The 46935-nt window shown below is 72.3% G+C and carries 45 protein-coding genes; 27 read left to right on the top strand and 18 right to left on the bottom strand.

Annotated elements, in window-relative coordinates; all coding sequences use genetic code 11:
- The first annotated feature begins 82 nt into the window (after positions 1 to 82).
- From ACWGQ1_RS06855 to ACWGQ1_RS06840, 4 genes are read left to right on the top strand one after another with little or no spacing between them, the layout of a single operon-like run.
- Complete coding sequence (locus ACWGQ1_RS06855; RefSeq protein ID WP_452312598.1) at positions 83 to 1363, top strand: hypothetical protein; 1281 nt, start codon at positions 83 to 85, stop codon at positions 1361 to 1363.
- 4 nt (positions 1364 to 1367) lie between these two features.
- Positions 1368 to 1703 carry a thiamine-binding protein gene (locus ACWGQ1_RS06850; protein WP_136044556.1) on the top strand — a complete coding sequence of 112 codons (336 nt, stop codon included), beginning with the start codon at positions 1368 to 1370 and terminating at the stop codon, positions 1701 to 1703.
- 9 nt (positions 1704 to 1712) lie between these two features.
- Positions 1713 to 2942 carry an MFS transporter gene (locus tag ACWGQ1_RS06845; protein ID WP_136032628.1) on the top strand — a complete coding sequence of 410 codons (1230 nt, stop codon included), beginning with the start codon at positions 1713 to 1715 and terminating at the stop codon, positions 2940 to 2942.
- A gap of 9 nt (positions 2943 to 2951) precedes the next feature.
- Entirely contained in the window at positions 2952 to 3557 is a 606-nt protein-coding gene (locus ACWGQ1_RS06840; RefSeq protein ID WP_452312594.1) for an NUDIX domain-containing protein, read from the top strand.
- Between the two features lie 2 nt (positions 3558 to 3559).
- Here the strand turns inward: ACWGQ1_RS06840 and metX are convergent, their stop codons facing one another.
- Positions 3560 to 4765, bottom strand: coding sequence for a homoserine O-acetyltransferase MetX (metX, locus tag ACWGQ1_RS06835; RefSeq protein WP_452312593.1), 1206 nt, complete (start codon positions 4763 to 4765; stop codon positions 3560 to 3562).
- Between the two features lie 106 nt (positions 4766 to 4871).
- On the bottom strand, positions 4872 to 6194 hold the full coding sequence (locus ACWGQ1_RS06830; protein WP_136036875.1) for a bifunctional o-acetylhomoserine/o-acetylserine sulfhydrylase: 1323 nt from the start codon (positions 6192 to 6194) through the stop codon (positions 4872 to 4874).
- Positions 6195 to 6402: 208 nt separating this feature from the next.
- Between ACWGQ1_RS06830 and ACWGQ1_RS06825 the strand changes: the two genes are divergently transcribed.
- From ACWGQ1_RS06825 to ACWGQ1_RS06810, 4 genes are all read left to right on the top strand, one after another.
- Positions 6403 to 7005 (top strand): hypothetical protein, encoded by a 603-nt coding sequence (locus tag ACWGQ1_RS06825; RefSeq protein ID WP_136036874.1) that lies wholly within the window; start codon positions 6403 to 6405, stop codon positions 7003 to 7005.
- A 63-nt stretch (positions 7006 to 7068) separates the two neighbouring features.
- On the top strand, positions 7069 to 7851 hold the full coding sequence (locus ACWGQ1_RS06820) for an SDR family oxidoreductase (protein ID WP_168442850.1): 783 nt from the start codon (positions 7069 to 7071) through the stop codon (positions 7849 to 7851).
- Complete coding sequence (locus tag ACWGQ1_RS06815; protein WP_136032616.1) at positions 7851 to 8567, top strand: uracil-DNA glycosylase; 717 nt, start codon at positions 7851 to 7853, stop codon at positions 8565 to 8567. Before ACWGQ1_RS06820 ends, ACWGQ1_RS06815 begins: the two co-directional genes overlap by 1 nt.
- A 4-nt stretch (positions 8568 to 8571) precedes the next feature.
- Positions 8572 to 9189 carry a GNAT family N-acetyltransferase gene (locus ACWGQ1_RS06810; RefSeq protein ID WP_136036873.1) on the top strand — a complete coding sequence of 206 codons (618 nt, stop codon included), beginning with the start codon at positions 8572 to 8574 and terminating at the stop codon, positions 9187 to 9189.
- Positions 9190 to 9192: 3 nt separating this feature from the next.
- Here the strand turns inward: ACWGQ1_RS06810 and ACWGQ1_RS06805 are convergent, their stop codons facing one another.
- The 6 genes from ACWGQ1_RS06805 to ACWGQ1_RS06780 form a co-directional block, all read right to left on the bottom strand.
- Complete coding sequence (locus tag ACWGQ1_RS06805; protein WP_452312592.1) at positions 9193 to 9990, bottom strand: ATP-binding cassette domain-containing protein; 798 nt, start codon at positions 9988 to 9990, stop codon at positions 9193 to 9195.
- A complete protein-coding gene (locus ACWGQ1_RS06800) occupies positions 9987 to 10778 on the bottom strand; it encodes an ATP-binding cassette domain-containing protein (protein WP_452312591.1) in 792 nt (263 codons plus the stop codon). The genes ACWGQ1_RS06805 and ACWGQ1_RS06800 overlap by 4 nt, the downstream gene beginning before the upstream one ends.
- On the bottom strand, positions 10775 to 11644 hold the full coding sequence (locus ACWGQ1_RS06795) for an ABC transporter permease (RefSeq protein ID WP_136032608.1): 870 nt from the start codon (positions 11642 to 11644) through the stop codon (positions 10775 to 10777). The genes ACWGQ1_RS06800 and ACWGQ1_RS06795 overlap by 4 nt, the downstream gene beginning before the upstream one ends.
- A complete protein-coding gene (locus tag ACWGQ1_RS06790) occupies positions 11641 to 12591 on the bottom strand; it encodes an ABC transporter permease (RefSeq protein WP_136032606.1) in 951 nt (316 codons plus the stop codon). The genes ACWGQ1_RS06795 and ACWGQ1_RS06790 overlap by 4 nt, the downstream gene beginning before the upstream one ends.
- Before the next feature lie 18 nt (positions 12592 to 12609).
- A complete protein-coding gene (locus tag ACWGQ1_RS06785) occupies positions 12610 to 14130 on the bottom strand; it encodes an ABC transporter substrate-binding protein (RefSeq protein ID WP_136032604.1) in 1521 nt (506 codons plus the stop codon).
- 92 nt (positions 14131 to 14222) lie between these two features.
- A complete protein-coding gene (locus ACWGQ1_RS06780) occupies positions 14223 to 15149 on the bottom strand; it encodes an alpha/beta fold hydrolase (protein WP_240744604.1) in 927 nt (308 codons plus the stop codon).
- 177 nt (positions 15150 to 15326) lie between these two features.
- Between ACWGQ1_RS06780 and ACWGQ1_RS06775 the strand changes: the two genes are divergently transcribed.
- Genes ACWGQ1_RS06775 through ACWGQ1_RS06765 form a run of 3 tightly spaced genes read left to right on the top strand, consistent with a single transcriptional unit; the run spans position 15327 to position 17036 of the window.
- Positions 15327 to 15803: a carboxymuconolactone decarboxylase family protein gene (locus ACWGQ1_RS06775; RefSeq protein WP_136036868.1), complete on the top strand. Its 477-nt coding sequence runs from the start codon at positions 15327 to 15329 to the stop codon at positions 15801 to 15803.
- Positions 15800 to 16513 (top strand): tyrosine-protein phosphatase, encoded by a 714-nt coding sequence (locus ACWGQ1_RS06770; protein WP_247638625.1) that lies wholly within the window; start codon positions 15800 to 15802, stop codon positions 16511 to 16513. The genes ACWGQ1_RS06775 and ACWGQ1_RS06770 overlap by 4 nt, the downstream gene beginning before the upstream one ends.
- Before the next feature lie 52 nt (positions 16514 to 16565).
- Positions 16566 to 17036: an SIP domain-containing protein gene (locus ACWGQ1_RS06765; protein ID WP_136044548.1), complete on the top strand. Its 471-nt coding sequence runs from the start codon at positions 16566 to 16568 to the stop codon at positions 17034 to 17036.
- Position 17037: 1 nt separating this feature from the next.
- On the opposite strand, the gene ACWGQ1_RS06760 is transcribed toward ACWGQ1_RS06765, so the two are convergent.
- From ACWGQ1_RS06760 to ACWGQ1_RS06745, 4 genes are all read right to left on the bottom strand, one after another.
- Positions 17038 to 17481 (bottom strand): Fe-S oxidoreductase, encoded by a 444-nt coding sequence (locus ACWGQ1_RS06760; RefSeq protein ID WP_240744603.1) that lies wholly within the window; start codon positions 17479 to 17481, stop codon positions 17038 to 17040.
- Positions 17478 to 18281 (bottom strand): arginase family protein, encoded by an 804-nt coding sequence (locus tag ACWGQ1_RS06755; RefSeq protein WP_247638626.1) that lies wholly within the window; start codon positions 18279 to 18281, stop codon positions 17478 to 17480. The genes ACWGQ1_RS06760 and ACWGQ1_RS06755 overlap by 4 nt, the downstream gene beginning before the upstream one ends.
- Positions 18282 to 18347: 66 nt before the next feature.
- The gene (locus ACWGQ1_RS06750; RefSeq protein ID WP_136032592.1) at positions 18348 to 19094 is read right to left on the bottom strand and encodes a PspA/IM30 family protein; all 747 of its coding nucleotides are present in this window, start codon (positions 19092 to 19094) and stop codon (positions 18348 to 18350) included.
- A gap of 59 nt (positions 19095 to 19153) precedes the next feature.
- Positions 19154 to 21175 (bottom strand): TPM domain-containing protein, encoded by a 2022-nt coding sequence (locus ACWGQ1_RS06745; RefSeq protein ID WP_452312590.1) that lies wholly within the window; start codon positions 21173 to 21175, stop codon positions 19154 to 19156.
- A 122-nt stretch (positions 21176 to 21297) separates the two neighbouring features.
- Here ACWGQ1_RS06745 and ACWGQ1_RS06740 point away from each other — a divergent pair, with 122 nt between their 5' ends.
- The 5 genes from ACWGQ1_RS06740 to ACWGQ1_RS06720 are packed head-to-tail and all read left to right on the top strand — an operon-like array spanning position 21298 to position 25350.
- Positions 21298 to 22137, top strand: coding sequence for a DUF3097 domain-containing protein (locus ACWGQ1_RS06740; protein WP_136032588.1), 840 nt, complete (start codon positions 21298 to 21300; stop codon positions 22135 to 22137).
- Between the two features lie 44 nt (positions 22138 to 22181).
- Positions 22182 to 22907, top strand: a complete 726-nt coding sequence (trmB, locus tag ACWGQ1_RS06735; RefSeq protein WP_136032587.1) for a tRNA (guanosine(46)-N7)-methyltransferase TrmB — start codon at positions 22182 to 22184, stop codon at positions 22905 to 22907.
- Entirely contained in the window at positions 22904 to 23791 is an 888-nt protein-coding gene (locus ACWGQ1_RS06730; RefSeq protein ID WP_136035638.1) for a CPBP family intramembrane glutamic endopeptidase, read from the top strand. Before trmB ends, ACWGQ1_RS06730 begins: the two co-directional genes overlap by 4 nt.
- Positions 23792 to 23831: 40 nt before the next feature.
- The gene (locus ACWGQ1_RS06725) at positions 23832 to 24224 is read left to right on the top strand and encodes a DUF1304 family protein (protein WP_452312589.1); all 393 of its coding nucleotides are present in this window, start codon (positions 23832 to 23834) and stop codon (positions 24222 to 24224) included.
- Positions 24225 to 24273: 49 nt separating this feature from the next.
- Positions 24274 to 25350 (top strand): DNA polymerase IV, encoded by a 1077-nt coding sequence (locus ACWGQ1_RS06720; RefSeq protein WP_247638630.1) that lies wholly within the window; start codon positions 24274 to 24276, stop codon positions 25348 to 25350.
- 2 nt (positions 25351 to 25352) lie between these two features.
- On the opposite strand, the gene ACWGQ1_RS06715 is transcribed toward ACWGQ1_RS06720, so the two are convergent.
- Positions 25353 to 25754 (bottom strand): RidA family protein, encoded by a 402-nt coding sequence (locus tag ACWGQ1_RS06715; protein WP_136032581.1) that lies wholly within the window; start codon positions 25752 to 25754, stop codon positions 25353 to 25355.
- Positions 25755 to 26097: 343 nt separating this feature from the next.
- On the opposite strand from ACWGQ1_RS06715, the gene ACWGQ1_RS06710 reads away from it, so the two are divergent.
- A complete protein-coding gene (locus ACWGQ1_RS06710) occupies positions 26098 to 27762 on the top strand; it encodes a SulP family inorganic anion transporter (protein ID WP_452312588.1) in 1665 nt (554 codons plus the stop codon).
- A 249-nt stretch (positions 27763 to 28011) separates the two neighbouring features.
- Positions 28012 to 30546, top strand: coding sequence for a LuxR C-terminal-related transcriptional regulator (locus ACWGQ1_RS06705; protein ID WP_452312587.1), 2535 nt, complete (start codon positions 28012 to 28014; stop codon positions 30544 to 30546).
- Between the two features lie 71 nt (positions 30547 to 30617).
- Here the strand turns inward: ACWGQ1_RS06705 and ACWGQ1_RS06700 are convergent, their stop codons facing one another.
- The 3 genes from ACWGQ1_RS06700 to ACWGQ1_RS06690 form a co-directional block, all read right to left on the bottom strand.
- The gene (locus ACWGQ1_RS06700) at positions 30618 to 31289 is read right to left on the bottom strand and encodes a GAP family protein (protein WP_136032577.1); all 672 of its coding nucleotides are present in this window, start codon (positions 31287 to 31289) and stop codon (positions 30618 to 30620) included.
- A gap of 4 nt (positions 31290 to 31293) precedes the next feature.
- Positions 31294 to 32964: a solute carrier family 23 protein gene (locus ACWGQ1_RS06695; RefSeq protein WP_452312586.1), complete on the bottom strand. Its 1671-nt coding sequence runs from the start codon at positions 32962 to 32964 to the stop codon at positions 31294 to 31296.
- An 80-nt stretch (positions 32965 to 33044) separates the two neighbouring features.
- Positions 33045 to 34211, bottom strand: a complete 1167-nt coding sequence (locus ACWGQ1_RS06690; protein ID WP_452312585.1) for an AI-2E family transporter — start codon at positions 34209 to 34211, stop codon at positions 33045 to 33047.
- 111 nt (positions 34212 to 34322) lie between these two features.
- Here ACWGQ1_RS06690 and ACWGQ1_RS06685 point away from each other — a divergent pair, with 111 nt between their 5' ends.
- Complete coding sequence (locus ACWGQ1_RS06685; RefSeq protein ID WP_452312584.1) at positions 34323 to 36848, top strand: LuxR C-terminal-related transcriptional regulator; 2526 nt, start codon at positions 34323 to 34325, stop codon at positions 36846 to 36848.
- A gap of 39 nt (positions 36849 to 36887) precedes the next feature.
- Here the strand turns inward: ACWGQ1_RS06685 and ACWGQ1_RS06680 are convergent, their stop codons facing one another.
- Complete coding sequence (locus tag ACWGQ1_RS06680) at positions 36888 to 37274, bottom strand: SHOCT domain-containing protein (protein WP_136032573.1); 387 nt, start codon at positions 37272 to 37274, stop codon at positions 36888 to 36890.
- Between the two features lie 192 nt (positions 37275 to 37466).
- Here ACWGQ1_RS06680 and ACWGQ1_RS06675 point away from each other — a divergent pair, with 192 nt between their 5' ends.
- The 5 genes from ACWGQ1_RS06675 to ACWGQ1_RS06655 all read left to right on the top strand — a co-directional run bounded on the left by ACWGQ1_RS06675 (position 37467) and on the right by ACWGQ1_RS06655 (position 42885).
- The gene (locus ACWGQ1_RS06675) at positions 37467 to 37901 is read left to right on the top strand and encodes a DUF6325 family protein (RefSeq protein ID WP_136032571.1); all 435 of its coding nucleotides are present in this window, start codon (positions 37467 to 37469) and stop codon (positions 37899 to 37901) included.
- A gap of 1 nt (position 37902) precedes the next feature.
- On the top strand, positions 37903 to 38247 hold the full coding sequence (locus tag ACWGQ1_RS06670; RefSeq protein WP_136032569.1) for an SHOCT domain-containing protein: 345 nt from the start codon (positions 37903 to 37905) through the stop codon (positions 38245 to 38247).
- A 36-nt stretch (positions 38248 to 38283) separates the two neighbouring features.
- Entirely contained in the window at positions 38284 to 39585 is a 1302-nt protein-coding gene (locus ACWGQ1_RS06665) for a hypothetical protein (RefSeq protein WP_452312583.1), read from the top strand.
- A 14-nt stretch (positions 39586 to 39599) separates the two neighbouring features.
- Positions 39600 to 41933: a sulfatase-like hydrolase/transferase gene (locus ACWGQ1_RS06660; protein WP_452312582.1), complete on the top strand. Its 2334-nt coding sequence runs from the start codon at positions 39600 to 39602 to the stop codon at positions 41931 to 41933.
- 67 nt (positions 41934 to 42000) lie between these two features.
- Positions 42001 to 42885, top strand: a complete 885-nt coding sequence (locus ACWGQ1_RS06655; protein WP_452312597.1) for an SUMF1/EgtB/PvdO family nonheme iron enzyme — start codon at positions 42001 to 42003, stop codon at positions 42883 to 42885.
- 46 nt (positions 42886 to 42931) lie between these two features.
- Here the strand turns inward: ACWGQ1_RS06655 and ACWGQ1_RS06650 are convergent, their stop codons facing one another.
- On the bottom strand, positions 42932 to 43864 hold the full coding sequence (locus tag ACWGQ1_RS06650) for an HAD family hydrolase (protein ID WP_247981535.1): 933 nt from the start codon (positions 43862 to 43864) through the stop codon (positions 42932 to 42934).
- 167 nt (positions 43865 to 44031) lie between these two features.
- On the opposite strand from ACWGQ1_RS06650, the gene ACWGQ1_RS06645 reads away from it, so the two are divergent.
- Genes ACWGQ1_RS06645 through ACWGQ1_RS06635 form a run of 3 tightly spaced genes read left to right on the top strand, consistent with a single transcriptional unit; the run spans position 44032 to position 46789 of the window.
- The gene (locus ACWGQ1_RS06645; protein WP_452312581.1) at positions 44032 to 44241 is read left to right on the top strand and encodes a cation transporter; all 210 of its coding nucleotides are present in this window, start codon (positions 44032 to 44034) and stop codon (positions 44239 to 44241) included.
- Positions 44238 to 46505 (top strand): heavy metal translocating P-type ATPase, encoded by a 2268-nt coding sequence (locus ACWGQ1_RS06640; RefSeq protein ID WP_452312580.1) that lies wholly within the window; start codon positions 44238 to 44240, stop codon positions 46503 to 46505. Before ACWGQ1_RS06645 ends, ACWGQ1_RS06640 begins: the two co-directional genes overlap by 4 nt.
- 23 nt (positions 46506 to 46528) lie before the next feature.
- Positions 46529 to 46789 (top strand): YHS domain-containing protein, encoded by a 261-nt coding sequence (locus ACWGQ1_RS06635; protein WP_136032554.1) that lies wholly within the window; start codon positions 46529 to 46531, stop codon positions 46787 to 46789.
- Positions 46790 to 46935 lie beyond the last annotated feature (146 nt).

The raw sequence follows: 46935 nt of genomic DNA, 5'->3' as shown, positions 1-46935 counted from the left end.
GCTGACCCCGGGGCTGCCGGGCACCTACGGCGGCGACACCGCCGTGGTGATCCTCGGCTACGGCCTCACCCCCGAGGGCACAATGCGCCCGGAACTGATCCCTCGCGATCGCGGACGTCCTGTCGTGACGCGGCGCGTTCCCGCCCGGACGATCGCGCTGTGGGCCGCGTTCCTCCTGGTGCATCTGCTCACCGCGCTCGCGGGGTGGATCTACCCGAGCCAGCCGATGGGCGACGTCGTGCTGGTGTACGAGCCCTGGTCGTCGGCGGCGCTCGGCGGCGGCCCGGTCGTGGGCGTCACCGAACCGTGGGTGTACCCCCAGCTCGCGCTGCTGCCGATGCTGCTCGCCGGGCTCCTGGCCACCCCGCTCGTGCCCCTGCTCGGCGTCTCGTCCGCGTACCTCGTCGCCTGGGCGGTGCTGGTGGGCGTGCTCGACGCTGTCGCGTTCGCCGTGCTGGTCGGGCGTCGTCCGGGCCGGGCGCGCACGGCCGCGGCGTGGTTCTGGTGCGCCGCGCTCCTGCTGCTCGGACCCATCGCGCTGTACCGGATCGACGCGGTCACCGTGCCGATCGCGGTCGTCGCCGGCCTGTGGCTGCTGTCGCGGCCCGCGCTCGCCGCTGCCCTCCTGACGGTCGGCGCGTGGATCAAGATCTGGCCGGGCGCGCTGCTGCTCGCGGCGGTGGTGGCCGGGCGCCGGCGGTGGCGGCAGCTGCTGGCGGCGCTGGTGGTCACGGCCGTCGTGCTCGGGGGGCTCGTGCTGCTCGGTGCCCGGTCGGAGATCCTCGGGTTCCTCACCGCGCAGACCGGTCGCGGCCTGCAGATCGAGGCGGTCGCGGCGACGCCGTTCCTGTGGCTCGCGGTGGCCGGTGCCGCCCGCATCGAGTACAGCTTCGACATCCTCACGTTCCAGATCACCGCGCCGGGCGTCGATGCGGTCGCCGCGGTCCTCACGCCGCTGATGGCCGTGGCGGTCGTCGCGGTCACCGCCCTCGGGGCGGTCAAGGCCGCGCGCGGTGCGGCGTTCGGCCGGTTGTTCCCGCCGCTCGCGCTCGCGCTCGTGACGGTGCTGATCGTCGGCAACAAGGTGGGGTCGCCGCAGTTCCAGACCTGGCTTCTCGCGCCCGTGATCCTCTGGATCGTGTGGGACAGGGCGCGCGCGACGGTGTCCGCCGTGCTGGTACTGGCGCTGTGCCTGGTCACGTGCCTGATCTACCCGCTCACCTACGACGCGCTGCTGCGGGCCGAGCCCGTGCCCGTGCTGCTGCTCACGCTGCGCAACGTGCTGCTCATCGTCCTGACCATCGTGAGCTTGCGCGCCGTCCTGCGCGTTCCCGCCGTCCGTCCCCCTCGAATCAAGGAGTGAACCCATGCTGATCGCCTTCTCCGTCGCCCCCAGCGGCACACCGGCCGACGGTGCCGTCGACCGCTCCGACGCCTCCGTCCACGACGCGGTGGCCGCCGCCGTGCGCGTGGTGCGCGCCTCCGGGCTCCCGCACCGCACCACGAGCATGTTCACCGAGATCGAGGGCCCCGACTGGGACACCGTGATGGACGTGGTCAAGCGTGCGACCGAGGCGGTCATGCCGTTCGGCTCCCGCGTGTCCCTCGTGCTCAAGGCCGACATCCGTCCGGGGTACTCGGGCGAGCTCGACGCGAAGGTCGAGCGCCTGGAGGCGGCGATCGACGAGGCCGACGCCCGCTAAGCTGAACCGGTGAATCCCTCGACCGCATCGAGGGGTGCGGCGAAGAGGGCGCTCCTCTCTCTCGCCATCGGCAGCTTCGGCATCGGCATGACCGAATTCGTCGTGATGGGGCTGCTCCCGAACATCGCCGCCGACCTGCTGCCGTCCGTCTGGGCGACCAGCCAGGAGGAGGCGCTGAGCCAGGCCGGCTGGCTGATCTCGCTCTACGCGCTCGGCGTGGTGATCGGCGCGCCGACGATCGCGGGTTTCGTCGCCCGGTTCCCGCGCCACCGCGTGATGATCGTGCTGGCCCTCGCGCTCACCGTGTTCAACGCGCTGACCGTCGTGCTGCCCACGTTCGAGCTGGTCGGCGCATCGCGGTTCCTGGCGGGCCTGCCGCACGGCGCCTACTTCGGGATCGGCGCGCTCGTGGCCGCCGAGGTGATGGGTCCGGGCAACCGCGCGAAGGGCGTCGCCTTTATCCTCACCGGGCTCACGGTCGCGAACGTCGTGGGGGTGCCGCTGGGCACGTTCCTCGGGCAGCAGTGGGGCTGGCGTGCCGCGTTCGCCGTCGTCGCGCTGGTGTTCGCCCTCGCCACGCTCTGCATCGCCCTGTTCGTGCCGGCGCACCCGGGCGACCCCGGTCGCACGATGCGCGCGGAGCTCGGGGTGTTCCGCATCGGGCAGGTGTGGTTCACGCTCGGCGTCGGCGCGATCGGCTTCGGCGGCTTCTTCGCCGTCTACAGCTACATCGCGCCGCTGGTCACCGAGGTCGCGGGGTCGCCCGAGTGGGCGGTGCCGATCGTGCTGGTGCTGATGGGGCTGGGCATGACCGCGGGCAACCTGGTCGGCGGGCACCTCGCCGACATCGACCTCCGGCGCACACTGCTGGGCGGCCTGGCCGCGATGGGCGTCGTGTTCGCGCTGCTGGCGGTGCTGTCGTTCTGGATCGTGAGCCTCGGCCTGCTGGTGGTGCTGGTCGGCTTCGTCTCGTCCGTGCTCAGCCCCACCATCCAGACACGGCTCATGGACGTCGCGGGCGACAACCAGTCGATCGCCGCGGCCATGAACCACTCCGCGCTGAACGTCGGCAACAGCCTCGGCGCGTTCCTGGGCGGCGTCGTGATCGCGCTCGGCTGGGGCTTCACCGCTCCCGCGTGGACCGGCGCCGCGCTCGCGGTCGCCGGACTGCTCATCGCGCTGCTGTCGTACCGGGTGGAGGCGCGTCGCGCCCCAGCGGTCGTCGTACTCGCGTCGTAGAGTGACGGGGTGACGATCCCCGACGACGAGCTGCCGCTGGCGGGGACGGCCGTGCTGCTGCGACCCGCCGACGAGGGCTTCCGCGTGCTGCTGCTGCGGCGACCGGAGCGCGGCTCGTTCGCCGGAGCCTGGGTGTTCCCCGGCGGCAAGGTCGAGCAGGCCGATCGCCGCGACGGCGCCGAGCGCGTGGACGATGCGCGGCGGGCGGCGGTGCGCGAGACCGCGGAGGAGGTGGGCCTCGTGATCGACGGGCTCGTGCCCCTGTCGGAGTGGCGGCCGCCCGCGGAGGCTCCCGTCCGCATCCGCACCTGGTTCTTCCTCGCCGAGGCCCCGCGGGCCGAGGCCGTGCCGTCCGAGGCGGAGGTCGCGGAACTCGCCTGGGCCACCCCGGCGGAGGCCCTCGCCCGACACGCGTCGGGGGAGTGGACGCTGTTCCCGCCCACCTGGGTCACGCTGCACCGGCTGTCGATGCACGACCGGGCCTCCGCGGCGCTCGCGTCGGCCGGGGCGGCGGAGCTGTTCCAGACGCGTGTGCTCGACGGCGGGCGGGCCTTCGCGTGGGAGCAGGGCACGCTGCACGCCGCGGCACGTCCGTGGAGCTTCGCCCCGGCGTGAGCTCAGGCGTCGAGGAGGCGTCGCAGCTGCGTGCCGACCGCGTCGGTCTCGATCAGGAAGCCGTCGTGGCCGAAGTCGCTCGCCAGCACCACCGCGTCGTCGTCGAGCACGGTGGGGATGCTGCGGGCGATACGCTGCTGGCCGTCGACGGGGAACAGCCGGTCGCTGTCGATGCCGAGCACGAGGGTCGTGGCCGTCACCGCGCGCAGCGCCTCCTCCACACCACCGCGACCGCGCCCCACGTCGTGAGAGTTCATGGCCTCGACCAGGGTGATGTAGCTGTTGGCGTCGAACCGGCGCGTGAACTTGTTGCCGTGGAAGTCGAGGTACGACTCCACCGCGAAGCGCCCGCCGTGCCCGAGCGGTGACACGTCGGACTGCCACGACCGCTGGAACCGCTGGTTGAGCTCGATCGGGCTGCGGTAGTTCAGCAGGGCCATGCGCCGGGCGAGGGCGAGGCCGCGGTGGGGGCCGTCGCCGTCGGAGAGGTCGTAGTACTCGCCGCCCTGGAAGCGCGGATCCATGCGGATGGTCTCGAGCTGCACCGTGTTCAGGGCGATCTGGTCGGCCGTGGTCACCGGTGGCGAGGACAGCACGGCGAGCCGCTCGACGCGGGCGGGATGGGTGACCGCCCACTCCAGCGCGTGCATGCCGCCCATCGAGCCGCCGATCACCGCCGCCCAGGTGTCGATGCCGAGCGCGTCGGCCAGGCGCACCTGCGCGGCCATCTGATCGCGGATCGTGAGGTAGGGGAAGCGCGACGCCCACTCGTAGCCGTCGGGGGCGATGCTCGCCGGTCCGGTCGAGCCCTGGCAGCCGCCGAGCATGTTCGGTGCGATCACGAACCACCGGTCGGTGTCGAGCGCCGCGCCCGGCCCGACGATGTCCTCCCACCAGCCGGCCGTGGGGTGTCCGGCCCCTGCCTCGCCGCGCACGTGGCTGTCGCCGGTGAGCGCGTGGAGCACGAGCACGGCGTTGTCCCGTGCGGCGTTCAGCTCGCCCCAGGTCTCGTACGCCAGCCGGATGCCGGGGAGCTCGGCCCCGCTCTCGGTGCGGAACGACCCGAAGGCGGCGAAGCGGCGCCCGCCCACGGGGTCTCCGTCGCGCCATGCGCCGGTCGCGGGCGGTCGGGCACGGAGCAGACGGACGTCGGCCTCCGTCACGGGTGCCGACGGCACCGTGTCCTCGGAGGTCGTCTGCCAGTCCATTCCCCCATTCTCGCCTGGCGGGCGGCGCTCCGGCGGCAGGTTACGCGGCGGGGACGACGGATGCCCCGGACCGCGTGGTCCGGGGCATCCGTGCGAGACGGTCCGCTCAGGCGCGGGCGGCCTCCGAGACGGCGCGCGCGGCGGCGAGCGCCTGGTCGAGGTCGGCCTTCAGGTCGTCGATGTTCTCGAGCCCCACCGACAGACGCACGAGGCCCGGCGTGACACCCGCCGTGAGCTGCTGCTCGGGCGTGAGCTGCGCGTGCGTCGTGGAGGCGGGGTGGATGACGAGCGAGCGCACGTCGCCGATGTTGGCGAGGTGGCTGAACAGCGACAGGCTGTTGACGAACTCGCGACCGGCCTCCACGCCGCCCTTGAGCTCGAACGACAGCACCGCGCCGACGCCCTTCGGCGCGTACTCGTTCGCCTTGGCGTACCACGGCGAGGAGGGCAGACCCGAGTAGTTGACCGACGCGACGTCGTCGCGGCCGTCCAGCCACTCGGCGATCTCCTGGGCGTTCTGCACGTGGCGCTCGATGCGCAGTGACAGGGTCTCCACGCCCTGGATGAGGTTCCAGGCGCTCTGCGGCGAGATGGAGGAGCCGAGGTCGCGCAGCAGCTGCACGCGGGCCTTGATGATGTAGGCGAGCGCGTCGCCGACCGCGGCCGTGTAGCTGGCGCCGTGGTACGAGGGGTCGGGCTCGGTGAGGCCGGGGAACTTCTCGACGTTCTCCGACCACGCGAAACGGCCGCCGTCGATCACGACGCCGCCGATGGTCGTGCCGTGGCCGCCGAGGAACTTGGTGATCGAGTGGACGACGATGTCGGCGCCGTGCTCGAACGGGCGGATGAGGTAGGGCGTCGCGATCGTGTTGTCGACGATCAGCGGGACGCCGTTCTCGTGCGCGATGTCGGCGACCGTGCGGATGTCGAGCACGTTGATCTGCGGGTTGCCGATGGTCTCGGCGAAGAACAGCTTGGTGTTCGGGCGGACGGCGCGGCGCCACTCCTCGGGGTCGTCCTGGTTCTCGACGAACGTGACCTCGATGCCGAGCTTGGCGAGCGTGTACTTGAAGAGGTTGTAGGTGCCGCCGTAGATCGAGCTGGAGGCGACGAAGTGGTCGCCGGCCTGGGCGATGTTGAGGATCGCGAAGGTCGAGGCGGCCTGGCCGCTGGACAGGACGAGGGCGCCGGTGCCCCCTTCGAGGGCCGCGAGGCGCTGCTCGAGCACATCCTGGGTCGGGTTCTGGATGCGGGTGTAGATGTTGCCGAACTCGGCCAGCGCGAACAGGTTCGCGGCGTGGTCGGCGTTGTCGAACACGTACGACGTGGTCTGGTAGATCGGCGTCGCACGCGCCTTCGTGACCGGGTCGGGTGCGGCGCCCGAGTGGATCTGCTTGGTCTCGAAACGCCAGGTCTCGGGTGCGGACATGTGTTCCCCCTGGAACGGTCGGAAGTCGGATGGCGTGTGCCCTTGCAGCGAGAGTACGGAACTTCCCCCGCTGTCAACAGCGGCCGGGAAATGTGACGTAACACAGCGCTCCTCACCTCGAGCGGAGGACGCAGGTCTTCCGCTCGCCCGCCGTGCCGGTTACCGTACGTGCCAGGCGCGGCCGACGGGCCCGCGGACAGGAGACCCCATGACTGTCGACGATCTCGGTGCGGGCGCTCACGATGACGAACCTCGGGGCCTGCCCCGCCGGACCGTGCTGGCGGGCGCGGTCTGGTCCGTGCCGGTGATCGCGCTCGTGACCGCCGCGCCGGCCGCGGCGGCGTCGGCCGAAGGGCTGGGCCGATTCGTGATCGAGACCATGCAGGGCGGCACCTGGGTGGACCCGCAGTACTACGGCGCCTCGATCCAGCTGCGCAACGACGACACGCAGGCGGCCACGATCCCGGTGGCGGACATCACCAGCGGCACGGTCACCGTCACCATGAATCGAGCCGACGTCGGCGCGCTGCAACCGGTCGTCATCGCGAACGCCGGCGGGTCGAGCCCGTCCGTTCCCGCGCTCCCGGCAACCGACCCGACCTGGACCGCGGGGGGCGTGACCGACAACGGCGACGGCACCGTGACGTACACACTGGCGTACGTGGGCAGCGTCGCGGGGCAGGGGGTCACCCACGTCACGTTCGGCATCCTCGGTCCGACGCCGCTGAACTCGGGTATCCCCGTGACGGTCACCTCGACCGGGAGCCCCAGCGACGGCACCGTGCACACGCGCACCGCCACGCTGTTCTGACGTTCGCGGCACCACGGCGATCGTCGCTCGGGAATCGGGTGAGGACATCGTACGGTGGAGGGCATGGCGAACAGACGTGCAGTGGTGACAGGGGCGAGTTCCGGGATCGGCGCGGCGACGGTGCGCGCGCTGCGGGGGCGGGGATGGGACGTGGTCGGCGTCGCCCGCCGGGAGGACCGCTTGCGGGCCCTGGCCGCGGAGACCGGGGCCTCGGTGATCGCGTGCGACCTGACCGACGGTGCCGCCGTGTCGGCCCTGGTCGGAGAGCTCGAGCGTTCGGGTCCGCTGCACGCGCTGGTGCAGGTCGCCGGGGGCGCGCGCGGGACGGACCGCGTGGAGGATGCCGCGATCGACGACTGGCAGTGGATGTTCGACGCGAACGTGCTGGCCACGCAGCGCCTGGTCGCGGGGCTCCTGCCCCTCCTGCGGGCGACGGCCGAGGTGGACGGGCACGCGGACACGGTGTTCGTGACCTCGACCGCCGCGCAGACGGCGTATCCGGGCGGGGCGGGGTACAACGCGGCGAAGGCGGCCGAGGGCATGCTGGTGCGGGCCCTGCGCCAGGAGCTCAACGGCGAGCCCATCCGGGTCGTGGAGGTCGCGCCGGGGATGGTGCACACGGAGGAGTTCACGCTCAACCGTCTCGGCGGCGACGCGGTCGCGGCGGAGGCGGTGTACGCCGGGGTCGAGGCGCCCCTCCTGGCCGACGACGTCGCCGATGTGATCGCCTACGCGCTGGGGGCTCCCGCACACGTCAATCTCGACCTGATCACGATGCGCCCGGTGGCGCAGTCCGCCCAGCACCTGCTCGCGCGGGGTCCGCTGCGCGTGCGGACCGCGGAGTGATGGCGGGCCGCGGCCTCGCCGAGCTCGCGCGCGACGGACTGATCGATCCGGGCTGGGCGGAGGCTCTGGCTCCCGCGCAGGAGCGGATCACCGCGCTCGGCGAGCGGCTCCGTGCGGAACAGGCGGCCGGTCGCGGCTACCTTCCCGCGGGCGAGAACGTGCTGCGGGCGTTCCAGCGGCCGCTGTCGGAGGTGCGGGTGCTCATCACGGGGCAGGACCCGTACCCCACGCCGGGGCATCCGATCGGGCTGTCGTTCGCGGTGGACCGCCACGTGCGACCGCTGCCGCGGAGTCTGACGAACATCTACAAGGAGCGCGAGAGCGACCTCGGTCTCCCGCCCGCGCCGCACGGCGACCTCACGGCGTGGAGCGACCAGGGCGTGCTGCTGCTCAACCGGGTGCTCACCGTGCAGCCGGGCGCGGCGGGCTCGCACCGCCGCTGGGGCTGGGAGGAGGTGACAGAGCTCGCGATCCGTGCGCTCGTCGCCCGGGACCAGCCGCTCGTCGCCGTGCTGTGGGGCAGGGACGCCGCGAACCTCCGTCCGCTGCTCGGCGACACGCCGGTGATCGAATCCGCGCACCCGTCGCCGCTCTCGGCGAGCCGCGGCTTCTTCGGTTCGCGGCCCTTCTCCCGCGCCAACGCGCTGCTGGCGGAGGCGGGCGGCGACCCGGTGGACTGGCGGGTGGAGGGCGAGGCGGAGGCGTCCCTAAGCTGAGCGCATGCAGTTCGAGCCGGGGGACCGTCGCCGGGTGCTGCCGCGCCATCTGCGACCGGCACCGGCTCCCGAGGTCTTCGCGTACGCCATCCGGCCCGCGCGTCCCGCCGACCTCCCTCACGTGCGCGAGATCTACAACCACTTCGTGAGCAACTCGGCGGTCACGCTCGACGAGCGCCGCAGCACGATCCCGTCCTGGCGGGAGAAGTATGCGCTGCTCGACCGTCTCGGGCTCCCGTTCCTGGTGGCGGTGTCGCCATCGGGGGCCGTGCTGGGCTACGCGGTGGCGCAGCCGTGGGCGGGCAAGAACGCGTACCGCTACACGGTCGAGGACTCGATCTACCTCGGCCCGGGGGCGGGCGGGAAGGGGCTGGGGTCGGCGCTCCTGCAGGCGCTCATCGAGGCGTGCGAGCAGCGCGGCATCCGCGAGATGGTCGCGGTGATCAGCGACCGCGGGGCCGAGGCGTCGATCCGGTTGCACGAGAAGCTCGGCTTCGTCGAGGCGGGGCGGATGGGACGTGTCGGACACAAGTTCGGCCGCGACCTCGGCACCGTGTATCTGCGCCGGGCGCTGCGCCCGTCCCGTCCGCGTCGCGGCGCGCTGTTCGGCCGCTCCCGCTGAGCCTCAGCCCTCCGCAGGGCCGGGGATGACCGGGATCGCCGCCAGCAGCGCCCGCGTGTAGTCGTGCGCGGGGTGCAGCAGCACGTCCGCCGTCGCACCGCGCTCGACGATGCGGCCGTCCTTCATCACCACGACCGTGTCGCACAGGTTCTGCACCACGCCGATGTCGTGCGAGACGAGCAGCAGCGTCAGCTCGGAGGTCGCCTTGAGCTCGCGCAGCAGGTCGAGGATCTGCGCGCGCACCGTGACGTCGAGGGCGGACAGCGGCTCGTCGCCCACGAGTATGCGCGGACGATGCACGATCGCGCGGGCGAGGGCGATGCGCTGCCGCTGCCCGCCGGAGAACTCGTGCGGGTAGCGGTCGCCCATGTCCGGCTCGAGCCCGACCTGGGCGAGCACTTCCCGTACGCGTGCCCGGTGGTCGCCCTCGATGCCCAGGGCCCACAGGGGCTCCCGCACGATCTGGCCCGCGGTCATGCGGGGGTCGAGCGAGGCGTACGGGTCCTGGAACACGAGCCCGGTCTGCCGTCGCAGCCAGTGCAGCTCCCGGGCGGAAGCCGCGGCGTCGACCGCACGACCGTCCACCGCGACCGTTCCGGCGGTCGGGCGGTCGAGCCCGAGGAGCAGCCGCACCAGGGTGGACTTGCCCGACCCCGACTCGCCGATGATGCCGACCGACGACCCCTCGACCACGTCGAGGTCGGTGGGCTCCAGCGCGGTCTGCCGCCGCGTGCGCTCGAAGGTCGTGCGCTTCGGTACCACGAAGTCCCGCCGCAGGCCGCGTGCCTCGATCAGGCTCATGCCGCACCGCCTTCCGGCCGCCACAGGGTGGCGGTCGCATCGCGCAGCAGCCCCTGCGTCACGGGGGAGGCGGGGGTGCTCAGCAGGGTCGACACGGGTGCGGCCTCGACGACCCTGCCGTGTTCGAGCACCACGCCCGCGGTCGCCACCTGGGCCAGCACCGCGAGGTCGTGCGTGATGAACACGAGCGACATGCCCTCGGCTTCCACGAGCCCCAGCAGCAGGGACAGGATCTCCGCCTGGATCGTCACGTCGAGCGCCGTGGTGGGTTCGTCGGCGATGAGCAGCCGAGGGCGGCAGGCGAGGGCCATCGCGATCGCCACCCGCTGCCGCTGCCCGCCCGAGAGCTGGTGCGGGTAGCGGTCGACGATGGTCTCGGGGTCGGGGAGCCGCACGCGTGCGGCCTGGGCGATCGCGCGCTCCCTGGCCTCGCGCTTCCCGAGACCCTGGTGGATGCGGATCGACTCGGCGATCTGCCGCCCCACGGTACGGATCGGGTTCAGGGCGGTGCGGGGCTCCTGGAAGACGATGCCGATGTCGTCGCCGCGCAGCCGCGCGAGCTCCCGGTCGGGAAGGCCGATCAGCTCGGTGCCGTCCCAGCGGATGCTGCCGTGCGCGGTCGCCCCGTCCGGGAGCAGCCCGAGCACTGCAAGCGCCGTGAGCGACTTTCCGGAGCCGGATTCGCCGATCAGCCCGACCCTGGCGCCATCGGGCACCTCGAACGACACGCCGTCGACCAGGCGTCGCCCGTCGAGCTCGACGACCAGGTCCTCCACCACCAGGCTCACGCGACCACCGCCGGGGTGTGCGTCTCGGCGGCGCGGTGTCGCAGGGTCGGGTCGGTCGCCTCGCGCAGTCCGTCGCCCAGCAGGTTGAGCGCCAGCACCGTGAGGGTGATGGTCAGTCCCGGCCAGATGACCGTGAGCGGGTGCACGCCGATGTAGCGCTGCAGATCGGCGAGCAGCAGGCCCCAGCTCGGCTCGACCACCGAGGCGCCGAAGCCGAGGTAGGACAGGCCGGCCTCGGCGAGCACGGCCACCGCCATCGACCACGACAGCTGCACGATGAACACCGGGGCCACGTTCGGCAGCAGGTGGCGCACGAGCGTCTGCGCCGGTGTCAGCCCCGAGGCGCGGGCGGCGAGGATGAAGTCGCTCTGCTGCACGCGGCGCAGCTCGGGGCGCGTGACCCGGGCGATGTTCACGCCGAACCCGATGCCGACCGCCCAGATGACGACCCACAGCGACCCGCCCCAGACCGACGAGATCATCATGGCGATGAGCAGCACCGGGAACGCGATCAGGATGTCGACGAGCACGGCCACGGTCTCGCGCACGAGCCGCGTGGTGAGCGCTCCGAGGGCCGCGAGGGCGATGCCGACGAGCGTGGCGATGAGGCCGGCGCCGACACTGACGAACACGGTCGTGCGGGCGCCGGCCATCAGCAGACTGAGGATGTCGCGCCCGGTGTCGTCGGTGCCCAGCAGGTGGGGGAGGCCCGGCGGCAGCCAACGGTCGCCGATGTCGGAGGCGCGGGGGTCGAACGGCGTCCAGAACAGCGATACGAGGGCCGCGAGCGCGATGACGGCGACCACGATCAGGCCGAAGCGTCCGGTCGCGGTCTGCCACAACCGGTGCAGCCAGCGGGGGGTCATGCGGCCTCCCGCTGTCTGGGGTCGATCGCGCGATGCAGCAGGTCGACCACGAAGCCCACGACCAGGACGAACCCGGTGAGCACGAGCAGCTCGCTCTGCACCTTGATCAGGTCGCGCGTGCCCACGTCGGCCACCAGCATCCGGCCGATGCCGGGCAGGGTGAACAGCTGCTCGATCACGACGGAGCCGACGATGATCCCGGCGACCTGGAGCCCGAGCACCGTCACGATCGACAGCCCGACCGCCGGGATGCCGTGCTGGATCAGGGCGCGCGTGCGGGTGAGCCCTTTGGCCGCGGCCGTGCGCACGAAATCCTGACCGGCGGCCTGGAGCGTGGCGCTGCGCACGAACCGCATGAGCATCGCGCCCTCCACGATCCCGATGGTCAGCGCGGGAAGCAGCAGCGCCTCGATGGCCCGGCCCGGTGTCGACCAGCCGGTGCGCGGAAAGCCCTGCGGCGGGAGCCAGCCGAGCCACACGGAGAACACCACGATCAGCATCATGCCCGCCCAGACCACCGGAACGGCCGCGAGCGCCTGCGCACCGACGCTGAGCGCCGTCCCGCCGCGCCGGCCGCGCAAGAGGGCCGCGAGGATCCCGAACGGCACGGCGATGAGCACCGCGATCAGCAGCGACAGCAGGCCGAGCGGCACCGTGACCTGCGCCTTGAGCAGCAGCTCCTCGCCGACGGACGCGCCGGAGAGGAGGGAGGTGCCGAGGTCGCCGCGGAAGATGCCGCCGATCCAGTCGGTGTACTGCGCGAGCAGGGGACGGTTCAGGCCGAGCGACTCCCGGAGGGCTTCGACCTCGGAGGGCGAGGCCTGGGTCCCGGCGATGAGCTGGGCGACGTCACCGGGGAACACCCGGAGGGTCAGGAAGATGAGCGCGCTCGACACGAGGAGCCCTGCGATGAGCAGGGCCCCTCGGACGAGCGCGTAGCGCAGCACGGGGTCGGAACCGGGCGCTCAGTCGGCGCTGCTGACGGTGACGTCCGCCAGGTTGATGCGCGAGTTGATCGAGTCCTCCGGGAAGCCCGAGACGATCGGGCTGACCGCGGTGATGGTCTCGCCGTTGTACAGCCAGTCGGCCGCGTGGTCCTCCGACACGATGCGGGCGGCCTGGGCGAGCAGCTTCGCCGAGGCGTCGGGGTCGACCTCGGCCAGCGCCTGGGCGTACAGGTCCTGCACCTCGGCGTTGTCGTAGCCGAAGTAGTAGTCCGGGTTGGCGAAGTTGCCGAAGTCGCGCGGCTCGACGTGCAGCACGAAGCTGAGGTCGTAGTCCTTGTTGGTGTAGACGTCTTCGAGCCAGGTCGGGAACTCCACCGAGTCGACCTCGAGGTTCACGCCGACCTTGTCGAAGTCGGAGATGAGTACCTTCGGGACGGTCGTGCCGTAGAACGAGGGGATCGTGAGCGTGAGGTCGAGGTCCTCCTGCCCCGCCTCGGCCAGCAGCTCCTTCGCGCGCTCCGGGTCGTAGGAGATCACGTCGGAGAGGTCCTCGTAGCCCGGGTCGAGCTCGGGGATCGGCCCGTACAGCGGGGTGCCGGCTCCGACGGCCTCGATCAGCGCCTCGTGGTCGATCGCCAGGCGCAGCGCCTCACGCACGCGCACGTCGTCGAGCGGCGCCTTCTTGTTGTTGAACGCGAGCGTGGCCTTGTCGGTCGTGCGGCCCTTCGTGAGGGTGAAGTCGCCGGAGTCCTCCAGCTGCGATGCGAGGTTCGGGTCGACGGCGGTGAGCACGTCGACGTCGCCGGCGAGCGCCGCGTTCACGCCGGCGGTGAAGTCGGGGATGTACTGGAACTCGACCTCGGCGACGCTCACCGGGTCGCCCCAGTACTCGTCGTTGCGCGCGAACGTGATGGTGCTGCCCTTGTTCCAGCGCGAGAGCGTGAACGGGCCGGTGCCGTTCTCCGCGGTCTTCAGATCGGTCGTGTCGCCGGTCTTGAACACGAGTCCGGCCGGGCCCGTGAGTGCGAACAGGAAGTTCTGGTTCGGCGCGGACAGCACGATCTGCACGGTGGTCGGGTCGGGGGCGGTGATCGAGGCGACCGACGCGAACTCGGCGTTGCCCTGCACGGTGGCGTCGGTGCGCACGGTCTCGTACGACGAGACGACGTCGGCGGAGGTCAGGGGAGTGCCGTCGTGGAAGACGACCCCGTCGTTCAGCGTGAACGTGTAGGTCAGCCCGTCGTCCGACACCTCGTAGTCCGAGGCCAGACGCCCCTCGATCTCGTTCTCCTGCGTGCGGCTGACGAGGCCCTCGTAGATGTTGTCGATGAGGATCTGCTCGAGGGCGGCGCCGCTCGTGTGGCGGATGTCGAGGTTGGTGGGCTCGAGCACGAGCCCCACGTGCAGCGTCGCGTTCGAATCGGGCTCGCCGGTCCCGGTGGAGGGTCCGGGCTCTGCGGAGCCGGAGCAGGCGCTGAGCACGACGGCGGTGGCCGCGAGTGCGGAGATCAGCGCGAGGCGTCGGTGACGAAAGAACATGGGTGTTTCCTCTCGGTGCGGCAGGTGCTGTGTGCCGGTGGGACGAGCCTAGGGTTGCGGGGAGGTGCGGGGGTCGGCGACGGAACGGAACGTCATATTCCGCCGGTCGCCGACGTGGTGCGCGAGGTCAGGAGCGCAGCCAGCTCGGCGGGCGCGGTCTCCTGCACGTTGTGGGTGGCGTCGAGCACCACCACGCGGGCGGCCGGGAGGCGGCGCTGCAGCTCGGCGGCGTCCTCGGCGCTCACGAAGCCCCGCTCCGCCCGGACCAGCGTCAGCGGGGAGCGCACGCCGGCGAGGTCGTCCCAGCCGGTCTCGTGCAGGACGGACGGGGCGGCGGGGGTGCCGGGGTCGTGCGCCGACAGCGCCTGCGCCGCGAGGTGGGCGAAGTGGTGCTTCCACTCGATCCGGCCGTCGTCGCGCACACGCGTGTTGAGGAAGACGCCGCGCTCGGTCTCGGGGCGGGTGCCGCCGAAGCCGAGCGCCATGGCCTTGTCGACCAGCTCGTCGCGGGTGGCGAAGTCGGTCGGGCCCTCGTAGAACGCCCGCAGCGCCGCGGGGCCGGCGGTCACGTCCACTCCCGGCGTGATGTCGACGACCACGAGTTCGGCCACGAGGTCGGGGCGGGCGGCGGTGAGGGCGGCGCCGGTGAGCCCGCCGAGGGACTGGCCGACGACCACCTGCGGCTGGGTCGTCCAGGCGTCGAGCGCGGCGGCCACGTCGGCGGCGAGCACGCGCGGGGTGTAGTCGGCGTCGTCGCGCCACGAGGAGTCGCCGTGACCGGCGAGGTCGATCGCGAGCACCGGCTGCTGCAGGGCCAGCGCGGTCGTGTCCCACGTGTGCGCGTTGAGCCCGGCCCCGTGCAGGAGCGTGATCCGGGGCTCGCCCGTGCCGAACCGGAGGGCGCTGAGGGTGCGGCCGTCCGCGAGCGGGAGTGTCAGGCGCTGCACCTCCGGGAGGGGGACGCCGAGCGCTTCGGCCTGTGCGGGAAGATAGGTGAACTCGCTGGTGTCGATCGCCACGGGGCTATTCTGCGCCCCTGCCACGCCGACGCGGAAATGCGAGAGCATTGTGACAAGAAGCTACGGTCGATTACTTCTTGTTTCGATGAGCATCATGGCGAGTAGCTTGGCTTTCTGCATTTCCGGGTGCGCGCGTTCGCCGGTCGCTGCGCCTCGACCGCGCCATATCATGGAGGCATGACCGAACAGCGCGTGCATCTCTCCAAGACCGAGCCGGCTGCGTATCAGGCCCTCGACGCGTTCTCCAAGACGGTCGGCTCCATCTGTGCGGCGAACGGGATCGATGACCGGCTCAAGGAGCTCGTCATGATCCACTGCTCGCAGTTGAACGGGTGCAGCTATTGCACGCGCATCCATGTCGATCGCGCGGCCGCCGCCGGGATCGACGCCGACACGCTCACGCAGATCCCCGTGTGGCGCGAGAGCGGGGTCTTCAGCGACCGGGAGCGGGCGGCGCTCGAGCTCGCCGAGGCGTTCACGTTCATCGCGGAGGACGGCATCTCCGACGAGGTGTACGACCTGGTCGGCAGCGTCTTCACCGAGAAGGAGTACGCCGCGCTGAGCTGGGCCTGCGTATCGATCAACGCATTCAACCGCATCGTCATCGCCGGTCGCTACCCGGTGCCGCCGCGCACCGCACCGGCCGCGTCATGACCGTTCTCGACGTCGAGGGCGTCTCGAACGTCCGAGACGTGGGCGGGATGCAGGCGGAAGGTGGGCGCATCCGCTCGGGTGTGCTGCTGCGGTCCGGTCAGCTCTCCACCGCGACGCCCGCCGGGGCCGCTGTCCTGCGGGACGCCGTGGCGCGCATCGTGGATCTGCGCGACGGGGAGGAGGTCGCCGCGGAGCCGAGCGAGATCGACGGGCCGGAGACGACGCACCTGCCGCTCTTCCTCGGGTCCGTCCGCTCCTTCTTCGAGTCGGACGTGAGCCTCGACGACCTGTACCTGCACCTGCTGGAGGAGAGCGGCGACCGGCTGGTGGAGGCCGTCCGCATCATCGCCGCCGGCGACCCGACCCTGGTGCACTGCACGGTGGGCAAGGACCGCACCGGGGTGACCGTCGCGCTCGCCCTATCGGCCGTCGGCGCCGATCGGGAGGCGGTGATCGCGGATTACGCGCTCACCGAGTCTCAGCTGCCGCCGGAGCGCTCGCGGCGCATCGCGGAGTATCTGCGCTCACAGCACCCGGAGGCGGTGCACGCGGTGGCCCTCGCCACGCAGTCGCCCGCCGACGTCATGCGACGGCTGCTCGCGCAGGTCGATGAGCGCTGGGGCTCGGCGGCGGGATACCTGCGCGCCAACGGCATGACCGAGGGCGAGCTCGACGCCCTGCGTGCCGCCCTGGTCGAGCCCATCGACTGAGGTCGCGGAGGAAGGTTAGGCAAGCCTTCACTTGGTGTAGCATGGAGCCATCATGACCACCTCGCTCGAGATCCGCGGAGCCCGCGCTGCACGTCGTGCCGCGCGTCGCCGCGCCCACCACCTGGTGACGGCCGATGAGCACTCCCTCGCGGAGCTCGAGGCCTTCCTGGCCACGCTGCCCCTGTGCGCCTCCGGTCGCATCTTCATCGAGGTGCCCGAGGTGTCCGACATCGGCGTGATCGAGGCACCCGGTCGCATGACGGTCACCTGGCTCGCGCGCGGACAGCGCTCGGGAACCCCGGGCAGCGGTCGCGCCTGCGCCGCGGGACAGGCGCTCGCCCGTGCCACCTGCGCCTGGGCCGACGAGATGATGTGCGACGACGAGGTGGAGACCCACGTCACGCTGCTGGGCGGCTACCTCGGCACGGCCGACATCGTCGAGCACCTCACCGGCGCCCTCGGCATCGCCCCCGGTCTGATCCACGCACCGGAGCGCTTCGGCCTCCTGCCGATCGCGCGCTGACTCAGCGCGGACGACGGACGTAGTTGCCGTCTTCCAGCCCGGCCTCGATCTCGAAGCGGTTGCGCAGCGGGTCGCGCCCCGCGAACAGGTACAGCACCGGCATCAGGAACCCGTAGCGCAGCCACTGCTCCTTGTGCACCGCCTCGTGTCGCAGGACCGCGTCGCTCGGCGGTTCGTCACCGGTGAGGAAGCAGCCACCGACGCACACACCGCCACGGTTGAACGTCCACGAGGGCATGCCGCGGAAGATCCACAGGCCGTTGCGTCGCTCGACCCGCCCCGTGCTCCACAGGGAGCCCCAGAGCCAGCCGACGGCTGTGCCCCAGGCGTAGCCCAGGCGGCTGATGGGGGAGCGCAGCAAGAACGCGGGGATGCGACGATCCGCACGCCGCCCGCGGCGCAGCCGTTCGGCGGCTTCGTCCTGCCAGCCCTCCGGCGGCGTCACGCGACCGCTCCGACCAGGCGCAGCAGCGCGCCCAGATCGTCGACCGCGTCGGCCGGGGACCGCGGCGCGAAGCCGGCGATCGTCGCCCCGGCCAGCGGGATGCTCTCCCGCAGGCGGCGGATGGCGGCGCTCAGGGCGGCGGGAGACACCCCGAACGGCACGGCGGAGGACACCCCGGCGAAGGCGGCCGGGTCGAGCACGTCGACGTCGATGTGCACCCACACGCGGCGGGCGCCCGTGGCCCGCACCGCGGCGGCCAGTGCGTCCGGATCGTCGAGATCGGCGACCGACAGACCAGTGAGCGCGGCGAGCGGATCGACCTCGGCGTCGTCGACGTTGCGGACACCGACGGTCACCACGCGCTCCCGCGGCACACCGGGGGACAGCGCGAGCTGCTCCTCGCCCTCGCCGAGCACCGCGCGCAGCGCCATGCCCGAGAAGGCACCGGACGGGGAGGTCTCCGGCGTGTGCAGGTCGGCATGCGCGTCGCACCACACGACCGCCACATCGTCCGTCCCCCCGGGGAGCGCGTCGAGTGCCGCGACCGTGATGCTGCAGTCGCCGCCGATCAGCACCGTGTCGGCCGTGAGGTGCTCGCGCACCAGCTCGCGCGTCCGCTGCAGGGCGCTGAGGCGTCGCACCCCCGTCCCGAGGGACTCGCCCGCCTCGACGGGCACCTCCAGCACAGTGGTCGCCGCGCGCGGGAGATCGCCGGCGATCGCCGACGCCCCGTCGACCAGGAGCATCGCCCGCGCGGCGGGCGAACCCTGCCACTGCGGCACGACGAGGAAGCGGACCATGGGAAGACCTCTCGACAGCGGAAGTGCTGATGCCCCGGGCACGCGGCCCGGGGCATCAGCGAGGGATCAGGAACCTTCGAGTGCCTGACGGGGAGCAGCGCCCCCGGCCTTGAGCTCGGCCAGGCGCGCCTCGACCTCGGTCAGTTCGCCGAGGTCCTCCAGGCTCTCGAACTGCGCATCGAGGCTCGACGCGGCCAACTCGGCCTTGCCCTGCGCGATGGCCTCCTGGCGGCGGACCTTGTCCTCGAAGCGGCCCAGCTCGCTGGTCGGGTCGAGCACGTTGATCGAGCTCACCGCATCCTGCACCTTGGTCTGCGCCTCGGCGACCTTGGCGCGGGCGAGCAGCTCGCTGCGCTTGTTCTTGAGCTCGTTGAGCTTGTCCTTCATGCCGTTGAGGCCGGTCTTGAGCTTGTCGACGATCTCCGTCTGCGCGGCGATCTGCGGCTCCGCGCCGGTCGCCTCACGCTCGGCGCTGATCTGGCGCTGCAGGGCGATCTTGGCGAGGTTGTCGAACTTGTCGGCGTCGGCGGTGTTGCCGGCACCGCGCATCTCATCGGCCTTGCGGCTCGCGGCGAGGGCCTTGTTGCCCCACTCGGTGGCGGCCTGCACGTCTTCCTCGTGATCGCGCTCGAGCAGACGCAGGTTGCCGATGGTCTCCGCGATGGCGGACTCGGCGTCGGCGATGCTGTTGGTGTAGTCGCGGACGAGCTGGTCGAGCATCTTCTGCGGGTCTTCCGCAGAATCCAGGAGGGCGTTGATGTTCGCGCGGACGAGGGTGGAGATCCGTCCGAAGATGGACTGCTTGGCGGTCATGCGTGGTTCCTTTCAGAGGGTCGTCGTAAAGAGCGTGTCGTACGTGTCTGTGCGGGGGATCAGAAGCGTCGCCCCCCGGAGCGTCCGCGGCTGCCTCCGCCTCCGAAGCCGGAGCTGCGGAAACCGCCGCCGCCGGAGGAGCGCCAGCCGCTGCTGCTGCGACGCGAGGACCCGCCCCCGCCGCCCGCCAGCAGTCCGCCGATGATCCCGCCGAGGATGTCGCCGCCGATGCCGGAGCCGCCCGAGCCGGTCGAGCCGCCGAAGAGCCCGCCCCAGCTGTCGTCGGCGGCCACGGTCGGGCCGTACGAGCGCACGTCGGACTCGGCCGCCGCGGTCGCCTGTCTGGCGAGGTCGTGCGCCCTGGTCGCCTCGGCGAGTGCCCGCTCGACGTCGGTCGTGCGCAGGCTCAGCGCCTGCGTGAGTGCGGCCTCGGCGCTCGCGAGGCGCGTCCGCGCGGCGGAGCCGACCGTGCCGCGGCGGGTCTCGATGAACTCCCTCGTCGCGCGGATCTCGGAGTTCGCCTGGGCCAGCGTGGGCTCGAGCAGCTGTTGCGCACCGCGCGCGCGGTCGACGGCCTCTCGCCCCTGCGCGAGCGCGGCGTCGATCTGCGTGTTCGCGGCCGTGAGCGCGTCGAGTGCGCGCTGCGGATTCTTCGCCGTGCCGGTCAGATCGGCCTGTGCGACCTGCAGCTGCTGGGCGGTGGCGGAGGCCGCGGCGGCGATCGCGCCGGACGGGTCGGGCAGCTGCGCGGCGGCGGCGAGGTCGGACTGCAGCTCCGCGACCAGGGCGGTGGCGGCCCGCTGCGTGGCGGACAGCTCCGTGCCGAGCGCCACGATCGCCCGCACCAGTTGGCCGGCCTGCGCCACGGACTGCTCCGCGGTGCGGATCGCGAACGCCGCCTCGCCCGATCGCCCGGCGGCGATCGCCTGCTCGGCAGCCTGGATCGAGCGGTCGGCGAGGGCTGCACGCTCCTGCGCCTGCGTCGGGTTGTCGGCCACCGTGGCGAACGCGGCCGGATCGTACGCGGCCGAGAGCGCGGCGAGCGACGAGGCGGCGGTCGGCAGCAGCGGGGTCAGTGCGGCGCGCTCTCCGCGCACGCGCTCGAGCTCCTGCGGCGCGTTCTGCTCCAGCTGGCGCAGTGCGTCGAACGCCTCGGTGTTCTCGTCGAGCACGCGGTCGATCTCGTCGGCGAGCTGGATGATGCGGATGTGCCACGCCCGGCGGTCATGGACGGAGTCCTCGATCTCGTCGTCGAGCTTCTGCCGCAGGTCGAACGCCTCCGCGATCTTCGCCTTGGCCTCGTCGACCGCGCGCGTGAACTCGGCCGTCGCCCCGTCGCCGAACTGCGCCACCGCGAAGCCGAGCTCCTCGCGGCTGGACGTGATGGCGTCGTCGGCCTGCACGAGCGCGGCACCGGCCTGCTGCTCGACCTGCGCGTCGGTGAGCGTGGAGAACGGGTCGGCGGGGTCGGGGGTCTCGGGCATCGCGCCGCGCTCGCGGATGGCGGCGTTGCGCCGCGCACGGCGGACGAGCGAGACCACGAGCCAGATCAGCAGCAGCACGACGACGACCGCGACCACGATGAGCGTCACCCGCAGGGCACCCGCGCCGCCGTCGCCCTGGATCCGGTCGGCCGCGAGGGTGATCGCGCCCGCCCAGTCCCCGGCTCCCGCGAGCGGTGCGATGTCGTTCTCGATGCCGTCGAGCTGGCTGTTGCTCAGCGGACCGGAGGAGTCGGCGGAGATGTAGAGGCTGCGGCCGTCGACCGCGATCGCGAGCAGGTACTGCGACGGGCCGAGGTTGTTCGCCGACGCCACCGCGTCGGCCCAGTCCGCGCTGTCGGAGGGGTTGGTGAAGTCGTCGACGAGGACGACGAAGAGGTCGGCCGAGGAGTTGGCCGAGAGCTCCTGCAAGCGGGTCTCGACGGTGCTCTTCTCGGACGGGCTCAGGACCCCGGCCTGATCGGTGACGTACCCGGCGTCGAGCGTGAGCGGATCGGTGGCGGAGGCGGCGGACGTGCTGAACGTCCCGATCATCGCGGCCAGCAGAAGTGCGGCCAGCGCAAGCCACCGTTTCGTCATCGTGTTCCCTCCGACCGGCAGCCGAGCCCCATGTCACGAGTCTATGCACTGGGTACGACACGCGACAGCGCCGCGGGGCGTATCGCCGTTCGCCGTCAGCGGAGACACATACGCTGGAGGGCATGGACGACAGGTACGGATCGGATGTGCTGGCGTCGGGCTGGCGCGAACGCGGAGCGAAGCAGGTGCCGATCGTCCCGGCCGAGATCGACCTCGTGGTCGAGGTCGCCGCGGACGGCTACTGCGGCGCGGTGACGCGCGTGCAGGGCGGCACCGTCGAGCTCGAGGACTGGAAGGGGCGCAAGCGCCTCTTCCCGCTCGGCGGCGGCTTCCTGATCGACGGCGCGCCCGTGCGGCTGACCGTCCCCGCCGCGAAGGAGCAGGGACCGCGACGCACGGCCTCCGGCTCGTTCGCGGTCGCCGACCAGCGCGCCAGGACCGCGCTTCCCAGCCGCATCCTCGTCGAGGGACGCCACGATGCCGAGCTGGTCGAGAAGGTGTGGGGCGCCGACCTGCGGGTGGAGGGCGTCGTGGTGGAGTATCTGCAGGGCGTCGACCTGCTCGACGAGCTCCTCGGCGCCGAGCCGCCCAGCCGCGAGCGGCGCTACGGCGTGCTGGTGGACCACCTCGTGCCGGGATCGAAGGAGTCGCGCATCGCCGAGGCCGTGGCCCGCGGACCCCACGGTCGGCACGTGCGCATCGTCGGCCACCCGTTCGTCGACGTGTGGCAGTGCGTCACCCCGCGGGCGCTGGGCATCGCGGCGTGGCCCGAGATCCCGCGCGGCGTGGACTGGAAGACGGGCATCTGCCGGGCGTTCGGATGGCCGCACGAGACCCAGGCCGACACCGCGCGAGCCTGGCAGCACATCCTGTCCAAGGTCACCACGTATCGCGACCTCGAACCCGCGCTGCTCGGCCGTGTGGAGGAGTTGATCGACTTCGTCACGGAGCCGGCGGGCTAGCGCTCCGGTCCGGGCGGCGGAGCGCCGACGGCTACCCTGGAACCATGCCCGAACCCCGCACTTTCCGCGACGAACCGGTGTCTTTCGTGCGCCGCAGCGGCCGGATGTCCGACGCGCAGGAGCGCGCCTTCGCCGAGCTCGGCCCGCAGTACCTGCTGGACGTGCCGCGCGACGTGGCCTGGACCTCGGTGCACCCGGAAGCACGGCTCGACCCCGCGGCCGAGTACGGCAGGCACGCCGACCTGTACGTCGAGATCGGCTCGGGCCAGGGCCACGCGATCGTCGCCGCCGCGACCTCCCGCCCGGACGACGACTTCCTGGCGGTCGAGGTGTTCCGGGCCGGACTCGCGCGCACCATGCTCGATGCCGACCGGGAGGGCGCGCGCAATCTCCGCGTGGTCGAGGCCAACGCACCGGAGGTGCTGTCGTCGTACCTGCCCGAGGGTGCCGCGCGCGAGGTGTGGATCTTCTTCCCCGACCCCTGGCACAAGAAGCGGCACACCAAGCGCCGCCTCGTCCGTGCGGGCTTCGGCGCGACCGCGGCCAGGGCGCTGCGCGACGGCGGTCTGCTGCGGCTCGCGACCGACTGGGAGGACTATGCGCTCCAGATGCGCGAGGTGCTCGACGAGGATCCGCTCTTCGAGCGCGCGTTCGACGGTGAGTGGGCGGAGCGCTTCGACGGGCGCGTGATGACGGCCTTCGAGCGGAAGGGCATCGCGAAGGGACGCGACATCCGCGACCTCGTGTACCGTCGGCGGGCGCGCGCGTGACCCTGCCCGCGACGGCCACCTCCCTCCGTGCGGGCGGCGTGGTGGCGGCCGCGCTCGTGTGCGCCGCGGCTCCGGCGTTCTTCGTGCTGGAACTGCCCTGGCTCGGGTGGCTGCTGCTCGCGGTCGGCCTCGCGGCGGCGTGGCTCGGTGAGCGGTCGGCGAACACCCGCCGGGCGTCCGTCGCCGCGACGGCCGCGTCGCCCGAGCCGGAGGACGGACGGCGGCGAGCGTCGCTCACGCGCGACCTGTCGCTCATCGCGGTCGGCATGCTGATCGTGAGCGTCATCCCGCTCGCCGCGGAGCTGGACAACCTCGCGATGCTGCGGTTCACCCTCGCGCTGGGCGGCGCGGTCGCCGTGCCGTACCTGATCTCCCGCTTCGTGTACCGCGACCGGGCGATCTCGTTCCCGTGGCGCACGGGGCGGCGCTGGGGGCGGCTCCAGTGGGGCTGGCTGGTGGCGGTGCTCGTGCTCGGCTGGCTGATCCTGCCGTACTACTTCATCAGCAGCGGCGTGTATCAGAACTGGCCGGTGGTCGACACGCCCGACCTCATCGCCCGCCTGTTCGTCGGCGTCGGCGCGGTCGGCATCTGGGACGAGCTGTTCTTCATCTGCACCGTCTTCGCCCTGCTGCGGCGGCACTTCCCGGACGCCCTGGCGAACGTGCTCCAGTCGATCGTGTTCGTGTCGTTCCTGTGGGAGCTCGGCTATCGCGAGTGGGGGCCGCTGCTGACCATCCCGTTCGCGCTGCTGCAGGGCTTCATCTTCCTCCGCACGCACTCTCTCGCCTACGTGGTGACCGTCCACCTGCTGTTCGACGCCGTCGTGTTCGCGGTCCTCGTGCACGCTCACAACCCCGGGCTGCTTCCGGTCTTCCTCGTGTGAGCGGCTTGCCCCGCAGCGCCTCGCGACGGGACAATCGGGTGTGCTCATCGTCGGACTCGTCCTCGCCGCGGCCGCTGCGGCCTTCCACGTCTTCATCTTCGCGCTCGAATCCCTGCGCTGGACCGAGCCGGAGACCCGCAAGATCTTCGGCGTCGCGAGCGAGGCCGACGCCGTGACCATGAAGCAGCTCGCGTTCAACCAGGGCTTCTACAACCTGTTCCTGGCGCTCACGACGCTGCTGGGCATCGGGCTCGTGATCGTCGGCGCCGTCACGGTGGGCGTGACGCTCGTGCTGGCCGGCACGGGAATGATGCTCGCCGCGGCCCTCGTCCTGGTGCTCTCCGATCGCTCGAAGGCACGCGCCGCGGCGATGCAGGGAACCCCGCCGCTGCTCGCCGTGCTCGCGACCGCGGTCGGGCTCGCCCTGGGCTGAGCCCGGCGCGAGGGGTGACTTTCCCGCGCGCAGCCGCCACACTCGGTGCATGGCCGAGTGGGTGCTGCACGTGGACATGGACCAGTTCATCGCCGCCGTCGAGGTGCTGCGCCGCCCCGAGCTCGCCGGTCGACCCGTGATCGTCGGAGGGCGCGGCGACCCCACCGAGCGCGCCGTCGTCTCCACCGCCTCGTACGAGGCGAGGGCCTACGGGATCGGCTCGGGCATGCCGTTGAAGATCGCCGCGCGCAAGGCGCCGGAGGACGCGGTGTTCCTGCCCGTCGACCACGAGGAGTACGAGCGGGCGTCGGACGCGGTGATGTCGGCGCTGCGGGAGCTGCCGGGCGTGGTGGTGGAGGTGCTCGGCTGGGACGAGTGCTTCCTCGGTGTCTCTACCGACGACCCGGAAGGGGTCGCGCGGGCGGCGCAGGCGGCGGTGCGGGAGGCGACCGCACTGCACTGCTCGGTCGGCATCGGGGACAACAAGGTGCGCGCCAAGATCGCGACCGAGTTCGGAAAGCCGCGGGGGCTGTTCCGCCTCACGTCCGACAACTGGTTCGAGGTGATGGGCGAGCGCGGGACGAGAGAGCTGTGGGGGATCGGCCCCAAGGTGCAGAAGCGTCTGGCTGGGCACGGCATCACGACCGTGCGCGAGCTGGCCGACGCGGACGAGCAGGAGCTGATCGCCGAATTCGGGCCGCGGATGGGCGTGTGGTACCACGGCCTCGGCTCCGGGCTCGGGCCCACCGCGGTCGACGACACCCCCTGGGTCGCCCGCAGCCACAGCCGGGAGACCACCTACCAGCAGAACCTCACGACGCCCGAGCAGGTGGAGGCGGCGCTCCGGGAGCTCGCCGGACAGGCCTTCGACGACTGCGCGAAGGAGGGGCGGGCCGTCGTGCGTGTGCACCTCAAGGTGCGCTACGCCCCGTTCGACACCAAGACCTTCGGCCACAAGCTGCCCGCCCCCGCCACCCGCCGCGACGAGGTGGTGGCGGAGGCCCTGCGGCTCGGCGCCACCCTCGACCCCGCACGCGAGGTGCGGCTGCTCGGCGTGCGGGCGGAGATGACGCCGCCGGACACCCCGGACACGGTGGAGCGTACCCCCGTGCGCGGCCGCCTCTGACCTCAGTCGCGGATGACCGCGGCGACCGCGCTCACCTCGATCAGGGCGCCGGGGACGCCGAGCCCTGCCACGAGGGCGGCGGTCACGAGCGGCGGCGCCCCCTCGCGCGCCAGCGTGGGCGCCACGGCACCGTACGCGGCACGGAGATCGGCATCCTGATGGATCAGGATCGTCCAGCTGAGGACGTCGTCGAGCGACGCGCCCGCCGACTCGAGCGCCACCCGCGCGTTCTGCACCGCGCGCACGGACTGGTCCCCGACGTCGGTCGAGACGACGGCACCGGACTCGTCGACGCCGTTCTGGCCCCCGACGTAGATGGTCGTCGCCCCGGGAGGCACGACCGCGACATGGCTGAAGGCCGGGCTGGCCACGAGGCCGGCCGGCTGCGTGAGTGTGATCTGCATGCGCGCATCCTCCTCCCTGCCACCGACATCGGCATTCAGACCCGGGTCCGCTGCCACGTCGGTCGACCGTGGAGCGTGCGGATGGTCCACGGACCGTGAGGGCGCGCGGCGGGGTTCGCGCCCCCACGACCGTGCCCTTCGAGAGGGCCCCAGACGATCGCGAGATCGAGCACGTCGGTGCCGTCGGACTTCGGCGGCACGGTGGGACGATACTCGCGGTGGGAGCGCTGCCGCACCGGGTGGCGCGCGAGTTCACCCGGGTGATCGGCGGGGCGGCCCGGCCGGAAGCGCGCGGCGCGTCGGTCCACCGCAGTACGCTTCCCTCACGGTGGAGGGAGAACGGATGGGCGCGAGGCGCAGGCCGCCCTGGCTGCTCAGCACTCTCGACGGGTATCGACGCGGATGGGTGACGGGCGACGTCGTCGCCGGTCTCGCCGCGGGAGCCGTGGTCGTGCCGCAGGCGATGGCCTATGCGACGATCGCCAACCTCCCCGTGCAGGTGGGCCTCTACACGTGCATCGTGCCGATGCTGGTGTACGCGGTGCTGGGCGGCAGTCGCGCCATGAGCGTGTCGACCACGTCGACCATCGCCACGCTGACCGCCACGACCCTGGTCTCGGCCGGGGTCGCCGCGGGGTCGGACGACGCCCTCGGCTCGCTCATGATGCTCACGCTCCTCGTGGGCGCGATCCTGCTGCTGGCGCGGCTGTGCCGCCTCGGGAGCCTGGTGGAGAACATCAGCGGGGCGACCGTGCTGGGGCTCAAGATCGGGGTCGGTGCGACCGTGGCCGTCGGGCAGCTGCCGAAACTCCTGGGAGAGACGTTCGACTTCTCCGGACACGGCTTCCTGCGGTCGCTCGTCGCCGTGGGCGAGGCGGCGGCGAGTGTGAACCCGGCGACCGTGCTGCTGTCGGCCGGATCGATCGCGGTGCTGCTACTGTGCCGCCGCTTCCTCCCCCGGGTCCCCGGCGCCCTGGTAGTCGTGCTCGGCGGCATCCTCCTGGTGGGCCTGGGCCACATCGACCGGCTCGGCGTCGATCTGATCGAACCGGTCCCCAGCGGCCTTCCCGTGCCCGGGGTGCCCGACTTCGCACAGGCTCCCGTCCTCGTTCCCGGTGCCCTCGCGATCGCCGTGATGGCGTTCCTCGAGTCGGCGGCGGTCGCCCGCAGCCTGCGACGGCCCGCCGAGCCTCCGATCGACAGCGACCAGGAGCTGCTCGCCACGGGCGCGGCCAACACGGTCGGCTCGTTCTTCGCCGCGATGCCGGCCGCCGGGGGCTTCTCCCAGAGCGCGGTGAACCAGGGCGCCGGGGCGCGCACCCAACTCGCGACGCTCGTCACCGTGGTCCTCGCGGTGCTCGTGGCGCTGTTCCTCGGCCCGGTCCTGAGCCTGCTGCCGGAGGCCACCCTCGCCGCGCTGGTGTTCATCGCGGTCGTCGGACTGGTCGACGTGCCGCAGCTCGTGCGCTGGTTCCGGATCAGCCGCACGGACTTCTGGATCGCGACCGCGGTCGCGGTGATCGGACTGACGGCCGGGCTGCTCCCGGCCGTCGCGATCGGGGTGGTCGTGACGCTGATCCTGGTGCTGCGCGAGCTGAACGTGCCGCGGGTGCGCGTGACGACGCGCGTGGGCCCCGTGGTCGCGATCGAGCTGGAGCGGGGACTGTACACCGCGAACGCCCTCGCGAACGAACGGCTCGTGCTCGACACCGTCGCGGGTCTGCAGCCCCCGGTCACCGCGGTGGTGCTCGGGCTGCAGCAGCAGACGGCGGTGTCCATCACCGTGCTCGACGCGCTGGAGGAACTGGATCGCGAGCTTGCGCAGCGGGGGGTGACGATGCACGTCGCGGCCCTGCCTGACGGGGCGGCGGAGGTCGCCGGGCGGGTGCCCTGGTTCGCGGGACTGGAACGGCAGGGACGGGTGCACGCGACCGTCGACATCGGGGTGGGCACCGCCGGCGGCGTGCAGGGCGACGTGCACCCGGACGACGCCCGCGACGACCGCTGACCCGCGCAAGGGAGAGGCCGCGGCGGGCCGACACGGCGCGGCGCTGATCTGGCGGGGCCGCGGTCCCTCATCGCGGGCGTCGGCGGGTCGGGGCGTCGGCCCCGCCGTGAGCAGGGGCATGCCCTTGCGGAACCGCTCTCATCGGGGAATATACTGCCGCCGAGGGGGAGAGCCGCTTCAGGATCGGGGGGACCGATGACGGAAGATGCTCGACACGGAGGTCGGACGACCAGTCCCATCCCCACATCGATGAAGGGCGAGGTACGGAGGGACCGACTGCTGACCCGGCTCAGCGCCGCGATGGAGGAGCCGTGGTCGCTCACGCTCGTGGGCGCGCCGGCCGGCGCCGGCAAGACGCGGCTGCTCGCGCAGTGGTCGCGTGAGCTGCGCGAGCACGCCGACGTCGAGGTCGTGTGGGTCGCGATGGAGCGCGGCGACGGCGTCGACACGCTGATCGCGGGTCTCGAACGGATCCCCGATCCCGCACTGCAGCGCGGCTTCGCCCGCGTGCCCCGCGGTCACGGGGCGGCCACCATGCGCGGACTCGCCAGGGCGCTGGACGCGGCCCGCAGACGGATCGTGATCATCGTCGACGACGTGCACCACCTTCAGGACGACGAGTCCGCCCACCTGATGTCGGTGTTCGTGCAGACGGTCCCTGGTGACGTGCACGTCGTGCTGTCCGGTCGCGGCACGCGCATGATCCCGCTGGCCCGTCGTCGGCTCAGCGGCATCGCCCTCGAACTCGACGGTGCTGCCCTGGCGTTCCGTCCCGACGAGATCCAGGCGTTCTTCGCGCTCCGCGACCTGCACCTGAACCCGAGCGAGATCGCCGCGCTGCTGACCCGCACCGCGGGGTGGGCCGCGGCGCTGCAGCTCATGATGCTCAACGCCCCCGGCGGGGGCCCGGTCGGGGCCTACCCGCTCCGGGGAGACGACCCCGACGTGGTCGACTACTTCGTGGAGGAGGTCTTCGGAGACCTCAGTGACGAGCTGCGCGGCTTCCTGGAGACGACGGCCGTCCCCGAGTCGTTCACGACCGCACTCGCGACCGTCCTCTGCGGCAGCGCACGCGCGGGCGCTCTGATCGAGCGGTTGCTGCGGCTCAACGTGCTCGCCGGCCCCGACGGCGCGGACCCCCCGCGGTACCACTACCACCCGCTGCTGCGCGCTTTCCTGCTCGGGCGCCTGCGCGCCAGGGGCAGCAGCGAGCCCGCCCGGCTCGAGGGCATCGCGTCGGCGTGGTTCGACGGGCAGGGGGAGGCCCTTCCCGCACTGGTCCACGCCGTGCGCAGCGGAGAGGAGTTCTGCGTCTCGGCGATCCTCCGTCGCAGCGGCATGCAGCTCGTGCTCGACGGCCACCCCGACGAGGTCGTCGCGGCGACCGGGGAGCTGACCGCGCAGCGTCGCGCGGAGCCGGGGGTGCGGATGCTGATCGCGGCGGCTGAGCTCACCCGCGGGAACGCGTCCGCGGCGGTCGCGGCGCTGTCGTCGACGCCGGAGACGGACGAGTCGGACGTGCACCGGGCGTGGAGGCGGGGGCTCGCGCTGCACACGGCACTGCGCCGAGGGGGGATCGAGGACGCGCTCGCCGCGGTGGGCTCGGAGCTCCGCACGCCGACGGGCGAGGAGCGGATCGACGCCTACGCGACGCTGCAGCTCGCGATGGCCCAGCTCTTCACCGGTCGGCTGGAGCAGTCCGAGGTGTCGGCCAGACGGGCGGCCGACCTGGCGCGGGCGATCGGTGCCGTATCGGCGGAGCTGCAGGCGGAGACCGCGCTCCTCACGGCAGCCCTGTTCCGCGGGCGGCTGCGCGAGGTGATGGATGCGAGTGCGGCCCTGGACGAGCGGTGGCATGAGCTCGGCGCACCGGACAACGCGTTCGTCGAGGTCGCCCGGGTGTGGCGATCGTGGGTGCCTTACGAGGCCATGAACCTGCTCGACGCGAGTCCGGCGCTGCTGCCGTCGGCGCGGGTCCTCGACGCGGGAGGGGAGACCGCGATCGCGCGGGGGCTGCACGGGTTGCAGGCACTGCTCGCCGCGGACGCGGTCGACGACGCCCACGCCGCGGCCATGGCGCTGTTCGACTTCCTCGCGCCGCGGGAGGACCTCCCGTTGCCGGTGCACTGGTACGCCATGATGGCGCCGTTCGTGGTGCACGCGTTCCACCGTCTGAACGAGCCCACGATCCGCGACCGCTTCATCGACGAGGTGGAGGCGGCGCTCGGCGAGACCGGGGACGTGCTGGTCCTCCGTGCGCTCGCCGCGATGCACGACCGACGGCCCGGTGTCGCGCGCGGAGCCCTCGTCCCGGTGCTGGAGGGGGCCGCACGCTGCCTGCTGCCGGCGTCGATGATCGACGCCTGGCTGGTGGAGTCGCACCTCGACGTGGAGGACGCCGAGCCGGATCGGGCGCAGTTCGCCCTCGCCACCGCGCTGGCGCTCGCCGAGCCGGAGGACCACGTCCGCCGGGTCGCGGAGGCCGGGACGGTCGTGACGCAGCTGCTGGCGGCACGAGCGACCCCCGGTTCGCGCACCCGGTTCGCCGACCGCGTGCGCGAGCGGTTCACCGCCGCCGGCGTCCTGGCGGAGGAGGAGCTGACGCACCGCGAGCGCATCGTGCTGGCCGCCCTGTGCCGCAACGCCACGCTGCGGGAGATCGCCGCGCAGGAGTACATCTCCCCGAACACGGTCAAGACGCACGTGCGCAACATCTACCGCAAGCTCGGCGTGTCCGACCGCGAGGGGGTGACGGCGGCCGCCCACGCGCTCGGCATCGGGTGATCCCCGACTCGTCGCGAGGTGGTCACAGCGGTCCCGCGTCGTTCCCGTTCCCGCGCGCCGGCTGCGGCGACTCAGAACGCGGCGATGCCCTTGCCGATCATCGACACGCCGATGACGAGGAGGAGCACGGCCATGATGACCGCGTTCTCCTGGGCGAGCCAGGCGCGCAGAGCGTCGAGCGGGCCCCGCAGCCGCTCGGCCGCGACCAGGTACCCCACCACCGGTACGAGGACCGTCGACGCGGCGATCAGCGTGAACACGCCGATCACCACGACCAGGGCCCCGCCGTCCAGGCCGGCCGCGCCGATGTCCACCCCCGCTCCCGCCGCCATCAGCAGGTTCTTCGGGTTCACGGCGGAGAGCAGGAATCCGAGCCCGAGTGCCATCGGGAACCGCATCGTGTCGATCGCCTTCATCCACGCCGGCATGCTGGCCGTGCGACCGGCGCCGGGGCGACGGCGCCACTGTCCCACCGCGAGCAGCAGCAGGCCGACGCCGAGCAGCAGCTGCACGGTGCCGCGGATGGGTCGCGAGGCGTCGGGGTCCTGCTCGGGGAGCACGGCGGACAGCAGCGTGAACACGCTCACGGCGACCACGATGCCCGCGATCCAGCCCAGGAGGAAGCCCACGCTCGTGACGCGCGCCTTGGGCGACAGCAGCATCAGGATCGCCGCGATGATGGGGATCGGGCTGATCGCGATGCCGAGCGCGAGGGGGAGGACACTTCCGATGGCGGCTCCCATGGGTCTACCTCTCGTCGGGCGCCGGCTCGGGGACCGACGCGGTGAGGGCGGCGATCGCCGCGCGGTTGGTGGCGTGCAGCGGCTCGCCGTCGAGCAGGTCCAGCTCGGACAGCCGCCGCCAGGTGTTCGCGCGGACGCGGCTGAACGACAGCGAGATCGAGCGGTCGGCGAGCCAGCGTTTGAGAGCGGCGAACGACTCGGCGCCCGTGACGTCGACGTCGGTCACGGCCTCCATGTCGACGACGAGGTGCTGCACCGCGCCGTCGCCCGCGGCCCGGATCGCCTCCTTCACCGCGGACGTGAACACCGTGCCGTTGGCGAAGAAGAGCGGCGCGGCCAGGCGCACCACGATGATGCCCGGTGCCGTCGTCGTTCCGGACGGCGCGTCCTCCAGCAGCGACTCCGCCGGATCGCCCGAGGCCTCCAGCACGTCGATCGCGGGGGAGGCCGCGCGCTTGGCGAGGTTGATGAGGGCCAGCACGAACGCGACGAGGATCCCGGGGATCGAGCCGATCAGGAGCGTGACGAGGAAGCAGACCGCGCCGATCAGGAACTCGAACCGGTCCTTGCGCCACAGGTCGATGAACTCCCGCACGCCCAGCAGCGGGATGATCGCGACGCCCACGATCGCCCCGATCGCCGGTGAGGGGATGTCCTCCAGCAGCGCCGTCCCGAACAGCAGCAGCAGCAGGGTGCCGACGGCGAGCACGACCGAGGGCAGCTGCGTGCGCGAGCCCGCCTGGTCCATCGCGGCCGTGCGCGACGTGGACGAGCCGACCGCGAAGCTGCCCTGCGCGCCGGCTGCGACGTTCGCGACCCCGAACGCGAGCAGGTCGCGGTTGGCTCGGAACGGGTACCCGTGCTTCTCCGCGTACGACCGCGACACCAGCAGGCCCTCGGCCGTGGTGACCAGGGTGAGCGCGATCGCGGACGGCACGAGCGCCAGCCACGTGCCCCAGTCCAGCACGGGCCACGTCAGCGCGGGGGGACCGGCGGGGACGGCGCCCAGCACGTCGACCCCGCGGTCGTCGAGTCCAGCCAGCAGCACGAGCACGGTCGTCAGGATCAGGACGACGAGTGCCCACGGGACCGCGCGCAGGAAGGCCTTCCCGATCAGGAGGACCGCGACCGAGCCGGCGGCGATCAGCAGGGACCAGCCGTTGAGCGTGGGCAGTCCGCCGATCAGCGCAACTGTCTTCTCGGGGAACTCGGCACCGGAGTCGATCTTCACTCCCAGCATCTTGGCGATCTGGCTCACCATGATGTCCAGCGCGAGGCCGCCCACGAAGCCGACCAGGATCGGCTTCGACAGGAAGTCGGCGAGGAAGCCGAGCCGGAACACCGCCAGGAGCACGAACATCAGCCCGGACAGCACGGCCTGCGCGAGTGCGAGCGTGGCGTAGTCGGCGCTCCCGGCCACGGCCAGCCCGCCGACGGACGAGGCGACGAGCGCGGCCGCCGCCGCGTCGGGAGAGGCGACGAGCTGCCGCGACGACACGACCAGCGCGTACAGCACGGTGGGGACGATCAGCGCGTAAAGCCCGGCGGTCGCGGGCAGCCCGGCGATCTGGGCGTATCCGATGTTCAACGGGATGGCGATCGCGAGCAGGGTGACGCCCGCCGTCACCTCCGTGAGGGCGTTGCGCGCCGTCAGACCGGCGAGCGGTCGTTGCATCCCCGCCTCCTCTCGCCGCGGCACCGAGCGCCGCGCGTCCACCCTTCCACCGCGGCGCGTGCCCTCGCCAGCGGGATCGGTCAAGCTCCCCCTGGTGATTTCCGGTCGGGCTCTGCGGCGGGGTCGGGCTCTGCGGCGGGGTCGGGCTCCGGTCGTGCGGGAACGGTCGGGGGCGGAGCGGCCGTGCGGTCGCCGGACAGCCAGCGCAGCCAGGTGCTGCCGGGGTCGACCTCCAGCACCAGGGTGCGTACGACCAGCGTGAGCGGCACGGCGAGGATCGCCCCGAGCGGACCGATCACGAACGTCCAGAACACCACCGAGAAGAAGCTCAGCGTCAGGCTCAGGTCGACCGCGTCGCTCACGAACTTCGGCTGCACGAGAACCTGCAGCACGACGTTGACGACGCAGTACACCGCGACGACGGCGAGAAGGAGGGGCCAGCCGCCCACCACGAGCGCCAGCACCGCGGGCGGGATGAGGCCGAGCACGAACCCGATGTTCGGCACGAAGTTCGTCACGAACGCGAGGATCGCCCAGACGAGCGGCGCTGGCACGCCCATCCACCACAGGGCGAGCCCGTCGATCACGGCGACGATCGCGCCGAAGATCGCGTTGACGACGAAGTAGCGGCGCACGCCGCGGTTCAGTCGGGTGATGCGCTCGATCGACGCCCGACGCGTCGTCCCGAACACCTCGCCCGCCCGCTGGTATCGGGCCGCGTCGACCGCGAGGAACACGATGTACGCGCACACGAAGAACAGTGCGGTCGCGACGCCGACCACGGTGCCGCCCACCCGGCTCGCGGCGGCCAGGAGCGTCTCGGGGTCGAGGACGGAGGCCGCGGTGTCGGTCGCGGCGTCCTCGAGCCCGAGCGACTGCAGCAGTGCGACCAGGTCGTCGGCCGTGCGACGGAGGCTGCCGTCCGTCGCGAGGTCGCCGATCAGCCCGGCGAACTGGATCCCGGCGAGCCACAGCAGGGTGCCCATCGCCACGAGGATCGCGATCGACACGACGATCACGGCGGTGGATCCCGTCCACGCCGGCCAGCCGCGCCGCCCGAAGGGACGGCGCACGGGATCGCACACCACGACGATGACGACGGCGAGGGCGAGGGGGCTGAACACGTCCCGCGCGACGGAGAGGCCCGCGAGCGCGACGGCACCGGCGGCGAGGGCCAGCAGGACGCGCAGTGAGGGGGACAGGGAGCCGTCGATGACGCGTTCGGGGGAGGTGGGGGAGGTGGTCACGCGGTCAGCGTAGCCCCGCGCGGGGGCGTGCGCCGTGGCCCGTCCTTCTCATCCGGGTGAGAATCCTCGCGGTCCGCATGCGGTCGCGCGGCCGTCACTAGGGTGACTGCCATGTCGTCCCCCCTGCGTCAGACGAGTCCAGGGCCGACCATGCGGTTCCGGCCGCCGGGCCCGCAGCCCGGCGTGCTGCGACGCGACCGGGTGACCGAGGCACTGCACGCGGCGGTCGCCGGCGCGCCGGTCACCGTCGTGAGTGCTCCCTCCGGTTTCGGCAAGACCACGGCCGTGGCACAGTGGGCGACGAGCGTGGACCGGGTGGCGTGGCTCGCGCTGAGCCCGTTCGACGTCGACCCCGCGCGGCTGACCCGCGGCGTCGTCGAGGCGCTGCGGGCGACCAGCGGCGACGCCTCCGAGCGCGACCTGCCCGCCCTCACGAACCCGGAGCGTGCGTACGAGGAGATCTGCCGGGTCTTCGGCGACCGCGACGCGCGGGTGCACCTGGTGGTGGACGACGCGCACCGGGCGGGGGAGCGGTGGCGCCACGGCCTTCTCGGCATGCTCGCGGAGCAGCCGCCGGACGGTCTGCGGCTGGTGCTGGTGGGGACGACGCTGCTCGAGCTGACCCTGAGCCGCCAGCGCGTGACCGCCCCGGAGGGGTTCCTCGGGGCCGACCTTCTGAGCTTCACGCGCGAGGAGGTGGCGCGGCTCGCTCCCGCCGCGCGAGAGGGCCTCGGCGCGGACGCGATCGTGGAGGAGACGGGCGGGTGGCCGATCGCCGTCCGGCTCATGATGATCGGTGGTGCCCGCCCGGAGCGGAGCGCCCCGAGCGCGTCGAGCTTCCTCGGCGAGTACGTGCGCGAGCACGTGCTGGGTGCCCTGCCGCCGGAGGTCGCCCGTTTCGTGCTCGACGCCACCGTCTGCGCCGAGCTCACGCCCGAGCTCGCCGCGCAGGTGACGCAGCGCGAGGACGCCGCGGAGCTGCTGGAGGCATGCGTGCGACTGGGGCTGTTCCTCGACCGGTTCGACGGACCGCACGGCCCGGTCTATCGCTGGCACCGCACGTTCGCCCGCCGCTGTGGTGAGATCGCGGCGGCCGATCGCGACCGGCTCGCCGACGTGCACCGTCGAGCGGCCGCGACACTGGCCGAGTCCGATCCGGTCGCCGCGATCGGGCACGCCCTGCGGGGCGGTGAGCCCGACGTCGCGCGCACCATCCTGGATCGACACTGGCTCGGGCTCGTCGTGGGCGGGAGCGCCGCCGAGGTCGAGCACGCGGTGACGGAGCTACGGCGGCACGACCCCGACGACCCCGATCTCCTCCTCGTGCAGGCGTGCGCGTGCGATGCGCTCGGCGAGCGCCACGTGGCACGCGAGCTGTTCCAGCGGGCGCACGCGCTGCGGGACCGCGACGGGGTGCCGACGTCGACGGTCCTGCCGGTCGCGCGGCTGCTGCTCGCGGACGACAGCGCCGACGTGGTGGAGGCCAGCGCGCAGGTGCACGCGCTGCTGCACGACGCCACGGCGGTGGAGGTCGCAGACCGCACCGCGCTCGACTACCTGCTGGGCTGGAGCGAGATCCGTCATCGCGGCGACCCCGCACTGCCGGTCGAGTACTTCGCCGCCGCGGCGCGGGAGGCCGAGCGCTCGGCCGACCCCGAGCGCGTGCGTTGGTCGCTCGCCCAACTCGCGTTCGGACAGGTCTGGGCCGGTCGCGTGGTCGACGCTCGCGACACGCTCGCCCGCATCGCGCCGCACGTCTCCGACGAACGGCATCGGGGAGGGACCGAGGCTGCCGCGGCCGGGTTCGTCGCCTACTGGTCGGGCGACAGCGCGGACGCGACGGAGTCGTTCTCCGCGGTCCTCGACGGCGGAGAAGCCGATCGGGTGGTCGCCGGGCTGTCGAGGATGATGATCGCCTACGCGGCGGCCGAGACCGGCGACGTGGCCGCGTGCCGTCGCGCGGCGATCGCGGTGCAGGAGATCCCGCTGGAGGTGATCCGCGGGTTCAGCTGGGCGGCGCTGCGGGAATCGGCCGTGGCGCTGCTCGACGAGGCCGTAGGCAGTGGCGAGCGCGCCCGCCGGATCGCGGCACGCTCGGTGCAGCGTCCCGACCTTCCGCTGGTGAACGTCGCGCTCGCCGGCGTGCTTCGTCGCGCGGAGGAGTACCCCGCGGCGCTGGAGTCGCTGCGCTCGCTGCGGGGGTACGCCGAGGTGTCGTACGTCAAGGCGTCGACGCTGATCACGGCCGCCGTGATGCGGCGGCTCGCGGGGCGGCACGAGGAGGCGCACGAGCTGTGCGAGGCGGCCGTCGCTGTCGCGTCCGGCGAGGGGATCCGCGTGCTGTTCGGGCCGCGCGAGGTGGCCGTGCGGCGGCTGCTGCACGAGCACGTGCACTTCGGCACGCAGTTCGAGGACTTCATCGGCCGCTGCCTCGCGATGGACGCGGCGGGCTCGCTCGCGGATCGGCTGTCCGAGCGGGAGCGCGAGGTGTTCCAGCAGTTGCAGACCGCACGGACGCTGCCCGAGATCGCACGGGAGCTGTCGGTGTCCGTCAACACGGTCAAGACGCATCAGCGGGCGATCTACCGCAAGCTCGGGGTGTCGTCGCGCCGGGAGGCCGTGCGCTCGACGGTGTGAACGGGGGCGCCGCGTTCGACGGCCCCCGTCCACCCGGGGTCAGGCGAGGGCGCGCGCCTTGATCGCGGCGAACTCGGCGTCGGTGATGGTGCCGGCCGCGAGCAGTTTCGAGGCCTTCTCGATCTCGTCGGTCGCGCTGGTCCCTGCGACGCTGCGGATGTACGTATCGGCGGCGTCCTGCTGCTGTCGGTAGGAGGCGGCCGCACGTTCGGCCATTCCCCGCCCGCGCGCGATCAGGTAGATGAGCGCGGTGAGGAAGGGCACGAAGATCAGGAAGATGATCCACACGGCCTTCCACCAGCCGTTCAGCGCGTGGTCGCGGAACAGGTCGGCGACGATGTTGAACAGCACCATGAGGTAGGAGACGAATACGAACACCCAGAAGAACCACCAGATGATGTCCCAGAAGCTTTCCCAGAACGACACGTCGGACCCCTTTCGTCGATGAGCAGGTGAGGTGATCGTGGCAGCGACCACGGTGCCGGGCGTGGCGGTGGTCACCCGATCCGGGCGAGTCGCCGTCGTCGCAGCTCACCCAGCCCGGGTGATCCCCTCGTGAGGGCCACGCGACGATGGTGCGAGCATGACGCCGTTGATCCGCGCGAGGAAGGCGGTGCCATGAACGATTTCCGGTTCGGCCCGGTCGAGCTCTATCTGGTGGGGTTCGAGGGCGATCGACCCGACCCCGGCACCTTCCGTGCTCTCGCCGACGTCGCCGAGAGCGGCGTCGTCCGGATCCTGGACATCGTGCTCGTCGGCAAGACGACCGACGGGGACATCGAGATCCTGGAGCTGGAGGACGACGCCGAGCAGCTCGGGCTCGCCGGGTTCGCCCCCATTGTCTCCGGTCTCGCGGGGGAGGAAGACGTGGAGCTGTTGGCCGGCGAGCTCGATCCGGGTCGTTCGGCGGCGGTCGTGGTCCTGGAACTCGCGTTCGCCCGCGTGCTCGCGCACGACCTCGCGGCCGCGGGTGGACGGGTGCTGCGCACGGAGCGCGTCCCCGCACCCGTGGTGAATGCGCTCATCGACATCCTCGACCAGGAGGGGGACTGACATGCCTCTGCGGAGATTCGGACGGCCGGGACTGCTGGGCCTCGCCGCGCGCACGGCCGTGGTCGCTGGTACGGCGACGGCCGTCACCGGGGCGGCGCAGCGGCACCAGGCCCGCCGGGCGCAGGAGGAGTACGAGCAGCAGCAGTACGAGGCCGCGCAGCAGCAGGCGCAGGTCGAGGCGACCGTGCGCGACGCCACGGCCCCCGCCACGCCACCCGCGCCACCGACGGCTCCCGCCGGCGACGACCTGATCGCGAAGTTGCAGCAGCTCGCGGCGATGCAGCAGGCCGGCGTGCTGTCGGCGGAGGAGTTCGCGGCGGCGAAGCAGCGGCTGCTCGGCACCTAGCCGCCGGTGCACCACGACGACGATCGAGGAGGACCGATGGGCGAGCTCGACGAGCTGCGGGCGCGGGTCGAGCTGCTCGAGCGCGAGAACGAGGCCCTGCGCACGCCGCGCCGTCGGCCCGCCGCGCGCAGCATCCTCGCCGGGGTCGTGCTCGCGGTGGCGGTGCTGCTCGCGCCCGTCGCCGTGCTCGGAACCTGGGCCCGCCTCCAGCTCGTGGACGCGGACCGCTTCGTCGCCACGTTCGGGCCGCTCGCAGACGACCCCGACGTGCAGGACTTCGTCGCCGACCAGGTGAGCGCCGCGATCGACGAGCAGGTCGACCTCGACGCCGTCGTCGGCGAGCTGTTCGACGGGCTGCGCTCGCTCGACCTGCCGCCCCGCGCCGAGTCCGCGCTCACGCTCCTCCAGGCTCCGGCGGCGTCGGGGCTGTCGTCCCTGATCGACGGCGTGGTGCACGACGTCGTGTCGTCCGCGCAGTTCGCCGACATCTGGGCGCAGTCGCTGCGGGTCGCGCACGAGCGTGCGGTCGCCGTGCTGCAGGACGAGCCGGGGACCGCGCTGCAGCTGGCCGACGACGGGGTGCTGTCGCTCGACCTCGGTGTGGTGATCGAGCGCGTGAAAGATGCACTGGCGGAGCGCGGTGTCGGCGTGGCAGACCTGATCCCGGTGATCGACCGCTCCATCCCGATCGCCCAGGCCGATGCCCTCGTGCTCGTCCGGGCGCTGTACCAGGTCGCGGTCGCGGCGGGTTTCTGGTTGCCGTGGGTGTTGGCGGGGCTCGTGGTGCTGGGGGTGCTGCTGGCCCGCGACCGACCACGGGCGCTGCTGTGGACGAGTGTCGCGCTCGCCGCGGCCTTCCTGTTGCTGGCTGCCGGCCTGGGCATCGGCCGCTCGTTCTTCCTGGGCGCGGTGAGCCCGTCGATCATGACCGCTGCGGCGGCGGCGTCGCTGTTCGATGAGGTGACGGCGCTGCTGTCCTCGACGGTCGCGGCGCTCGCCCTGTCGGCGGTGCTGGTCGCGCTGTGGGCCTGGGTCGCCGGGTCGTCCCGCGCCGCGGTGCGCACGCGGACGGCCGTGGAGAGCGGTGTCGCCGCGCTCCGGGGCGCCGCGGAGCGTCACGGTGTCTCCACGGGGCGGCTCGGTGTGGCGGTCGACCGGTACCGCGGGCCGATCCTGGTCGCGGGGCTCGTCGTCGCGCTCCTTCTGCTGATCGTCCTGCGGCCGGTGTCGTTCGGTGCCGTGGTGGGCGTCGCGGCGGGCGTACTGGTGCTCGTCGTCCTCGTGGCGCTGCTGCGACGCCCGCCCCTCGCGCCGGCGGTACCGGAGGAACACCCATGAGAGAAGGAGTGGACATGTCGGACTTCAACGCGGACTTCACCGGAGAGATCCGGCTCGACGTGCGGGACTCGACGCCGGACTGGTCGCCGTACGAGCTGCGGACCGCTCCGGACGGCGCGCCGAACGTGCTGGTGGTGCTGTACGACGACACGGGCCTCGCGTCCTGGTCGCCGTACGGCGGACGCATCAGCATGCCGACCATGGACCGGCTCGCGCAGAACGGACTCACCTACACGCAGTGGCACACCACGGCGCTGTGCTCGCCGACGCGGTCGACCATGCTCACCGGCCGCAACCATCACGTCAACCGCGCCGGGGTGATCATGGAGGGCACCACGGGGTTCCCGGGCTTCGCGGGACGGCTGCCCGCCGAGTGCGCGACGATCGGGCAGGTGCTGCAGGACAACGGCTACTCCACGTTCTGGGTCGGCAAGAACCACAACGTGCCGGAGGAGGACATCGCCCCGGGTGGCAACCGCTCGATGTGGCCGCTGCAGCTCGGCTTCGACCGGTTCTACGGCTTCCTCGGCGGCGAGACGAACAACTGGTACCCGGATCTCGTCGAGGACAACCATTTCATCGACGCCCCCGCGACGCCGGAGGAGGGGTACCACCTGTCGAAGGACCTCGCCGACCAGGCGCTCACGATGATCCGCAACCAGCAGGCGTCGAACCCGTCGAAGCCCTGGTACCTCTGGTTCTGTCCCGGTGCGAACCACGCCCCGCATCACGCGCCGCAGGAGTACATCGACAAGTACAGGGGGATGTTCGACGACGGCTACGACGCGTACCGGGAGTGGGTGCTCGCGCGCATGATCGACAGGGGCGTGCTGCCCGAGGGCACCGCGCTCACCCCGTTCAACCCGATGCCGGACGACGTCGCGAACCCGGCCGATCACGTGCGGCCGTGGTCGGAGCTGAACGACGACGAACGGCGCCTGTTCTCCCGCATGGCCGAGGTGTTCGCCGGGTTCAGCGAGTACACCGATGCGCAGGTCGGCCGCATCATCGACTATCTGGAGGAGACAGGACAGCTCGACAACACCCTCGTGTTCTACTGCGCCGACAACGGCGCATCGGGGGAGGGCTCGCCCGACGGCTCGGTCAACGAGAACAAGTTCTTCAACGGCTTCCCCGACGACCTCGCCGAGAACCTGGCGATGATCGACCACCTCGGCTCCGCGGACACCTACAACCACTATCCGACCGGGTGGGCCGCGGCGTTCTCGACGCCCTTCCCGATGTTCAAGCGCTACTCCCAGTACTCGGGCGGCACGTGCGACCCGATGGTGATCCACTGGCCGAAGGGCATCGCGGCGAAGGGAGAGCTGCGCCACCAGTACCACCACTCGGTCGACATCGTGGCGACCGTGCTCGACGTGATCGGCGTCGAGATGCCGGAGACCTACCGCGGGGTGACGCAGCGTCCGCTCGACGGCGTCTCGATGAGGTACAGCTTCGACGCGGCCCCCGACGGCCCGAGCGAGAAGCACGTCCAGTACTACGCGATGCTCGGCACGCGCGGCATCTGGAAGGACGGGTGGAAGGCCGCCGCCGTGCACGCACCGCTCACGGGCACGGGGCACTTCGAGGACGACGCGTGGGAGCTGTTCCACGTGGCCGAGGATCGCGCGGAGGCGCACGACCTCGCCGCCACGCATCCGGAGAAGCTCCGCGAGCTCATCGACGCGTGGTTCGCGGAGGCCGAGGCGAACTTCGCGCTGCCGCTGGACGACCGGTCCGCCAGGGAACTGCTGACCGTGCAGCGCCCGCAGGCCGAACGGCCCCGCGAGCGGTACGTGTACTACCCGGGCACGGCCGCGGTGCCCGAGAGCGTCGCGGTGAACGTGCGCGGCCGGTCGTTCAAGATCATCGCCGACGCGGTGCTCGAGGACGGGGCGCAGGGCGTGCTGTTCGCGCACGGCTCCCGGTTCGGCGGGCACTCGCTGTTCGTGAAGGACGGCCGGCTCACCTACGTGTACAACTTCCTGGGCATCCCGCCCGAGCAGACCTTCACGTCGGAGCCGCTCACGCCGGGCCCGCACACGCTCGGCGTGGAGTTCGTGCGGGAGGGGGCGGGTGAGCACGGGGAGTCCGTGGGCACCGCGACGCTGTACGTCGACGACCGGGCGGTGGCGTCCGGGCCGATGCGGGCGCAGGTGGGCAAGTTCACCCTGTGCGGGGACGGCCTCTGCGTCGGCTGGGACAGCGCCGACCCGGTGAGCCGCCAGTACGGCAGCGCGTTTCCGTTCACGGGCGGCAAGCTGCTGGGCGTGGGGATCGACGTGAGCGCCGAGCAGTACCTCGACCTGGAGCTGGAGGCGGCCGCGATGCTCTCCCGCGAGTAGCGGCCGCCGGAGTCGCCCGGCACGGCCCGGCCCCGCGGACGGCCCCTACGATGAAGGCATGGTGGCGATGATCGAGGTTCCCGGTGGCACGCTGCGCATGGGTTCCGACGAGTTCTACCCCGAGGAGGGCCCGGTTCACGAGCGCGAGGTGGCGTCGTTCCGTCTCGACGAGCACCCGGTGACCAACCGCGACTATGCGGCGTTCGTCGACGAGACCGGTTATGTGACGGTCGCCGAGCAGCCGATGGATCCGGCCGACTATCCCGGCGTGCACCCCGACGACCTCGTTCCCGGCGCCATGGTGTTCACACCGACGTCGGGCCCGGTCGATCTGCGCGACTGGCGGCAGTGGTGGCGGTGGGAGCCTGGTGCGTTCTGGCGGCGTCCGTTCGGGCCGGACTCGTCCATCGACGACCGTCTCGACCACCCGGTGGTGCACATCGCCTATCCGGACGCGGTCGCGTTCGCCGCGTGGGCGGGCAAGCGGCTGCCCACCGAGGCCGAGTGGGAGTGGGCGGCGCGCGGCGGACTGGTCGGCGCGCGCTTCGCCTGGGGCGACGAGACGAAGCCGGACGGCGTGCTGATGGCCGACACCTGGCAGGGTGCCTTCCCCTACCGCAACGACGGGGCGGACGGCTGGGTGGGCACGGCGCCCGTGCGCAGCTTCGCCGCCAACGGCTACGGCCTGTTCGACATGATCGGCAACGTGTGGGAGTGGACGGCGGACTACTGGACCCACCGGCACGTGCCGCCCGGCACGGTCGCGGTGGATCCCGGTCGCCGGGCGAGCCTGCTGTCGGCCGAGCCGGGTTCGCCCATCCCGCGGCGCGTGCTCAAGGGCGGCTCGCACCTGTGCGCCCCCGAGTACTGCCTGCGGTATCGCCCGGCCGCGCGGTCGGCACAGGCGGAGGACACCGCCATGACCCACATCGGCTTCCGCTGCGCCCTCTGAGCGCCGGGGGCTGAGCGCCGGGGGCTGAGCGCCGGGGGCTGAGCGGTCAGGAGGGTGCGGGGAACACGCTGGCCCAGTCGTCGCGCACGCTCACGACCGTGTACCCGCGCTCGCGTGCGGCGGCCAGGGCCTTGTCGGCGCCCGCGTCGTACGGGGCGTCGTCGCGGTCGTGGTCGTCGTGGTGGATCAGCAGCGCGAGACCCCGGCGGGGGCCGCGCCGTGCGTGGTCGAGCATCGGCATGTCGCCGTTGGAGTTGCCCGCGGCGAGGAGAGGGCGTCGGCCGATGCGGCTCCAGATGCGCACCGGCTTCTCGGGTCCGTCGTCGAAGAACGCGAGCGCGGGGGAGTAGCGCACCGATCCGGTCGCCTCGTCGTACGTGAGCCCCAGCGCCGAACCCACGACGCGTTCGGGCGGGATGCCGTAGATGGACTGCGTCAGGGGGCGCAGGAAGTCGCGCTCGCCGCCCGAGACGATGTAGCACGTGAAGCCGTGCCGTTCGAGGTAGCGCAGCAGTTCGACCATCGGCTGGTACACGAGCTCGGTGTAGGGGCGGTGGAGCACGGGGTGGCGCGCGGTGCGGAAGAACGCCGACACGGCGGCGGCGTACTGCTCGACGTCGAGTCCGTCGGTGAGGCCGACGAGGGCGGCGATGATGGTGCCGAGGTCGGAGTCGTCCCCGGCGTAGTGCTTCTCGACGGCCGCGCCGAGCCACGCCAGGTCGCCCGTGACGGCCGCGCGGTAGGGCTGCGTGTCGGCCAGGGAGGGATCCGCCAGGGCCACCTCCCGCCAACGCTCCACCACGTAGTGGAGCTGCGTGGGCATCGGCTTCTCGGTCCACAGCGTTCCGTCGTTGTCGAACACGGCGACGCGCTCCTCCGCGGGCACCGCATCCGGTCCGGTCGCCACGCCCGTCACGAACGCCTCGATGGCGCGTCGGGTGGGGGTGTCCCTCCAGGAGGGGAGCGTCGCGTCGTCCATCTGTTCAGGGTGCCAGGCGGGCCGGGCGCCGGGGGCGGACGCTCACCCCGCCGGGGCGAGCGTGGTCCGAGCGGGGCCTTCGGCGGTGTCGGGAATACCCGTGATGGGTATAGGGTTGTCGCAGGGAGTACCCCAGGGGGGTATCCTGACAGCGGAGAGGAACGACGATGAACAAGAGCGAGTACCAGGTGACCGGGATGACGTGCGGGCACTGCGAGATGGCCGTCCGCGGCGAGGTTTCCCGCATTCCCGGGGTCGACGGCGTCGACGTCAGCGCGCAGACCGGACGCCTGGTGGTCCACAGCTCCGCCCCGGTCGACGACGCCGCGGTGCTGGCCGCCGTCGACGAGGCGGGCTACGAGGCGGTGCGGTCATGACCGATACGCGATCCGTGCCCGACGAGACCAGCGTCGAGCTGGAGATCGGGGGCATGACCTGCGCGTCGTGCGCGATGCGGATCGAGAAGAAGCTCAACCGCATCGACGGCGTGACCGCGAGCGTCAACTACGCGACCGAGAAGGCCACGGTCACCGCGCCGGCCGGCCTCGACACGGCGGTGCTCATCGCCGAGGTCGAGAAGACGGGCTACACCGCCGCTGTCCCCGCGCCTCCGGCACCGACCACCGAGGACGCGACGCCGAAGCAGGCGGACGACGGGCTGGCCGCACTGCGCCAGCGGCTGATCGTGTCGATCGTGCTCACCGTCCCGGTGATCGCGATGGCGATGATCCCGGCGCTCCAGTTCACGTACTGGCAGTGGCTGTCGCTCGCGCTCGCCGGACCGGTGATCGTGTGGGCGGCGTGGCCGTTCCACCGCGCCGCGTGGACCAACCTGCGCCACGGGGCGGCGACCATGGACACGCTCATCTCGATGGGCACGCTCGCGGCGCTGCTCTGGTCGCTCTACGCCCTCTTCTTCGGCACGGCCGGGATGCCGGGCATGACGCACCCGTTCGAGCTGACCGTGGCACCGAGCGACGGGGCGGGCAACATCTACCTGGAGGTGGGCGCCGGGGTGACGACCTTCATCCTCGCCGGACGCTACTTCGAGAAGCGCTCCAAGCGGCAGGCGGGGGCGGCGCTGCGCGCGCTGCTCGAGCTCGGCGCAAAGGAGGTCGCGGTGCTGCGCGGCGGCGTGGAGACCCGGATCCCCACGACCGAGCTGGCGGTGGGCGACGAGTTCGTCGTCCGTCCGGGGGAGAAGATCGCCACGGACGGCGTCGTCGTCTCGGGCACCTCCGCCATCGACGCCTCCCTGCTCACGGGCGAGTCCGTCCCGGTGGAGGTGCGCGAGGGCGACGCCGTGACCGGGGCGACCGTGAACGCGGGCGGGCGTCTCGTGGTGCGGGCGACCCGCGTCGGCTCCGACACGCAGCTGGCGCAGATGGCCCGGCTCGTGGAGCAGGCGCAGACCGGGAAGGCCGAGGTGCAGCGCCTCGCCGACCGGGTGTCCGGCATCTTCGTGCCGATCGTGATCGTGGTGGCGCTCGGCACGCTGGGCGTGTGGCTCGGCCTGGGGTTCCCGGCCGCCGCGGCCTTCACCGCCGCCGTCGCCGTGCTCATCATCGCCTGCCCGTGCGCGCTCGGACTCGCCACGCCCACCGCGCTGCTCGTCGGCACGGGTCGCGGCGCTCAGCTCGGCATCCTCATCAAGGGCCCCGAGATCCTGGAGTCCACGCGCCGGGTCGACACGGTCGTGCTCGACAAGACCGGCACCGTCACCACGGGGCGCATGACTCTCACGGCCGTGCACACCGCGGAGGGCGTGGAGCGCGCCGAGCTGCTGCGCCTCGCGGGAGCGCTGGAGGACGCCTCGGAGCACCCGATCGCCCAGGCCGTCGCCACCGCGGCGACGAGGGAGCTGGGCGCGCTGCCCGCGCCGGAGGACTTCACGAACATCGAGGGCCGCGGCGTGCAGGGCGTGGTCGACGGTCACGCCGTGATCGTGGGTCGAGCGTCCCTGCTCGCGGACTGGTCGCAGCATCTGCCGTCCGCGCTCGCCGAGGCGAAGGCGGAGGCGGAGCGCCAGGGCAAGACCGCGATCGCTGTCGGCTGGGACGGCGCGGCGCGTGGCGTGCTCGTGGTGGCCGATACGGTCAAGGCGACGAGCGCACAGGCCGTGGCCCAGCTCGTCGGGCTCGGGCTCACCCCCGTCCTGCTCACGGGCGACAACCGCGCGGTCGCGGAGCAGATCGCCGCGGAGGTCGGCATCGACGAGGTGATCGCCGAGGTGCTTCCGGCCGACAAGGTCGCGGTGGTGCGCCGGCTGCAGGACGAGGGCCGGGTGGTCGCGATGGTGGGCGACGGCGTGAACGACGCCGCGGCCCTCGCGCAGGCCGACCTGGGGCTCGCGATGGGAACAGGGACCGATGCGGCGATCGAGGCGAGCGACATCACCCTCGTGCGCGGCGACCTGCGCAGCGCGGCCGACGCGATCCGTCTCTCCCGACGCACGCTCGGCACCATCAAGGGCAACCTGTTCTGGGCGTTCGCCTACAACGTCGCGGCCATCCCGCTCGCGGCGCTCGGCCTGCTCAACCCCATGCTGGCCGGCGCGGCGATGGCGTTCTCCAGCGTCTTCGTGGTCGGCAACAGCCTCCGCCTGCGGTCGTTCCGCAGCACGGCGGTGGACGCCCAGTGACCCTGAGAAAGAGGAGTACCGACATGTCCGATTCCCCCGCAGGATCCTGCTGCAGCGTCCCGGCCGCCGGCGGTGTCGCCGCCGAGGGACGCCCCGACCTGCTGGCGTCGAACGCCGAGGGCATGACCACGTGCCCGGTGATGGCCGGCAGTCCCGTGGTCATCGCGCAGGCCGAGGCCGCCGGGCTGTTCCGCGACTACGAGGGCACCCGCTATCACTTCTGCTGCGCGGGCTGCGGTCCGGCGTTCGACGCCGACCCCGCGAAGTACATCGCGGCCGCCTGAGCGGCCGCACCGTGGGGGGGTGCCCCACGGAGGACCCCCCCAGCACCCCCCACATTGGAGGGAACACCACGAGCACCCCCCACCCCAACCCCCCCCCCCCCCACACCCCCCCCCCCCCCCCCGCGCCACGCCCGGGAGTCGCGCGG

The organism is Microbacterium sp. NPDC055599 (assembly GCF_053618975.1).
This window is presented reverse-complemented; position numbering and strand designations above follow the sequence as displayed.

Coding starts and splice junctions, on each gene's coding strand:
- ACWGQ1_RS06855 (WP_452312598.1), top strand. CDS start 83: ATGCGCCCGGAACTGATCCCTCGCGATCGCGGACGTCCTGTCGTGACG.
- ACWGQ1_RS06850 (WP_136044556.1), top strand. CDS start 1,368: ATGCTGATCGCCTTCTCCGTCGCCCCCAGCGGCACACCGGCCGACGGT.
- metX (WP_452312593.1), bottom strand. CDS start 4,765: ATGGACTGGCAGACGACCTCCGAGGACACGGTGCCGTCGGCACCCGTG.
- ACWGQ1_RS06830 (WP_136036875.1), bottom strand. CDS start 6,194: ATGTCCGCACCCGAGACCTGGCGTTTCGAGACCAAGCAGATCCACTCG.
- ACWGQ1_RS06825 (WP_136036874.1), top strand. CDS start 6,403: ATGACTGTCGACGATCTCGGTGCGGGCGCTCACGATGACGAACCTCGG.
- ACWGQ1_RS06820 (WP_168442850.1), top strand. CDS start 7,069: ATGGCGAACAGACGTGCAGTGGTGACAGGGGCGAGTTCCGGGATCGGC.
- ACWGQ1_RS06815 (WP_136032616.1), top strand. CDS start 7,851: ATGGCGGGCCGCGGCCTCGCCGAGCTCGCGCGCGACGGACTGATCGAT.
- ACWGQ1_RS06810 (WP_136036873.1), top strand. CDS start 8,572: ATGCAGTTCGAGCCGGGGGACCGTCGCCGGGTGCTGCCGCGCCATCTG.
- ACWGQ1_RS06805 (WP_452312592.1), bottom strand. CDS start 9,990: ATGAGCCTGATCGAGGCACGCGGCCTGCGGCGGGACTTCGTGGTACCG.
- ACWGQ1_RS06795 (WP_136032608.1), bottom strand. CDS start 11,644: ATGACCCCCCGCTGGCTGCACCGGTTGTGGCAGACCGCGACCGGACGC.
- ACWGQ1_RS06785 (WP_136032604.1), bottom strand. CDS start 14,130: ATGTTCTTTCGTCACCGACGCCTCGCGCTGATCTCCGCACTCGCGGCC.
- ACWGQ1_RS06775 (WP_136036868.1), top strand. CDS start 15,327: ATGACCGAACAGCGCGTGCATCTCTCCAAGACCGAGCCGGCTGCGTAT.
- ACWGQ1_RS06770 (WP_247638625.1), top strand. CDS start 15,800: ATGACCGTTCTCGACGTCGAGGGCGTCTCGAACGTCCGAGACGTGGGC.
- ACWGQ1_RS06765 (WP_136044548.1), top strand. CDS start 16,566: ATGACCACCTCGCTCGAGATCCGCGGAGCCCGCGCTGCACGTCGTGCC.
- ACWGQ1_RS06755 (WP_247638626.1), bottom strand. CDS start 18,281: ATGGTCCGCTTCCTCGTCGTGCCGCAGTGGCAGGGTTCGCCCGCCGCG.
- ACWGQ1_RS06750 (WP_136032592.1), bottom strand. CDS start 19,094: ATGACCGCCAAGCAGTCCATCTTCGGACGGATCTCCACCCTCGTCCGC.
- ACWGQ1_RS06745 (WP_452312590.1), bottom strand. CDS start 21,175: ATGACGAAACGGTGGCTTGCGCTGGCCGCACTTCTGCTGGCCGCGATG.
- ACWGQ1_RS06740 (WP_136032588.1), top strand. CDS start 21,298: ATGGACGACAGGTACGGATCGGATGTGCTGGCGTCGGGCTGGCGCGAA.
- trmB (WP_136032587.1), top strand. CDS start 22,182: ATGCCCGAACCCCGCACTTTCCGCGACGAACCGGTGTCTTTCGTGCGC.
- ACWGQ1_RS06720 (WP_247638630.1), top strand. CDS start 24,274: ATGGCCGAGTGGGTGCTGCACGTGGACATGGACCAGTTCATCGCCGCC.
- ACWGQ1_RS06715 (WP_136032581.1), bottom strand. CDS start 25,754: ATGCAGATCACACTCACGCAGCCGGCCGGCCTCGTGGCCAGCCCGGCC.
- ACWGQ1_RS06710 (WP_452312588.1), top strand. CDS start 26,098: ATGGGCGCGAGGCGCAGGCCGCCCTGGCTGCTCAGCACTCTCGACGGG.
- ACWGQ1_RS06705 (WP_452312587.1), top strand. CDS start 28,012: ATGAAGGGCGAGGTACGGAGGGACCGACTGCTGACCCGGCTCAGCGCC.
- ACWGQ1_RS06700 (WP_136032577.1), bottom strand. CDS start 31,289: ATGGGAGCCGCCATCGGAAGTGTCCTCCCCCTCGCGCTCGGCATCGCG.
- ACWGQ1_RS06695 (WP_452312586.1), bottom strand. CDS start 32,964: ATGCAACGACCGCTCGCCGGTCTGACGGCGCGCAACGCCCTCACGGAG.
- ACWGQ1_RS06685 (WP_452312584.1), top strand. CDS start 34,323: ATGTCGTCCCCCCTGCGTCAGACGAGTCCAGGGCCGACCATGCGGTTC.
- ACWGQ1_RS06675 (WP_136032571.1), top strand. CDS start 37,467: ATGAACGATTTCCGGTTCGGCCCGGTCGAGCTCTATCTGGTGGGGTTC.
- ACWGQ1_RS06670 (WP_136032569.1), top strand. CDS start 37,903: ATGCCTCTGCGGAGATTCGGACGGCCGGGACTGCTGGGCCTCGCCGCG.
- ACWGQ1_RS06665 (WP_452312583.1), top strand. CDS start 38,284: ATGGGCGAGCTCGACGAGCTGCGGGCGCGGGTCGAGCTGCTCGAGCGC.
- ACWGQ1_RS06660 (WP_452312582.1), top strand. CDS start 39,600: ATGTCGGACTTCAACGCGGACTTCACCGGAGAGATCCGGCTCGACGTG.
- ACWGQ1_RS06655 (WP_452312597.1), top strand. CDS start 42,001: ATGATCGAGGTTCCCGGTGGCACGCTGCGCATGGGTTCCGACGAGTTC.
- ACWGQ1_RS06650 (WP_247981535.1), bottom strand. CDS start 43,864: ATGGACGACGCGACGCTCCCCTCCTGGAGGGACACCCCCACCCGACGC.
- ACWGQ1_RS06645 (WP_452312581.1), top strand. CDS start 44,032: ATGAACAAGAGCGAGTACCAGGTGACCGGGATGACGTGCGGGCACTGC.
- ACWGQ1_RS06640 (WP_452312580.1), top strand. CDS start 44,238: ATGACCGATACGCGATCCGTGCCCGACGAGACCAGCGTCGAGCTGGAG.
- ACWGQ1_RS06635 (WP_136032554.1), top strand. CDS start 46,529: ATGTCCGATTCCCCCGCAGGATCCTGCTGCAGCGTCCCGGCCGCCGGC.